Origin of the sequence: Mesorhizobium sp. AR10, from assembly GCF_024746795.1 — a bacterium.
Lineage (GTDB): Bacteria > Pseudomonadota > Alphaproteobacteria > Rhizobiales > Rhizobiaceae > Mesorhizobium.
In genome coordinates this window covers 4,930,909-4,987,481 of the sequence record NZ_CP080524.1, presented here as the reverse complement: position 1 = coordinate 4,987,481, position 56,573 = coordinate 4,930,909, and the positions used below count along the sequence as shown (strand labels likewise).

Annotated in this window: 53 protein-coding genes and 1 pseudogene (2 of these 54 only partly in view); 28 read left to right on the top strand and 26 right to left on the bottom strand. The window is 64.4% G+C overall.

Annotated features, from left to right (window positions below; all coding sequences use genetic code 11):
• A protein-coding gene (locus tag LHFGNBLO_RS27880; protein ID WP_258602492.1) for a DUF899 domain-containing protein crosses the window boundary here: on the bottom strand, nt 1–182 show its start. The gene continues 568 nt to the left of window position 1, outside the view; only the first 182 of its 750 coding nucleotides appear in the window; its start codon is at nt 180–182; the stop codon falls past the left edge of the window.
• Between the two features lie 323 nt (nt 183–505).
• Between LHFGNBLO_RS27880 and LHFGNBLO_RS27875 the strand changes: the two genes are divergently transcribed.
• From LHFGNBLO_RS27875 to LHFGNBLO_RS27860, 4 genes are all read left to right on the top strand, one after another.
• Nucleotides 506–1,726: a helix-turn-helix domain-containing protein gene (locus tag LHFGNBLO_RS27875; RefSeq protein WP_258602491.1), complete on the top strand. Its 1,221-nt coding sequence runs from the start codon at nt 506–508 to the stop codon at nt 1,724–1,726.
• 34 nt (nt 1,727–1,760) lie between these two features.
• Complete coding sequence (locus tag LHFGNBLO_RS27870) at nt 1,761–2,393, top strand: DUF5074 domain-containing protein (RefSeq protein WP_258602490.1); 633 nt, start codon at nt 1,761–1,763, stop codon at nt 2,391–2,393.
• A 581-nt stretch (nt 2,394–2,974) separates the two neighbouring features.
• On the top strand, nt 2,975–4,459 hold the full coding sequence (locus tag LHFGNBLO_RS27865; RefSeq protein WP_258602489.1) for a winged helix-turn-helix domain-containing tetratricopeptide repeat protein: 1,485 nt from the start codon (nt 2,975–2,977) through the stop codon (nt 4,457–4,459).
• Between the two features lie 199 nt (nt 4,460–4,658).
• Entirely contained in the window at nt 4,659–5,513 is an 855-nt protein-coding gene (locus tag LHFGNBLO_RS27860) for an aldo/keto reductase (protein WP_258602488.1), read from the top strand.
• Between the two features lie 9 nt (nt 5,514–5,522).
• On the opposite strand, the gene LHFGNBLO_RS27855 is transcribed toward LHFGNBLO_RS27860, so the two are convergent.
• Entirely contained in the window at nt 5,523–5,828 is a 306-nt protein-coding gene (locus LHFGNBLO_RS27855) for a hypothetical protein (protein ID WP_258602487.1), read from the bottom strand.
• Between the two features lie 133 nt (nt 5,829–5,961).
• Nucleotides 5,962–6,768: a class I SAM-dependent methyltransferase gene (locus LHFGNBLO_RS27850; protein WP_258602486.1), complete on the bottom strand. Its 807-nt coding sequence runs from the start codon at nt 6,766–6,768 to the stop codon at nt 5,962–5,964.
• Nucleotides 6,769–7,081: 313 nt separating this feature from the next.
• Here LHFGNBLO_RS27850 and LHFGNBLO_RS27845 point away from each other — a divergent pair, with 313 nt between their 5' ends.
• The 3 genes from LHFGNBLO_RS27845 to LHFGNBLO_RS27835 all read left to right on the top strand — a co-directional run bounded on the left by LHFGNBLO_RS27845 (nt 7,082) and on the right by LHFGNBLO_RS27835 (nt 9,135).
• Nucleotides 7,082–7,366, top strand: a complete 285-nt coding sequence (locus tag LHFGNBLO_RS27845; protein WP_258602485.1) for a hypothetical protein — start codon at nt 7,082–7,084, stop codon at nt 7,364–7,366.
• A 223-nt stretch (nt 7,367–7,589) separates the two neighbouring features.
• The gene (locus tag LHFGNBLO_RS27840; protein WP_258602484.1) at nt 7,590–8,492 is read left to right on the top strand and encodes a VOC family protein; all 903 of its coding nucleotides are present in this window, start codon (nt 7,590–7,592) and stop codon (nt 8,490–8,492) included.
• A 37-nt stretch (nt 8,493–8,529) separates the two neighbouring features.
• Entirely contained in the window at nt 8,530–9,135 is a 606-nt protein-coding gene (locus tag LHFGNBLO_RS27835; RefSeq protein ID WP_258602483.1) for a sulfotransferase family protein, read from the top strand.
• Nucleotides 9,136–9,195: 60 nt separating this feature from the next.
• On the opposite strand, the gene LHFGNBLO_RS27830 is transcribed toward LHFGNBLO_RS27835, so the two are convergent.
• Nucleotides 9,196–9,384, bottom strand: coding sequence for a hypothetical protein (locus LHFGNBLO_RS27830; protein ID WP_258602482.1), 189 nt, complete (start codon nt 9,382–9,384; stop codon nt 9,196–9,198).
• 679 nt (nt 9,385–10,063) lie between these two features.
• Nucleotides 10,064–11,266, bottom strand: a complete 1,203-nt coding sequence (locus LHFGNBLO_RS27825; RefSeq protein ID WP_258602481.1) for an MFS transporter — start codon at nt 11,264–11,266, stop codon at nt 10,064–10,066.
• Nucleotides 11,267–11,478: 212 nt separating this feature from the next.
• Here LHFGNBLO_RS27825 and LHFGNBLO_RS27820 point away from each other — a divergent pair, with 212 nt between their 5' ends.
• From LHFGNBLO_RS27820 to LHFGNBLO_RS27800, 5 genes are all read left to right on the top strand, one after another.
• Nucleotides 11,479–13,536, top strand: coding sequence for a hypothetical protein (locus tag LHFGNBLO_RS27820; protein ID WP_258602480.1), 2,058 nt, complete (start codon nt 11,479–11,481; stop codon nt 13,534–13,536).
• A 104-nt stretch (nt 13,537–13,640) separates the two neighbouring features.
• Nucleotides 13,641–14,060, top strand: coding sequence for a VOC family protein (locus LHFGNBLO_RS27815; RefSeq protein ID WP_258602479.1), 420 nt, complete (start codon nt 13,641–13,643; stop codon nt 14,058–14,060).
• Nucleotides 14,061–14,123: 63 nt separating this feature from the next.
• Nucleotides 14,124–14,936 (top strand): class I SAM-dependent methyltransferase, encoded by an 813-nt coding sequence (locus LHFGNBLO_RS27810; protein WP_258602478.1) that lies wholly within the window; start codon nt 14,124–14,126, stop codon nt 14,934–14,936.
• A gap of 96 nt (nt 14,937–15,032) precedes the next feature.
• On the top strand, nt 15,033–16,136 hold the full coding sequence (locus tag LHFGNBLO_RS27805; protein ID WP_258602477.1) for a flavin-containing monooxygenase: 1,104 nt from the start codon (nt 15,033–15,035) through the stop codon (nt 16,134–16,136).
• 135 nt (nt 16,137–16,271) lie between these two features.
• Nucleotides 16,272–16,976, top strand: coding sequence for an SDR family oxidoreductase (locus tag LHFGNBLO_RS27800; protein WP_258602476.1), 705 nt, complete (start codon nt 16,272–16,274; stop codon nt 16,974–16,976).
• A gap of 33 nt (nt 16,977–17,009) precedes the next feature.
• Here the strand turns inward: LHFGNBLO_RS27800 and LHFGNBLO_RS27795 are convergent, their stop codons facing one another.
• The 6 genes and pseudogenes from LHFGNBLO_RS27795 to LHFGNBLO_RS27770 all read right to left on the bottom strand — a co-directional run bounded on the left by LHFGNBLO_RS27795 (nt 17,010) and on the right by LHFGNBLO_RS27770 (nt 22,573).
• On the bottom strand, nt 17,010–17,918 hold the full coding sequence (locus tag LHFGNBLO_RS27795) for a carbohydrate ABC transporter permease (RefSeq protein WP_258602475.1): 909 nt from the start codon (nt 17,916–17,918) through the stop codon (nt 17,010–17,012).
• A 1-nt stretch (nt 17,919) separates the two neighbouring features.
• The gene (locus LHFGNBLO_RS27790; protein WP_258609929.1) at nt 17,920–18,771 is read right to left on the bottom strand and encodes a carbohydrate ABC transporter permease; all 852 of its coding nucleotides are present in this window, start codon (nt 18,769–18,771) and stop codon (nt 17,920–17,922) included.
• Nucleotides 18,772–18,974: 203 nt separating this feature from the next.
• A complete protein-coding gene (locus tag LHFGNBLO_RS27785) occupies nt 18,975–20,300 on the bottom strand; it encodes an ABC transporter substrate-binding protein (RefSeq protein WP_258602474.1) in 1,326 nt (441 codons plus the stop codon).
• Between the two features lie 39 nt (nt 20,301–20,339).
• Nucleotides 20,340–21,426: pseudogene (locus LHFGNBLO_RS27780) on the bottom strand (ABC transporter ATP-binding protein).
• A gap of 188 nt (nt 21,427–21,614) precedes the next feature.
• On the bottom strand, nt 21,615–22,205 hold the full coding sequence (locus LHFGNBLO_RS27775; RefSeq protein WP_258602473.1) for a DUF922 domain-containing Zn-dependent protease: 591 nt from the start codon (nt 22,203–22,205) through the stop codon (nt 21,615–21,617).
• Between the two features lie 119 nt (nt 22,206–22,324).
• Nucleotides 22,325–22,573, bottom strand: a complete 249-nt coding sequence (locus LHFGNBLO_RS27770) for a DUF1127 domain-containing protein (protein ID WP_258602472.1) — start codon at nt 22,571–22,573, stop codon at nt 22,325–22,327.
• A 163-nt stretch (nt 22,574–22,736) separates the two neighbouring features.
• On the opposite strand from LHFGNBLO_RS27770, the gene LHFGNBLO_RS27765 reads away from it, so the two are divergent.
• Nucleotides 22,737–24,164 (top strand): LuxR C-terminal-related transcriptional regulator, encoded by a 1,428-nt coding sequence (locus LHFGNBLO_RS27765; protein ID WP_258602471.1) that lies wholly within the window; start codon nt 22,737–22,739, stop codon nt 24,162–24,164.
• Between the two features lie 153 nt (nt 24,165–24,317).
• Nucleotides 24,318–24,536: a hypothetical protein gene (locus tag LHFGNBLO_RS27760; RefSeq protein ID WP_258602470.1), complete on the top strand. Its 219-nt coding sequence runs from the start codon at nt 24,318–24,320 to the stop codon at nt 24,534–24,536.
• 23 nt (nt 24,537–24,559) lie between these two features.
• On the opposite strand, the gene LHFGNBLO_RS27755 is transcribed toward LHFGNBLO_RS27760, so the two are convergent.
• From LHFGNBLO_RS27755 to LHFGNBLO_RS27735, 5 genes are all read right to left on the bottom strand, one after another.
• Nucleotides 24,560–25,576 carry an ABC transporter permease gene (locus LHFGNBLO_RS27755; RefSeq protein ID WP_258602469.1) on the bottom strand — a complete coding sequence of 339 codons (1,017 nt, stop codon included), beginning with the start codon at nt 25,574–25,576 and terminating at the stop codon, nt 24,560–24,562.
• Complete coding sequence (locus LHFGNBLO_RS27750) at nt 25,573–27,144, bottom strand: sugar ABC transporter ATP-binding protein (protein WP_258602468.1); 1,572 nt, start codon at nt 27,142–27,144, stop codon at nt 25,573–25,575. The genes LHFGNBLO_RS27755 and LHFGNBLO_RS27750 overlap by 4 nt, the downstream gene beginning before the upstream one ends.
• 225 nt (nt 27,145–27,369) lie before the next feature.
• Nucleotides 27,370–28,317, bottom strand: coding sequence for a substrate-binding domain-containing protein (locus tag LHFGNBLO_RS27745; protein WP_258602467.1), 948 nt, complete (start codon nt 28,315–28,317; stop codon nt 27,370–27,372).
• Nucleotides 28,318–28,535: 218 nt separating this feature from the next.
• Complete coding sequence (locus LHFGNBLO_RS27740; protein ID WP_258602466.1) at nt 28,536–29,543, bottom strand: aldo/keto reductase; 1,008 nt, start codon at nt 29,541–29,543, stop codon at nt 28,536–28,538.
• Nucleotides 29,544–29,661: 118 nt separating this feature from the next.
• Nucleotides 29,662–30,216, bottom strand: coding sequence for a GNAT family N-acetyltransferase (locus LHFGNBLO_RS27735; protein WP_258602465.1), 555 nt, complete (start codon nt 30,214–30,216; stop codon nt 29,662–29,664).
• Between the two features lie 108 nt (nt 30,217–30,324).
• Here LHFGNBLO_RS27735 and LHFGNBLO_RS27730 point away from each other — a divergent pair, with 108 nt between their 5' ends.
• The 5 genes from LHFGNBLO_RS27730 to LHFGNBLO_RS27710 all read left to right on the top strand — a co-directional run bounded on the left by LHFGNBLO_RS27730 (nt 30,325) and on the right by LHFGNBLO_RS27710 (nt 36,176).
• Nucleotides 30,325–30,549: a hypothetical protein gene (locus LHFGNBLO_RS27730; RefSeq protein WP_258602464.1), complete on the top strand. Its 225-nt coding sequence runs from the start codon at nt 30,325–30,327 to the stop codon at nt 30,547–30,549.
• Nucleotides 30,550–30,605: 56 nt separating this feature from the next.
• Nucleotides 30,606–33,098: a DNA ligase D gene (gene ligD / locus LHFGNBLO_RS27725; RefSeq protein WP_258602463.1), complete on the top strand. Its 2,493-nt coding sequence runs from the start codon at nt 30,606–30,608 to the stop codon at nt 33,096–33,098.
• 336 nt (nt 33,099–33,434) lie between these two features.
• On the top strand, nt 33,435–34,331 hold the full coding sequence (locus LHFGNBLO_RS27720; RefSeq protein ID WP_258602462.1) for a Ku protein: 897 nt from the start codon (nt 33,435–33,437) through the stop codon (nt 34,329–34,331).
• Nucleotides 34,328–35,437: a tetratricopeptide repeat protein gene (locus LHFGNBLO_RS27715; protein ID WP_258602461.1), complete on the top strand. Its 1,110-nt coding sequence runs from the start codon at nt 34,328–34,330 to the stop codon at nt 35,435–35,437. Before LHFGNBLO_RS27720 ends, LHFGNBLO_RS27715 begins: the two co-directional genes overlap by 4 nt.
• Nucleotides 35,438–35,537: 100 nt before the next feature.
• Entirely contained in the window at nt 35,538–36,176 is a 639-nt protein-coding gene (locus LHFGNBLO_RS27710) for an alpha/beta fold hydrolase (RefSeq protein WP_258602460.1), read from the top strand.
• Nucleotides 36,177–36,270: 94 nt separating this feature from the next.
• Here LHFGNBLO_RS27710 and LHFGNBLO_RS27705 read toward each other — a convergent pair whose 3' ends face one another.
• Complete coding sequence (locus LHFGNBLO_RS27705; protein ID WP_258602459.1) at nt 36,271–36,483, bottom strand: hypothetical protein; 213 nt, start codon at nt 36,481–36,483, stop codon at nt 36,271–36,273.
• 126 nt (nt 36,484–36,609) lie between these two features.
• On the opposite strand from LHFGNBLO_RS27705, the gene LHFGNBLO_RS27700 reads away from it, so the two are divergent.
• The 9 genes from LHFGNBLO_RS27700 (at nt 36,610) to LHFGNBLO_RS27660 (ending at nt 48,764) form a co-directional block, all read left to right on the top strand.
• Complete coding sequence (locus tag LHFGNBLO_RS27700) at nt 36,610–38,118, top strand: winged helix-turn-helix domain-containing tetratricopeptide repeat protein (RefSeq protein WP_319944183.1); 1,509 nt, start codon at nt 36,610–36,612, stop codon at nt 38,116–38,118.
• A gap of 98 nt (nt 38,119–38,216) precedes the next feature.
• Nucleotides 38,217–38,987, top strand: coding sequence for an exodeoxyribonuclease III (locus LHFGNBLO_RS27695; protein WP_258609927.1), 771 nt, complete (start codon nt 38,217–38,219; stop codon nt 38,985–38,987).
• Between the two features lie 209 nt (nt 38,988–39,196).
• Entirely contained in the window at nt 39,197–40,777 is a 1,581-nt protein-coding gene (locus LHFGNBLO_RS27690; protein ID WP_258602457.1) for a WD40 repeat domain-containing protein, read from the top strand.
• Between the two features lie 444 nt (nt 40,778–41,221).
• On the top strand, nt 41,222–42,556 hold the full coding sequence (locus LHFGNBLO_RS27685) for a PLP-dependent aminotransferase family protein (RefSeq protein WP_413774650.1): 1,335 nt from the start codon (nt 41,222–41,224) through the stop codon (nt 42,554–42,556).
• 132 nt (nt 42,557–42,688) lie between these two features.
• The gene (locus tag LHFGNBLO_RS27680; protein WP_258602456.1) at nt 42,689–43,477 is read left to right on the top strand and encodes a hypothetical protein; all 789 of its coding nucleotides are present in this window, start codon (nt 42,689–42,691) and stop codon (nt 43,475–43,477) included.
• Between the two features lie 514 nt (nt 43,478–43,991).
• Nucleotides 43,992–46,019 (top strand): amidase, encoded by a 2,028-nt coding sequence (locus LHFGNBLO_RS27675; protein WP_258602455.1) that lies wholly within the window; start codon nt 43,992–43,994, stop codon nt 46,017–46,019.
• Nucleotides 46,020–46,166: 147 nt separating this feature from the next.
• A complete protein-coding gene (locus LHFGNBLO_RS27670) occupies nt 46,167–46,910 on the top strand; it encodes a hypothetical protein (RefSeq protein ID WP_258602454.1) in 744 nt (247 codons plus the stop codon).
• 90 nt (nt 46,911–47,000) lie between these two features.
• A complete protein-coding gene (locus tag LHFGNBLO_RS27665; protein WP_258602453.1) occupies nt 47,001–47,552 on the top strand; it encodes an isochorismatase family protein in 552 nt (183 codons plus the stop codon).
• A gap of 45 nt (nt 47,553–47,597) precedes the next feature.
• On the top strand, nt 47,598–48,764 hold the full coding sequence (locus tag LHFGNBLO_RS27660; RefSeq protein WP_258602452.1) for a hypothetical protein: 1,167 nt from the start codon (nt 47,598–47,600) through the stop codon (nt 48,762–48,764).
• 1 nt (nt 48,765) lies between these two features.
• Here the strand turns inward: LHFGNBLO_RS27660 and LHFGNBLO_RS27655 are convergent, their stop codons facing one another.
• The 9 genes from LHFGNBLO_RS27655 to LHFGNBLO_RS27615 all read right to left on the bottom strand — a co-directional run.
• A complete protein-coding gene (locus LHFGNBLO_RS27655; protein ID WP_258602451.1) occupies nt 48,766–49,068 on the bottom strand; it encodes an addiction module antidote protein in 303 nt (100 codons plus the stop codon).
• 2 nt (nt 49,069–49,070) lie between these two features.
• A complete protein-coding gene (locus LHFGNBLO_RS27650; RefSeq protein ID WP_258602450.1) occupies nt 49,071–49,358 on the bottom strand; it encodes a type II toxin-antitoxin system RelE/ParE family toxin in 288 nt (95 codons plus the stop codon).
• 52 nt (nt 49,359–49,410) lie between these two features.
• A complete protein-coding gene (locus LHFGNBLO_RS27645; RefSeq protein WP_258602449.1) occupies nt 49,411–50,415 on the bottom strand; it encodes a Rieske 2Fe-2S domain-containing protein in 1,005 nt (334 codons plus the stop codon).
• Nucleotides 50,412–51,557 (bottom strand): GNAT family N-acetyltransferase, encoded by a 1,146-nt coding sequence (locus tag LHFGNBLO_RS27640; RefSeq protein WP_258602448.1) that lies wholly within the window; start codon nt 51,555–51,557, stop codon nt 50,412–50,414. Before LHFGNBLO_RS27640 ends, LHFGNBLO_RS27645 begins: the two co-directional genes overlap by 4 nt.
• A complete protein-coding gene (locus LHFGNBLO_RS27635) occupies nt 51,554–52,810 on the bottom strand; it encodes a F390 synthetase-related protein (RefSeq protein ID WP_258602447.1) in 1,257 nt (418 codons plus the stop codon). The genes LHFGNBLO_RS27640 and LHFGNBLO_RS27635 overlap by 4 nt, the downstream gene beginning before the upstream one ends.
• On the bottom strand, nt 52,807–53,631 hold the full coding sequence (locus tag LHFGNBLO_RS27630) for an MBL fold metallo-hydrolase (protein ID WP_258602446.1): 825 nt from the start codon (nt 53,629–53,631) through the stop codon (nt 52,807–52,809). The genes LHFGNBLO_RS27635 and LHFGNBLO_RS27630 overlap by 4 nt, the downstream gene beginning before the upstream one ends.
• Nucleotides 53,628–54,629, bottom strand: coding sequence for an NAD-dependent epimerase/dehydratase family protein (locus tag LHFGNBLO_RS27625; RefSeq protein ID WP_258602445.1), 1,002 nt, complete (start codon nt 54,627–54,629; stop codon nt 53,628–53,630). Before LHFGNBLO_RS27625 ends, LHFGNBLO_RS27630 begins: the two co-directional genes overlap by 4 nt.
• A gap of 2 nt (nt 54,630–54,631) precedes the next feature.
• Nucleotides 54,632–55,621, bottom strand: a complete 990-nt coding sequence (locus tag LHFGNBLO_RS27620; protein ID WP_258602444.1) for a 3-oxoacyl-[acyl-carrier-protein] synthase III C-terminal domain-containing protein — start codon at nt 55,619–55,621, stop codon at nt 54,632–54,634.
• Between the two features lie 569 nt (nt 55,622–56,190).
• On the bottom strand, nt 56,191–56,573 hold the end of the coding sequence (locus LHFGNBLO_RS27615) for an MFS transporter (protein ID WP_258602443.1). 1,078 nt of this gene lie beyond the right edge of the window; only the last 383 of its 1,461 coding nucleotides appear in the window; its start codon lies beyond the right edge, outside the window; the stop codon is at nt 56,191–56,193.

Below are 56,573 nucleotides of genomic sequence, written 5' to 3'. Positions count from 1 at the left end.
TTCGGTCCTTCGAACATATAGATCTTGTCCACTTCCATCCACGGCATGCGCCTACGCTCGGCGGCCAATGCGTCCTTGGCGCGCAGCGTCGCTTTCTCCTTCACCAGCAACTCTTCGCGCGCGGCCTCCCACGCCTGCTGCGAAACCACTGGTGGGGTCTTCATTGCGGTGTGCTTGGTCATTGGTCGTCTCCTTTTCAGTTTGCGGTCGCACTGTTGCGACGCGTTGCTGCTTGCTGGTCGTGAGGTAGGGTAGGGCGCTGAGGCGCAGCGGTGGGAGTTACAAGTGTGACGGGATTTGAATCGTCCGGCCCGCCGCAGCAGGGGTGGCGCCCCGCGTGCTTGGCCGTGTCGATGGTTGCGTCAAGGGGCAGATCTGCTGAACTGGCCATCTTCTTCTCCGTTGCGTGCCATTGGGTGCCGGCACGGCTTGCTGGTTGACGGTGCAGACTTAAGTTAGGGCGGCGAGGCGCGCCGGTGGGAGTTACAGGTGTGACGGGATTTGAATGGACTCGATGATCACCGCGGCAGGGCTGGCGCTGGCGGCGGGCGATCCGCTCGGCGCGCTGGACCGCGTCGCCCTGCGCGACGATGCGCCGGCGCTGGCGCTGCGCGGCATTGCGATGGCACAGCTCGGCGACCTCGACCGCGCCAAGGCGTTGCTGCGGCGGGCCGCGCGTGCCTTCGGCCCGAAAGAGGCGGTGGCGCGCGCCAGATGCGTCGTCGCCGAGGCCGAGATCGCGCTGGTTTCGCGTGACCTTGGCTGGCCCGCCAAGGCGCTGGATGCAGCGCGGGCTACGCTGGACAAGCATGGCGACCGGCTGAACGCTGCGCATGCCGGGCACCTCAAGGTGCGGCGCCTGCTGCTGATCGGTCGCCTCGACGAGGCTGAAGACGTGCTGGCCGGGCTCGACCCGGCGCCGCTTCCGCCAGCCTCGAGAGCCGCCCACGAACTGGCCGTGGCCGGCATCGCGATGCGGCGCCTCAAGACGAGAGCAGCGCGCACGGCGTTGGAGTGGGCACGCCACGCCGCCCGCCGGGCCGGCATTCCGGGCCTCATGGCCGAGGTCGACAACGCATTCCTGGCGCTGGACACGCCGGCGGCGCGGCTGATTGCGCGTGGCCAGCAGCGCCCGCTGCGGCTCGAGGAGGTTGAAGCGCTGCATGCGTCGCCGGCGTTGGTCGTCGACGCCTTGCGCTATATCGTGCGCCAACAGGAAACCATGGTTTCGCTGGCGACGCGCCCGGTGCTGTTTGCACTGGCACGCACACTGGCCGAAGCGTGGCCGGCCGATGTGTCGCGGGCTACGCTTATCGCGCAGGCGTTTGGCGGCAAGCACGCCGATGAATCGCATCGGGCGCGATTGCGGGTCGAGATCGGCCGGCTGCGCGCCGAACTGCGGGCGCTGGCCGACATCGGCGCGACGCCGCGAGGCTTCGCGCTGGCGCCGCGCCAGGCGCTCGAGGTGGTGGTGCTGGCGCGGCCGATCGAGGAGCGGCACGCGGCGGTGCTGGCCTTCCTTGCCGATGGTGAATCCTGGGCGAGCTCGGCGTTGGCGCTGGCGCTTGGCACCGGCCAGCGCAGCGTGCAACGGGCGCTGGAGCAGCTTTGCGAGGCCGGCAAGGTGCAGTCGTTCGGGCACGGCCGGGCGCGCCGCTGGATGACGCCGCCGGTGGCGGGATTCACGACCACCTTGTTACTCCCCGCACCGCTGCCGAATGGCTAGAAAAGGCACGACCAACACGGTTTGAGGATCAGTCATGAAACATTCAGCGGCCGAAGTCCTGCGCGAATACGGGCCCTTTCCGGGTGTGGAGAGGGTGCATGGGGTGAGCTTTGACGGCAACAATGTCTGGTTTGCCTCGGGCGAGAAGCTGAACGCCTTTGATCCGGAAAGCGGGCAGACACTGCGCTCGATCGATGTCGCCGCGCACGCCGGCACGGCCTATGACGGCCGGCATTTCTTCCAGCTCGCCGGAGATCGCATCCAGAAGATCGACCCGGATACCGGTCAGGTTCTGGCCACCATTCCGGCGCCCGGCGGCGGCCGCGACTCAGGGCTGACCTGGGCCGAAGGGACGCTCTGGGTGGGGCAGTACAGCGAGCGCAAGATCCACCAGATCGACCCCGAGACCGGGGCAATCCTGCGCACCATCGAATCCAACCGCTTCGTCACCGGGGTGACCTGGGTTGACGGCGAGCTGTGGCACGCCACCTGGGAAGGCGATGAGAGCGACCTGCGCCGCGTCGACCCGCAAACCGGGAAAGTTCTGGAGAAGCTCGATATGCCGGCCGGCATGGGCGTCTCGGGGCTGGAATCCGATGGCGGCGACCGCCTCTTCTGCGGCAGCGTATCCGCCGGGGTGGTGCGGGCGGTGCGGCGGCCCCGGTAAGGCCGCCGCCTCGATCCAGGGACGGCGAGGCCGTCCGAAATCCTTACGCTGAGATCGCGATCGCAGGTCGCGCCCGGCAAATTCGTCCGCCGTCGGCTGGTCGTTGCCCCCAGACGCGATATCGCCTCCACCCAACCGAGATCTTGAAAGCGGTCAGTGCGGCGGCCCGACGGGAGAGTTTCAGCAGAATTTCAGAAATCTTCCGGTACGCGCCCGCTCCTTGGCTTCATTGTTCTCAAGGACGAACCGGAGGAGGTCGAACATGTCACTGTACGAGAACACGCGCCAAGCCGCCCGGCAGGAACTCCTGGAGTATGCGTCCAGCGTCATGGCTGCGTCCCCTTGCGCGCCCATGCCTGGAACAATGTTCGAAATGCTCGAGATCGTCGCCATGGAGAGGCGGATGGCTTCCAGCCAAGGTGAAGGCAGATCAAATTCCTCTGATCTCTTGACGTCTGAGCGGATTGGGACCCCAATCAGGCAGCGTCTAGTCAAGCTGATCAGATCGGCATTCAATGTCGCAAGAAAACCCGGAGCACGTACTGGCACTTGGCAGTTGCGAGCTTGATCTTGCGCGCGGGTTGCTTCTGCGCGAGGGGAAACCTGTTGCTCTGCGCTCCAAAGCGTTTGATCTGTTGACCTACCTCAGCAGGAATGTTGGACGTGTCGCGACCAAATCGGAACTGATGTCAGCGGTGTGGCCTGATGTCTTCGTGACCGAGGACTCACTGACGCAGGCGGTCAGGGAGTTGCGAAAGGCGCTGCAGGACGAAAGCCAAACCATTGTCCGCACGGTCGCCAAACGCGGCTACGTCCTCTCCCTTCCCGAGGTGCCAAAGCAAGAGCACGTTGGACAGCCGAGCGTTGCGGTCCTGCGTTTCAGCAATGAAGGTGCGCCGGAAGACACCCCTTTGATCGACGGTTTCGCCGAGGACATCGTCAATGCGTTGGCTCGCTTCGGAACGGTCGTCGTGCTGGCGCGCAATTCCGGATTTGCCTTTGTCTCGGATTCCGCTTCCGATTGGCGCGCCGTTGGCGAAAGCCTTGGCGCCACCTATCTGGTCCGCGGCAGGGCGACCACTCGCGCAGACGGCATGCGGGTCACCGTCAGTCTCATTGCCACCTCGACGGGTGGAGTCCTGTGGAGCGATACCTTTTCGGCGTCCGGCGGCCAGATCTTCGACGTGCAGGAAGAAATCGCCCGCCGTGTGGTGAACCGGCTGGTCGCTCGGATCGACGACGCAGGTATCAAGCAGGCTACCCCAAAGCCTCCCGGCAGCCTGGCCGCATACGAGCTTCTCCTGCGCGGACTGGCCCGGCTGCGCGGCTATGGTGATGATGACAACGAGGCTGCGCGCGGTCTTTTCCAGGCTGCGGTCGAAAAGGATCCGACCTATGCCTTGGCGCATTCCTACATCGCGCTCGCCGATCTCATTATCGGTGGCTATGCCGAGGCATCCCCGGCGTTGCTTGGTTCAGTGATCGACCGCGCGGAGTGTGCGGTGACCTTGGCGCCGGAAGAGCCACGCTGCCATCGCGTTCTCGCCCAGGCTTTCCTCTCAGCCCGCCGGTTCGAAGCGGCTGAACATCACCTTCAACGCGCGCTCGACCTCAATCCATATGACGCCGATACGATCGCGCAAATGGGATACTTGCTCACGATGAGAGGCAGGCCTCTTGAAGCACTCGCGGCGCTTGACAGTGCGATACGGATCAACCCGATCCATCCTGATTGGTACCACCTTGATCGCGCCATCGCGCTATACTCTGCTGGAGATTACAAGGCCGCGCTTGTCAGCATGTCCAAACTCCCTTCGAAGACCCCCTGGCGACTGACAAGGCTGGCGGGGTGCCACGCGCAACTCGGCGATTTGAAGGAAGCCCAGCGCCTTATGGCAGAGGTCAAGCGGATAGCGCCTGGCTATTCGCCATTGGAGTTCGCGCAGACCGGGATCGCCTTCGAACATGCTGGTGATGTTGAACATCTCGTTGCAGGCGTCGCCAAGGCACTGGCAGCGTATGAGGCCGGAATCGCCGTCGAGGCCGTCCTCAAAAATCGTGAATAGGCCGGGTCCGCTTCGCTCCTGCATATGCCGGGCGGCTGACCTGCCGGTAAGCGCCATGGGGAAGGGCGCATCCGCTGGACAGTTACATCGTGCTTCACGACGGACCTTCAGCATTTTTGTCCGCCTATCGACTGGCCTTCGCGGACGCAGCACCTAGATAGAGCGTGCGCTGGGCGCAACGATGCAGAAGGACCTGACTATGACTGAACAGATGACCCTGACCAAGCCTGAACAGATCGCATTGAACGACGGCTCCGCCATTCCCCCGCTCGGCCTTGGCGTGTGGCAAGTCGATCCGGCCATTACGGCCAAGGTTGTGAATTGGGGGATCCAGGCCGGCTATCGTCTGATCGACACTGCCGAAGGCTACGGCAATGAGGAAGGGGTCGGGCAAGCCATCCGCACGGCTGGCGTGCCGCGCGGCGAGTTGTTCATCACCTCGAAACTACGCAACGGCGCCCATCAGCGTGACGCCGCGCTCAAGGCTTTCGACGAAACGATGAGCAAGCTCGGGATAAAACAGATCGACCTGTTTCTGATCCACTGGCCAGTGCCCAGCCAGGGCAAATACGTCGAGGCCTGGCAGACGCTGGTCGAACTCAGGCAAGACGGCCGCATCAAGTCGATCGGCGTTTCGAATTTCAACCAGGACCATCTGGAACGGATCATTGGCGAGACCGGCGTGACCCCCGTGGTCAACCAGATCGAGCTCCATCCCCGGTTCCAACAGCGCGGCATCAGGGAATTCCACAGCAAGCACAACATCCGCATCGAAAGCTGGAGCCCGCTGGGCAGCGGCCGGCTGTTGAGCGACCCGGCCCTTGCCGGCATCGCCGCAAAACATCGCAAGTCCGTGGCGCAGACGATCATCAGATGGCACCTTCAGGAAGGGCTGATCGTCATTCCAAAGTCGGTCCACCAGGACCGGATCGCCGCCAATTTCGATGTCTTCGATTTCGAACTGGACGCGGCAGACCTTGAGCTTATTCGAGGGCTGGATTCACGCGATGGCCGCACCGGGGCCAATCCCGCCACGGCTGCGTTCCTGTTCTGACAGGGCGCCTCAAATCCCGGAGCCGTCCAGCAGGGGGACGTCCTCGCCCTCCCAGGGGCTAGGCATGGAACCCTTGCTCAGATTGGCCGATGGCAGCGGCATCCAGCACTTCAGTTCCGGTTCGGCGTATCCAATGACGTGTCCCGGAGAAGAGTCGGAAGCGCGCCAGCCTTCGCTACCGAACTGATCGGCCCGGGCCCAATAGGCGAGGTCGACTTCCGCCGGCCCCTGTTCGGTCGGCCGAATCGTGACCAGGATCCTGCTGCCATCCCTTGGTGCACTCGACATGTGCCGCCAGCGTTCAGGCTCGTCCATCGCATTTCCTCCTGCAACTCGGCTATTTCAGGTGGATAGTCGCTTTGCGCCCAAGGCCGGTCAACCCGAACTTTGCATGTGACAGCCATATCGTTCGCGACCTGCCGGTCCGGCGCGACATGGCCGGCGGTCATCAGCCAACCTTGGCCCTGACTGCCCAGGCTCTCGTCTTCAGGGGAATTGACCCGGCCTCGCCGCGCGGCAGGCTATCCCTGAGTTTCTCCATCAACCTCTGGCGCGCTTGCGGTTGGAGACTCATGCAGTAGCCGGGCGCAGGCCCTGCGCCCAGGGTGAAGGGGTGCCAGTAGTCTTCAAAGTCCCTGAACACAGCCGGCATTTCGATTTTTGTGCAGTCGATGGAAACCAGGCCGGCCTTCTTCGCAAGGTTGGTCAGTCCGTCTGGTGTGCAGAACGGAAAGCGCCTGTCCTCGGTAAGGTCGATAGCACCGGGGTCGAGGGCCGTGGCGGCCGTCCAGAAGGCCCGCATGAACTCCACGCCGCCGCCGGGATAGTCCCATACATAGAATCCAACCGTCGCCCCGCCGCGGGCCACCCGCCCCATCTCCGCCAGCGCCTTCTCCTTGTCGGGGATGAAGTTGAGAACGAGCGCCGACACGACCATGTCCTTGCTGTCCGATTCGACAGACAGCGCCTGCGCATCACCCTGGAGAAACTCGACACGCCTATCCGGCACGTTGTCACGCGCCTTGGCGAGAAAACCTTCCGATGGGTCGATGGACACCAGGCTGTCGGGGTTGCAACGCGCCAGGATGGCCGCGGAAAGCGCCCCGGTCCCGCAACCCACCTCCAGCCAATCCAGCCCCTCGGGCGGATCGAGCCAATCCAGGAAAAGCGGAGCGATCTGGCGGCTCCAGCGCCCCATATACAGGTCGTAGCTGTCTCCGGCCTGCCAGGCGTCGTGACGCGTTGCCTGAGCCATCGCAATCTCCTTGCTCCGTGCACCAAGGGCCGTCCTTCAGATGCACTCTCCAAAAGCGCCCCCGGCAACGGGCACTGCCTGAACCGCAGCGGCCACAAGCCGATGAAGGAGGATGCAAGGCCCGATCACTTTATCACACGTGACAGCTGCCCAACACAAATGCCGGCCTGCGGTAGTGTCTCAGCCACGCTCTGGTCAATGGACGATCTTTGCGAGAAGATGGATGCAGTTGCGCCGAAGCCGGGGCCGCGCGGCCCTTACAAAGCGAAAGCCGTCGCCTGATGCCGATAGAGGACAGCACCGGGAGGGCCGCGTGAAACGCGCGTTTCTATTCGGGCTCGCGGCCCAGCTAATCTTCATTAGCGCGATCTTTCTAGTCTTTGATGATCTAATGCTGCCAATGACGCGGTCTCCGGTCATTGGCATTGTCGCATTGGGTTTGGGCGTCGCGAGCGCATTTTTCGCTTGGCGGGCGACCCCTCATTCGTCCTGGCTGGTCAAAATCGGGATGTCGATTGCCGGCTTCCTTGCCATCTACGTGGCAATCCCCCTCATCGAAGTCGTCCTCGTGCTCATCATTCCGCTTATTTCAAACTGAGACACTGGGCCATCACGACCGGCTCGTGCGTGCTGATCGCGCGTGTCGGACGCGCTTTTTTCCGGCGAGTGTGTCCCTCCGGTGGAAGCGGCCGTGCAGTTGGGCGAGTTCGAGGTGGCGCGCTTTAGAGCCGGCCACCGTCTCCGCGGTCAATCCAACTTAGCGCGAGACAGCTATATCGTTCGTGGCTAATGTTCGCAGGGTGCAATCCGGACAATGGGCGATGAAGAGCGAGGAATTGCTGGCCACTGCCACCCGTCTAGGTCCGGTTCATTTGCGCGTCGTCGATATTCCCGCTGCCTTGCCGGTGTGGCGCGACGCGGTCGGCCTCGCGGTCCTTGGCCAGGATGATGCAACAGCCGAGCTCGGCGTCGGGGGCAAGCCGCTGATCGTGCTGCACGCCGGCGCAAGCACCCCACTGCCGCAGAAGTCGCGCGATCTCTTCCATGTCGCCGTCCATGTCACGACACGCAAGGAATTGGCCCGCGTTGCCGCCCGGTTGCGGGCATCCGGCTTCAGGCATAGCGCCCAGGACCATTTGATCTCAGAATCCCTTTATGTGTCCGACCCTTCCGGCAACGGCATCGAGATCTGTTTCGACACGCCTGAGCGCCTCGCGTCCAGGGCGGAGACGGCGGATGGCGGCGTCTCCCTCATTGCCACCGACGGCACCGCGCATTCCGGCCTCGAACCGCTGGATGTCGACGGATTGCTGCGCGAACTCGACAGCGCCGACCGTTTCGAACCCCCGCTGGCGGCCGATGCCTTCATCGGCCACATTCACATGCGCGCGCGTTCACCCGAAACGCTGATGGCCTTTTATCTCGGCGTGCTTGGCTTCAGGCCGCACATCCAGTCGAGATCGTTCGGCCTGTTCGACTGCGGCACCGATCAGCGCCGGCACATGGTCGCGTTCAACATCTGGGCCCGCGACGACCTGCGGGAACCGCCACCCCGTGCGGCCGGCCTGCAGCATTTCACGGTGGTGCTTCCTTCGGGAGAGGATCTCGCGGCTGTCGCGCAGCGGCTGAGCCATGCCAATTTGCCCATAAAGCAGACGGGCCGGGCGCTGGACCTTGCCGATCCCGAGGGAAACCGCCTGCGGATCATGGCTACGGACAACTGACGGTCGGTGCCGTCGGTCCGGTCCGTCAGAGGGAGAGATGTCGATCAAGGTGATCGGAACGGGCTTCGGCCGCACCGGAACGGACTCGATGCGCGAAGCGCTGACGATCCTCGGCTTCGGCCCGTGTCATCACATGTCCGAAGTCATGGCCAACGACGATCAGAAGCGGCTGTGGCGCGCGCTGGCGAAAGGTGCGGCGCCCGACTGGAGCGCGCTGTTTGCGGGTTACGCCTCGTGCATGGACTGGCCCTCGGCGCACTACTGGCGCGACCTTATCAAGGTCTATCCGGACGCCAGGGTCATCTTGACCTGGCGCTCGGCGGAAAGCTGGTGGCAGAGTTTCGAAAAGACGATCGCAGCAGCCATCAGCCAGAGTCAGGATCAGGAATCGCTGGGCATTTCCCTGGTCTCGAAGCAGGTCTTCGGGGGCAAGGCGCATGATCGTGTGGCCGCGATCGCCGTCTACGAGGCCAATATCGCCGCGGTCTTGGCGACGGTGCCGCCGGAGCGGCTGCTGGTCCACAGACTGGGCGACGGCTGGGAGGCCCTGTGCGCGCATCTAGGCGTTCCGGTACCGGACCAGCCCTATCCCAATCGCAACAACACCGGGGAATTTCAGGCGGCGATGAACCGGCAGCGCTGAGGCAAGGCCAAGCTTCGGCTTCGCCAGATCCGCGAGGCCGAAGCTGAAGGGCAGGGCCCCCTACCGAAGATTTGCCAATCTGGGAAACTCCACAACGTCTCCTGCCGACCGTGTGTACTGAGCCGCGACAATTGCCTCGATCAGAAGGTCCAGCGCCGCACGGGCTTCGCTGCTCGTCCCGTCATCGCCGCGCAGATAGTGACAGGCTCGTTCGAGATGGAGGTGTGCGGCCGCAAAGTCGCTCTTCATAAGCTTCTCCTTATTGCCCGCCGTTCGGCAAGGATGGCTGACTCGCTTTACCCGATGGCAAATATCCACCGTCGGATTTGAATCAAATGCCCTGGGTTGTCGATCCTTCACCGAACAAGCGTCTCGGCCGATGAAGGAGACTTGAGGCTCCAACCATAACACGCAATTCAGCGCGGGCATGTGAAACGGCTCACAGGCCGCCGGGCTGGAAAACTGTATGGAAGGTCCGGGGCTGTTTCAGGGGGTCCGGATGACGCTTGCCGATCTGTCCTTCTATCTGTTCACCATTTTCAATGGCTTGCGCGTGGTTTCTTACCTACCACAGATCGTGCGCGTGGCCCGCGACAGGCACGGAGCAGCTGCCATTTCCTATACGACCTGGGTGCTCTGGACAGGCGCGAACGCCACGACGGGACTCTATGCCCACGTCAATCTGAACGACCCCATGCTGGCGGCGATCAACGGGCTGAATGCCGGATGTTGCGCATTGGTCGTCGTGCTGACCGCATACAAACGTCATCGCGCAAGCCTCGGGGATGACGGGCTCGCAACGCGACAGGAATCGACCGCCCTATCGTCGACAACGAGTGCTGACGTCGCGCATAGGACAGGCCCGCGAAGAATAGGACAGGCCCGCGAAGACATGGCTGGCCGCTTGCACGCGAAGCGGCCAGTTGGCCTATGCCGGCTGCATCCGTCGGCTTGGCTGCGGCGGGAAGGCGATGGCGATGGCCACCGCGCCCAGCCCGACGATGGCCGAGCCGATGAACAGCCAAGAATAGCTGGCATAGGCGTCGAACACCATGCCGCCGGCGAGCGGGCCGAAGGCCATGCCGAGGCTGGACAGCATGGTCGCCGCACCAAACACCGTGCCGATGATGCGCGGCCCGAAATATTCGCGCGCCAGCACCGCATAGAGCGGCATCACCCCGCCATAGGTGGCGCCGAAGATGACGGCCAGCACGTAGAATTGTTCGAGCTGGCTGACCGCAAGATAGGAAGCGATCACCACGGCCTGGATCGCCAGCCCGGCGATCAGCACCGGCTTGACGCCCAGCCGGTCGCCGAGCACGCCGAACAGCAGCCTGCCGCCCAGTCCGGCCAGGCCTTCGACGCTGTAGATCGAGACCGCCGCCATCGGCGCCACGCCGCACAGCATGGCATAGCTGACCATATGGAAGATCGGGCCGGAATGCGCCGCACAGCAGGCAAAGAAGGTGAGGCCGAGAACGATGAATTGCGGCGAGCGCAGCGCCTGGCCGACCGACATGCCGTGTCCTTCGGCAATAGGCGCCGAAGCAGAATTGTCAGGGGTAGGGGTGGGCGGCTGGCGTACCAGAAGTGCGGCCGGCAGCAGCAGCACCCAGGCCATGACGCCGATGTCGAACATGGCGATGCGCCAGTCATAGGCCGTGATCAGCCAGCGCGCGAAGGGCGAGATGGTCATTGGCGCGACACCCATGCCGGCCGAGACCAGCGATACCGCAAGGCTGCGGTTCGTGTCGAACCAGGTGGTGGTCAGCGCGATCATCGGCGCGAAGAAGGCGCTGGCCGCGAGGCCGACGAGCACGCCATAGGTGATCTGGAATTCCAGCAGCGAGCCGGCGCGGCTGGCCAGCACCATCGCCAGCCCGAGCAGCGCAGCACCCACCATGACGACCGGGCGGGCGCCGAAGCGATCGTAGATGGCGCCCCAGGCGAAGCCGCCGACGCCCATCACCAGGAAGTTCAGCGTCATCGCGCTCGATATGCCGGCGCGCGACCAGTTGGTGTCGAGCGCCATCGGTTCGAGGAAAATCGCCAGCGAAAACATCACGCCGATGGCGACACAGCTCATCAGCGCGCCAGCCGCGACGATGACCCAACGATAGGAAAGGTTCATGCTTTTCTCCCATGCCGGAAGCCAGTATTTATCGACACGGCGCAACCATTTCTCGAGCTTTGCCACGCCGCTTGCGTCCGAAGGACGTTGGCGGCGTTTTGAATCCGACAATCCGGTTGCATTTATTATCCAGTCGGCGCGAGGCCCGACGAGAACATGCGGCCAACCTCAAATTAACCCGGTTCGCCTTAGAACCCGTCCAGAGGGTGGCCATGGATCTCGTAAAGCACATCAAGAATACACATTACTTTGCCGTCACGTTCGGCGGTGCGGAGCCATGGGTCATGAAGCCAAGCCCGGGCCACTACGTGCCGTTCAGATACGGCATCTCGCCGAGCGGTCTTGCCTGGTTTTTCGATCCCAAAGAAGGACTGTTCATCTACGATTGCAAGACCCGGTCGCTGCGCCGGAACCTCAAGCTGCCTTCGGCGACCGACTTCAACGGCAAACCGTCGCACGACCATTCGAACCATGAGATGCTGAAAAGCCCTTGCGGGCTCCTGCTCTATCATCTGGTCAGCCACGGTATCCGGTCGGTCGATCTGCGTGTTGTCGACCTTGAACAGCAGGCCGTAGTCAAGGTCGTCGAAGGTCTGCCGGGCGGCATCAAGCCGACCCGCAATGCGGTGCTGGATGGCGATGGCAACGTCATCTGCGCCGCCATGATCGGCGAGACCGGTCAGCGTGGTTACGGACTGGCTCATGTGGATCCTGGATCCGGCGATGTCGAAACGGCATTGTGCCAGGGCAGCAATGCCGACGACCGCCTTCATTCGCCCAGCCCCGACGGCCGCCATTGGTTGCGCTCCGACAACGCGCATCTGCCGCGTGTCACGCAGCAAGGCGAGGACTATTTCAGCTTCGGGATCGAGATCTGGGAGGCATCGCCGTTACGGATCGTCGCCGTCGCCGCACCAATGTGGATGACCGCACATGAATTGCCGGACAAAGGCAATCTGGACACCAATTCATGGAAGGAGGGCAGGCCTGCCAGACGAGGCGAGATCTACCGCAAGCTGGCGAATTTCTTGAAAGAGAACCCGCAATCGACCTGGCGCAACCTCAGTCACAAGAACGCCGATTGGCTGTGGCCCGAGGAGAAAAGCTTCTACGCCAACGTCAATTCCAATCTGTCCGATTTCGCCTTCAGCGAAGACGACATGATCGGCTGGCAGCCGGATGGCCAGGCGTTCTGGATCAAGCGAAACAACTTCGTTGCCTGTATCGGTGTCGATGGAAAACACTCGCCGAAAATCAGGTTCGAGCGCTTTGGCATGCGGCCCGGCACCTGGCTTCCTTGCGCGGCGATGTTCAAGTCCGCCACGCCGCTCGATGGCCGGCGGCTCGAGATGCTGTTCGAGAATGAAATCGCGATCGCCGACGGCACGCCGCAGCCTGCGACAACGGCAATCCGGACGATCTCGCGGCTGGAAGACGAGTGCCCGCCCGTCGCGGCGGATGGAACCGCCGAAGCCGAAGTGAGGCTGGCGCAAAAGGCCGAGGAGCTGGCGAAGAAACGCAGTGTCTATCGCGTCGAATTGACATCCATGGATCAGCTCGCCTGTATAGCGGCACTGGATGCGCTTGCCGCGCAGATCGGTCCCGATATCAATGACCGGCCCCATGACAATCAACTGCGCGCCGAATTCGTCGACGGCCGCAAGAAGCTCGATGAAAAGACCTTCTTCGCCCATGTCGAAAAGAACTGTCCAGAGGCAGCGCCCGCCATCGGGCGGTTGCTGGAAGCGGTCTGCCGAAACCTCGATCCGCTGACCAGCGCCTATTGCGAACCCTATGGGGAGGAAGTCTCGATCGGCGCCTTTGGCTACGCAGCGCGCGCTCTTGCCGTGCTCGACAGGGACAGCAACGCGTTGCTCCTGCGCTATGGCGCGCTGATGGACACCGATCATGAGCACTTCTTCTTGTGGGAGATATTCCCGCTCATGCTCAGGAATGAGGGCAATGAAGGCAAGCGGCTGGAACTGGCCGAGTATTACCTTCTGGGGCGGCTGGGCAATGCCGCCGATCCATATCCATTCTGGCAGTCGGCGGGCATGGAAAAGCTGGCAAGCAGCCAATTTGCGCCTGAAGCGTATGCCGACCGTCTTTTGCAGCTGGCGCAGGAAAGGGGCCTCGGGGAAAACCCCGAGAGCGACCTTGGCTACCATCTCCTTGCCTGGTTCGGCCGTGGCATGGAGAAAGCGCCGTCGGCGTGGGAAGCCGAGTTGCTGAGGCAACTTCGAATTGCTGTGGCCGGAAAGCGGGCCTGACAGGACCCAGTCGGCGTGGCGATGCCACAAAAATGCTCCGCCGAATTGACGAGTCGTTCCTCGACCATAGGTTTCCGATCGTGTTGAATCAGGAGACATCGATCATGGAACTTCATCGCGGCCGTCTCATCGACCACATCCAGCTGGTGGTCAAAGACCTGCCGGCCAGCCGGCGCTTCTACGAAGCCGTTTTCAAGGTGCTCGATATTCCGATCGGCGGCGCGGCCGAGGACTATTTCTGGGCCGACGAGATGTTCGTTTCCACCGCCGACAGCCAGGCGGCCACGGGAAAGTTGACCGGGCGCCATCATCTGGCCTTCCAGGCCAGGGACCAGGCCATGGTCGACGCCTTTTACCAGGCCGGCCTCGACGGCGGCGGCAAGGACAATGGCGCGCCGGGCGAGCGGCCCTACCACCCCGGCTACTACGCCGCCTTCCTGCTCGATCCCGACGGCAACAACATCGAGGCCGTGTTCCATGGGCCGGCCAAACGGAGTGCTGCTTCGGTGAAGATCACATTCTAGGGCGCCGATTCATCGGCTATATCTTAGTCTCGCGAGCCATCAAACGGACGGCGGAGGATGACAATGTTGGAAACGGACAAGGTGTTTGCCGGCTCGATTCCGGAAAACTACGACCGCTATATGGTACCGTTGATTTTCGAGCCGTTCGCCGCGGATCTTGCACGACGGGCAGCGTCCTTCTCGCCCAGCGCCGTTTTGGAAATCGCCGCGGGCACCGGAGTTGTCACCCGCGCCCTGGCGCCAAAACTGTCCCCCGGCGCAAGCTATGTCGTAACCGACCTCAACCAACCAATGCTCGACTACGCCGCTTCGCGGCAAGCTCCCGACAGTCGCATCAAATGGCGCCAGGCCGATGCTATGGCATTACCGTTTGAAGATGCGGCCTTCGATCTCGTTTGTTGTCAGTTCGGCGCGATGTTCTTTCCCGACCGCACATCTGCCTACCGCGAAGCAAAGCGGGTTCTGAGGCCCGGAGGACATTTCTTGTTCAACGTCTGGGATCGCATCGAGGAGAATGTATTTGCGGACGATGTGACGAATGCTCTCGCAGAGATTTTTCCGAACGATCCACCGCGCTTTCTGGCACGCACGCCGCACGGCTACCACGATACGGCGCTGATCCGCAGCGACCTGGAAGACGCAGGCTTCTCCCATGTGGTAATCGAGACGAGGGCCGAACAAAGCCGTGCAGCCTCACCGCGCCTGCCCGCCGTTGCCTATTGCCAGGGAACCGTTCTTCGAACCGAAATCGAGGCCAGGGACCCGGGGAAACTGGAAGCTGCAACCGACTATGCCGCATCCGCGATTGCAGCCAGACATGGCAGCGGCGAGGTTGCTGCCAAAATTCAGGCACACGTAGTCGTGGCTGTGGTCTAGGCTGCATCACCGACATTTTAGCGAGGCATGTCGTGTTACGACACGCTTTCGCCACGGCGCTTGCGCAAGCTCGTTGCGGGGTGAGGGGAGGTTCACTTGGACACGACTGTTGCCATTGTCGGCGCTGGCCCCGCCGGCCTTGCGGTCGGCGCCTGCCTGAAGCGGGCAGGGATCGATTTCGTCATCCTCGAAAAGGCGCAGGAGATCGCGCCGGCCTGGCGGCGGCACTATCGGCGCCTGCACCTGCATACCGTCAAGAAATTCTCATCGCTGCCCTTCCAGCCATTTCCCAGGGACTATCCGCGCTATGTGCCGCGCGAACTGGTGGTCCGCTATCTCGACGGCTATGCGCAAAAATTCGATCTCCGGCCACGCTTTGGCGAGACGGTGAAATCCATTCGCCGCGACAACGGCCATTTTCTGGTCGAGACCGGATCGGACAGCGTGACGTCGCGCCATGTCGTCATCGCCAGCGGCAACAATGCCGAGCCGGTCGTTCCCCGGCTCGCCGCCATCGACGCCTTCAAGGGCGAGGTGCTGCATAGCGCCGATTATACCGAGGCCGCGCCCTTTGCCGGCCGCTCGGTGCTGATCGTCGGCATGGGCAACACCGGCGCCGAGATCGCGCTCGATCTCGCCGAGAACGGCGTGCAGCCGGTCATCTCGGTACGCAAGGGCGTCCACATCGTGCCGCGCCAGCTGTTCGGCGTGCCGATCCAGATGGTCGGCATCGCCAGCCGGCCGATGCCGCAGGCCGTGAACGACTGGCTGTTCCCGATCATCCTCGACCTGGCGCTGGGCAAGCTCGAAAAATACGGCATCGTCAGGCCGAAGCAGGGCATCCTGCAGCAGATCGACCAGGTCGGGCGCATCCCGGTCATCGATGTCGGTACCGTCGAGGCAATTACCAAGGGCACCATCAAGGTCGCGCCGGACATATTGCGCTTCACCGAGCGCGGCGCCCAGTTCACCGATGGCCGGCAGGAAGCATTCGACGCCGTCATCCTCGCCACCGGCTACCGGCCGGCTTACGAAAAATTCCTGCCGGCGGAGTTGCAGCCCGGGCGCAGCGGCCTCAACGCGCGCGCGTCGCAGCTCGGCGTCTATCTCGTCGGTTTCCACAATCCGGTCACCGGCCTGCTGCGCGAAATCGGCAGGGAGGCGATGGCGGTGGCTGGTGATATTGCGCGGCGGAGATAGCCCGGAAATCGAGCAGTTTTTCTTCAGCCAGCTTTCAGGCTTTCTGGTTCGAACTCCTGGCGGAAAGCGGGTATAGCGTGACCGGTCGCGGAACTTATGACCCGCACAGTCCCGCCAGCCGGAGAAGGAAGCAAAATGAGTGTAGAAAAAGTAGCTGTTGTCGTTGCCGGCGGCAGTGGCATGGGTGCGACGGCGGCAAAGCGCCTGGCCGCGGACGGTTTCAAGGTTGCGATCCTGTCCTCTTCCGGCAAGGGCGAGGCCCTGGCCAAGGAGCTTGGCGGGCTCGGCGTTACCGGCTCCAACCAGTCGAACGACGATCTGCAGCGCCTCGCCGATCTGACGCTCGAACGCTTCGGCCGCATCGATGTGCTGGTCAACAGCGGCGGCCACGGGCCGCGCGCGCCGATCCTCGAAATCACTGACGAGCAGTGGCACACCGGCATGGACGTCTATCTCCTGAACGTCATCCGGCCGGTGCGCATCGTGGCACCCCAGATGGTCAAGCAGAAGGCCGGCGCCATTATCAACATCTCGACGGCATGGGTCGTCGAGCCGAGCCCGATGTTCCCGACCTCGGCCGTGTTCCGGGCCGGCCTTGCCGCCTACACCAAGATCTTCGCCAACACCTACGCCGCCGACAATGTGCGCATGAACAACGTCCTGCCCGGCTGGATCGACAGCCTGCCCGCCACCGAGGAGCGCCGCGATTCCGTGCCGATGCAGCGCTACGGCACCTCTGAGGAGATCGCCGCGACCATCGCCTTCCTCGCCTCAGAAGGCGCCGGCTACATCACCGGCCAGAACATCCGCGTCGACGGCGGCATCATCCGCGCGGTCTGACGCATCGCGTCGCCTGCCACATGCCCCGGCGCGCTATTCCTTCACCGCGCCGGTCATCGAGGACACGTAGTGCTCGACGAAGAACGAATAGAGCACCACGACCGGCAGCGAGCCGATCAGCGCTCCCGCCATCAGCGCTCCCCATTCGTAGACGTCGGAGCGCACAAGCTCGGTGAGCACGCCCACCGGCACGGTCTTGTTTTCGGACGACTGGATGAACGTCAAGGCATAGATGAACTCGTTCCATGACAGGGTGAAGGCGAATATGCCGGCCGAAATCAGGCCGGGCACCGACAGCGGCAGCACGATCTTGGTGAGGATCTGCCAACGGCTCGCCCCGTCTATCAGCGCGCATTCCTCCAGCTCGAACGGGATGGAGCGGAAGTAGCCCATCAACAGCCAGGTGCAGAACGGCACCAGGAAGGTCGGGTAGGTGAGGATGAGCGCGAACGGCGTGTCGTAAAGCCCGAGGTTGAACACCATCACCGACAGCGGAATGAACAGGATCGAGGGTGGTACGAGATAGGCAAGGAAGATTCCGAGGCCGACCTGCCGCGCCCCGGAAAACCGCAGCCGCTCGATCGCATAGGCCGCGAAGACCGACGCCAGCAGCGACAGGAAAGTGGCGGCGGTCGAGATGATGATCGTGTTGAGCAGCCAGCCCGGATAGGACGTCTCGAACAAGAGATAGCGGATGTGCTCGAGTGTCGGATTAACCACCCAGAACGGGTTGAACTGCGCATAGTCGGTCATCTCGAGATTGGGCTTAACCGCGGTGATCGTCATCCAGTAGAACGGAAACAGCAGCACGATCATGAACACCAGCAGCGGCAGATAGACCGTCACCACGCGGCGCGGCACGCTCTGCAAATAGCCCATGCCGCCTTCGTCGATGTCCGAACGTTTCGCCTTCCTGGTCGCGGCGCTCTTGATCATGACCATGTCAGTCTCTTCCACCTTGTTGCCATTTGCGGCGTTGCAGGCCGAAATAGCTGAACAGGATCGCCGCCAGCAGGAACGGGATCATGGCCACCGCGATCGCCGCACCCTCGCCAAGCTGGCCGCCGGAAATGCCGCGCTGGAACGACAATGTCGCCATCAGATGCGTGGCATTCACCGGACCGCCGCGGGTCAGCACATAGATCAGCTGGAAATCGGTGAAGGTGAACAGCACCGAGAAGGTCATGGTGATGGCGATGATCGGCGTCAGCAGCGGCAGCGTCACATAGCGAAACAATTGCCAGCGCGTGGCGCCGTCGAGGGTGGCGGCCTCGTAGAGCGACTGCGGAATCGTCTGCAGGCCGGCAAGCAGCGTGATGGCGACGAAAGGAATGCCGCGCCAGACATTGGCTGCGATGACCGAAGCGCGCGCATTCACCGGATCGCCGAGGAAATTGATGCGGTGGTCGATCAGGCCGATTTCCTGAAGCGCCCATGACAGGATGGAGAACTGCGAATCGTAGATCCACCAGAAGGCGATGGCCGACAGCACCGTCGGCACCACCCAGGGCAGCAGGACTATCGCGCGGAAGAACGATTTGAAGGGCAGGTTTTCGTTGAGGATGAGCGCCAGCCAGAGGCCGAGCACGAACTTCAGGATCGAGGCGCTGATCGTGTAGAGCAGCGTGTTGAAAACGCTGAGCCAGAAGACGGCGTCACTCCACAGATATTGATAGTTCTCGGTGCCGATGAAGATGCCGGGGCGGCCGATGCGGGCATCGGTGAAGCCGAGCCAGACGCCGAGCCCGAGCGGATAGGTCAGGAAAACCAGGAGAAGCGCTGCCGCCGGCAGCATGAAGCCGAAGCCAAGGGCATTGCGGCTGTCGGCCAGGGGCGACAGGATCCGCGACCGGATCGACGAACGCGGCTGAACGGCAACGGACGGCACGGCCATGGGCGGGCTCCTCGTCAGGTTTGGTGCATCGCGGCGTCAGCAGTGGCCACAGGGTTGCGGAGCAGGCCGGGCAGCGCGATCGCGGCTGCCCGGCTGTGTGGTGATCAAACGCGATAGTACCGGTTTGCGCGCTTCTCCGCCTCTTCCATCGCCTCCTGCGGCGTCGCCTGGCCGGTTACGGCCTTGGCAAACATGTCGACCAGGACATAGTCGGCCATGGTCGCCGCCGAGGCATAGCCGAGCGGCCCGGCAAAGCCGTTGGGACGCAGCGTCGCCGACGCCTTCGCGTAGGCGGCATTGTTCGGGTCGGCCGTCCACACCGGATTGTTGTCGAAGGCCTTGAGTGTCTGGCAGCAATAGCCGGCCGAGGAGGTGATCCAGTCCGACATCTGCGGATCCTCGAACATGAACTGCAGATAGGCCTTGGCCGCGTTGGGGTAGGGCGTGTAGTCGAAGATGACGGCCGAGGTCACCTGGAACAGCTCGACCGATTTTCCGACCGGGCCGATCGGCAGGTTGGTGGTGCGTATATCCTTGGCGATTTCAGCCAGTTTCGGATCCTTGTCCTTGTTGATCTTGGCCGTGTTGTAGGCGGAAATGCCGTTGGCGATGACGCCCAGTTCGCCGGCCAGGAAAGCGCGGTTGTTGTTGACGTCGAGCCAGCTTTCGGTCCCGGGAATGAAAGTCTTGTAGAGTTCCTGCGCGTAGGCGATCGCCTTGAGGGTCTCGGGGCTGTTGATCGCCACCTTGCCGCTCTCGTCGACCATCTGGCCGCCATGGCTCCATAGCAGCCAGTGAGCGTAATTGTTGCCGTCGCCGACACCGTGGCCGTGGGTGAAGCCGGCCGGATGTCCCTTCGCCTGCAACGCCTTGCACAGCTCGAGGAAGCCCGCCGTGTCCTTCGGAAACTCCGAGAAGCCAGCCTCCTTCACCCAGCTTTCGCGATAGACGATGGCATTGCCGATCGTCGCCAGGGGCAGGCCGACGAACTTGCCGTCCCGTGTCGCATATTGCTTTGGCCCGTCATGCCAGCCGCCGTATTTGGCGCCGAGATACTCGCCCAGTTCCGTCACGTCGTGCAGCTTGTCGGGATATTGATGCGGATCGTCGAACCAGACGAACATGAGGTCCGGGCCGGAGCCGACATTGGCAGCAACCGCCGCCTTGGGGCGAATGTCCTCCCAGCTTTCCTTGTCGACGCGAACCTCGACACCTGTCGCCTCGGTGAAGCGTTTGGTGTTGGCCAACCATTGGTCCTCGTCGCCCTGCACGAAGGGCGACCAACGCAACAGCCGCAGCTTTGCGCCGTCCTCGGGCTTGTACTTCGGCCCCTCCTGGGCAAAGGCGGGCGAGCCGACGAACCGGCTTCCCAAGGCTCCCGCCGCAACACCTGCGGTCGTGCGGATTACGTCGCGTCTCGTGAATTTCATGGTCGTCTCCTCCGGTTTATTTTCCTTGCAGTGCGGTCCTTACCATCCAGTGCGCGTTTCAAACCGCGTTCCGGTCTTGCCGTCGAAGAGATGAATCAAGCCCGGCGCGGCGGTGAGCCGTATGGTTTCGCCCGGCGTGAATTCATGGCGTTCCCGGAAATTGGCGACGATCTCGTCACCGCCGGCGGTCCGGCCGATGAGTTGCACTTCCGACCCGGTCGGCTCAACCACAGCGACGGTGACCGGAATGCCCTGGTCGGATGACAACCGCAGATGCTCGGGCCGTATTCCCAGCACCACCGGGTCGCCATTGGCGATGGCCGGCGCGGCGGTCAACGGCACGGAAATGCCCCCGGCGGCGCGAAAGGACGGGGAGCCCTCGGTTGCGATCTCACCCCTGATCAGGTTCATGGCGGGCGAGCCGATGAAGCTGGCGACAAAGAGGTTCCTCGGCCGGTCGTAGAGTTCCAGCGGCGGCCCGATCTGCTCGACGATGCCGTCATGCATGACCACGATCTTGTCGGCCATGGTCATGGCCTCGATCTGGTCGTGGGTGACATAGACCGTCGTGGTCTTGAGACGCTGGTGCAGCTCCTTGATCTCGGCGCGCATCTGCACCCTGAGCTTGGCGTCGAGATTGGACAGCGGTTCGTCGAACAGGAAAACCTGCGGATCGCGCACGATGGCGCGCCCCATGGCGACGCGCTGGCGCTGGCCGCCGGAAAGCTGGCGCGGATAGCGAGTCAGCAAGGGCAGCAGCCCCAGAATTTCGGCCGCGCGCTGAACGCCGGCATCGCTCTCCGCTTTCGAAACCCCCTTGAGCATCAGCGAGAACGCCATGTTCTCGGCGACGGTCATGTGCGGGTAGAGCGCGTAGTTCTGGAACACCATGGCGACGTCGCGCTCTTTTGGCGCAAACGTTGTTGACCACACGCTCGCCGATCGAGATCTCGCCGCGCGAAATCTTTTCCAGGCCGGCGATCATCCTGAGAAGGGTCGATTTTCCGCAACCCGACGGCCCGACCAGCGTGACGAACTCGCCGTCGTCGATATCCACACTGACGCCGTGCAGGACCTCGACGGTCCCGAACGATTTGTAAACGTCGCCGATCGCGACAGACGCCATCGATCTCCTCCCGAACAGCTTCTTGCGACGCCCCGAAGGAAACCGCTCCTCTCTCGCCTGCGACCGCCTCCCCAGTCTCCCCCTAAGGCCGCGCGACAACGAGACGGTAGCGCTACCAAGCCGGACTGTAAAGCGGCGATGCGCGGTCTTCGTCGTGCAGTGTCGATGCACTATATCCGACTCACGACCTACCGCCCATTCACCAGATCGAGGATGAGCTGATGCAGGTTGCCGCCCTGGCTGAGTTCGGTCTTGTCGAAGTCGCGGCTCGCTTGCCGCTGCGCCAGCGACAGTTCGGTGAGCCGCCTCGTCAGTTCGGTCCGAATCTTGCTGCAGCCGGGGTCGCCGGGGGCGGTCAGGCCGACGCTCATGGCCTCGATCTTGCGCACCATGTCCTCGATGATGTCGCCATGCACCTTTTCATGGCTCCGGACACCGGCGATGAAGATCGCCCAGTTCCTGGCGATGGCAGGCGGCAGTTGCCCGGCCGGCTTGGGCAGCGTGTAGGTGATGATGAGCTTTGGCCGCGCCGAAACCAGCACGCAGGCGCCGCCTTGCGGCTGATAATCCCTCGTCCAGGTCAGCTTGAAATTCGTGTATGCGATGGCGCGCGCAATGCCGAGCTTTGGCCCGCGCTCGCCGATCGAAGCATAGAGCTCGTGGCCGGTCTCCCCTGAGATGGCATAGGTTTCGACCTTCTCGACCGGCCTCCACTCGGCCTGCGCCGGCGTCGACAGGACGCAGAACGCCAGTAGAAAGAGACGAATGGCTGCTTTCATGCCGACATCAAAGACGTAGGGTGCGGGTGGGAAAAAACGCCTTCGATCTCAATCTGCATAAGCCAGCTTCCGTTGCGCCGGCAGGCTAGCATCTGGCGAGCCTGCCGGCAAAGTGGCCCTCATCGCCGCCAGAACGGCTTGGCGATCTCTGCCCTGGCCTGTTCCATGGTCAGGCCGATGTCGTCGATGAGTTCGGGCATATCTGTCGCCATGCGCGCCAGCTCATCGCGAAACCGGGAGCGCTCGATCCATATCGTAATCAGGCCCGGCCGGCGCTCAGCGCGGCTGATCGCGCTGGCCGGCGGTTGGCGAGGGTCGAGCTGCACGACATCGAAAAGCTCGGATACGGTGGTCAGCATGGTTTTCATCGTTTTGCTCCTCGGCGGCCCTGTTCGGAGGGCATGCGAGAAGCTTCGGCCTCGGAGGGCGATCGCGCCATCGGACAGATGCGGTGTTTGGGGTCCCGCATTTGTAGTATTCTGCGTCGGCAACAGTTGAAACCATGCCGATCAGATGGCAGGAAGTTTCTTCATGAACCGCATCGCGACGTCTTCACCGGCTGACGCGCTATCGGACCGCGAGCGCGCGGTGGCGGAAAGATTTGCCTCGGGGCTGACCTATCGCGAGATTGGCGAGGCGCTGTTCATCGCCCCCTCGACCGTCCGCACCCATCTCGCCGCGATCTACGAAAAGCTTGGCGTCAACAACAAGATCGCGCTTGCATCGCACATCAATGGCGTCGCACGCATGGGGCTGGCTCCTTCGCTGGCCGACGCGTCGCCGGTGCTCGCCATGTTTCCGATCGAATGCTTGAGTTCCGAAGAGCGCTGGCGTCGCTTCGCCGACGGCCTGTCGTCGGACATCACCATCGACCTTGCGCGCTACGCGGATTTCCCGGTCATCGGTTTCCACACCATGAAGTCGCTGGGCAGCAAGCCCGCCGATTTCGCCGCCGACGGCAAGGCACTTGGCGCTGCCTATATCGTGTCGGGCCAGCTGCGCGCCGACGACCGGCGCATTCGTCTGACGATCGAACTGGCCGATGCGCTGAATGGCGTCAGCCTGTGGAGCGAGCGCTTCGACCGCCCGGTCGAGGACGTTTTCAGCTTGCAGGACAGCCTGACCGAAAGCGTCATCAACGTGCTGGCTGGTTGTGGTGGAGCGATCGCCACGGTCGGGCGCAACGCGGTTCGCCGCAAGCCGCCGGCCAGCCTGCGCGCCTATGATCTCTATCTGCTTGGCGTCGAACAGCACAACACCTTTAGCCGCGCCGGCAACGCGGAAGCGATCAGGCTGTTTTCACGCGCGCTCGAGCTCGATCCCACCTTCGCCAGGGCCTGGATCGAGCTCGCCTACGCCTATTCGATTCAGTCCTGTCACGGCTTGGGGGGCGATCTGACGGGAGCGATCGAGAGGTGGCGGGCGGCGGTCGAAAATGCGCTTCGGCTCGACCCGATGGATGGCAGCGTTCAAACTTGCCTGGGTGATCTCATGGGATGCCTGGGCGATCTCGAAGCGGCGGAGCGTGCTTATCGGCGCGCCTTCGAATACGGCTCCAATCATGCCGACACGCTGGCGCTGCTGGCCGGCAGCAGAGCGCTGGTCGCAGGCGATCCGGCCGAGGCAATCCCGCTCATCGAGCGCGCCATGCGCCTCAATCCGCTGACGCCATCCTGGTATTTCGGGATGCAGGGTCGCGTCCTGTTCGCCGCCGGCAGACATCGTGAGGCCATCGCATCGCTACACAGGGGCGCCCCGGATTCTGCCAACATGCTGATGTTCCTGGCGTTGGCCCACGCGGCGGTTGGGGAGGGCTTGGAGGCGGCCGGGTTGGCGGCCCGGTTGCATACCGAATTTCCCGAGTTTTCGGTCGAGCGCTTCATCGCCGGCTATCCCGTGAGCAACCCGGATGCCGCGCTGGCCATTCGCCACGCCGCCAAACTGGCGAAGCTCGGCTGAAGCCTGCCGATCCAAAAAACGAGCCCATCCGGCAATTTCGATCCGCCTATTGTCCGCAACGCGCCAAGACCCAGATTCTGTCTTGTTGGCAGAAACTGTCCTGTTGCTGGTACCTGCCGTCATCTCGACGTTGGACCGGCCATGGAGGTGACCATGACACATGACGACATCATTTCGGTTCTGGGGCCGGTGGACGAGACCGTCATCGCCGACATCGCCTCTTCGGGCGCGACGATCGAGGAGTTGCGCGAGGCCTTTGCCTGGATCGGCGCCGACGAGGCGCTGGTCAACGAGGGCCGTCCTCTGCCGTCGGCAAGGGTGGTGGCCTTGATCGACCTGCTCGAGGCACCGGACGACGAGGACGAGCCGTAGGCGCCGGCGTCGCTACCTGACCGTCATCGCCGCACGCGCGACTTCAGCCAGCGGTCGAAGGCCACGGCGAGGATCAGGATCAGGCCGATGACGATGCTCTGCGTGTAGGACGAGACGTTGTTGAACTGCAGCCCGTTCTGCAGCACACCGATCAGTGCTGCGCCCACCACGGTGCCGCCGACGCTGCCGATGCCGCCGAACAGCGACGTGCCGCCGATGACCACGGCCGAGATCACCGTCAGTTCGTAGCCGATGCCGGCGACGGCCTCCGAGGAATTCAGCCGCGCCGACAAAACGAAGGCGGCAAGGCCGGCGAAGAAGCCGACGATGACATAGACCGAGATCAGGATGCGGTCGACGCGCAGGCCAGACAGGCGTGCGGCCTCGGCATTGCCGCCGACGGCGTAGACGGCGCGGCCGTAGCGCGTGTAGCGCAGCACGATGTGGCACAGGATCGCCGCTATCGCGAAGATGATCGCCGGCACCGGCACCGGGCCGATCAGCCCGGTGCCGAACCAGCGCATCGAGGCGTCGAAGCCGGAGATCGGGCCGCCATTGGAGATGGTCAGCGTCAGGCCGCGAAACACGGTCAGTCCCCCAAGCGTGACGACGAAGGGCGGCACTTTCAGCCGGGTGATGGCAAAGCCCTGGACCCCGCCGGCAATGGCGCCGACCGCGACGGCGGCGAGAAGGGCTGCGAACCAGCCATAGCCCAGCGTGCCCGTTGTCGACAGCGACAGCGTGTTGGCGGTGCCGCCCTTGGCCACCACCGCCGCGACCATGCCGCAGAAGGCCAGCAGCGAGCCGACCGACAGGTCGATGCCGGCGGTGAGGATGACGAAGGTCATGCCGAGCGCGATCAGCCCGGTGATCGAGATCTGCCGCAGGATGTTGAACAGGTTGATCGGGTCGATGAAGCTCGGCTTCAGCACGGTGAAGACGACGATCAGCACCGCCAGGAACATCAACGGACCAAAACTCATCAACAGGCGCGCGACATTGATGCCGCCGCGCTGGCTCGGTTCGGTCGTGCTGGTCATTGCGTCGCTTCCTGCTTCTGGTCGAGCGCCATCAGTTCCATCAGTTTTTCCTCTGTCGCTTCGATGCCGGGCATCTCGCCGGTGATGCGGCCGCGTCGCATGGTGACGATCCTGTCCGACACCGCAAGCACCTCGGGCAATTCCGACGAGATCATCATGATGGCGATGCCGCGTGCCGCCAACTGCACCAGGATCTGGTGCACCTCGGCCTTGGCGCCGACATCGACGCCGCGCGTCGGCTCATCGACGATCAGCACTTTTGGGTCGCGTGCCAACCAGCGGGCCAGGATGACTTTTTGCTGGTTGCCGCCGGACAGTCCTTCGATCGCCTGCTCGGGCGAGGCCATGCGGATCGACAGCGTCTTGCGATAGGTCGAAAGCGCCTCGCGCTCGCGCCGCTCGGCCATGAAGCCGGCAGCGTTGCTGTAGTGGCTGAGCGCCGCGATGGAAAAATTGTTGAGGATGCCAAGTGCTGCAAAGATCGCCTGGTGCTTGCGGTCTTCCGGCACCAGGCCGATGCCGAGCGCGATGGCATCGGCGGGTGACGCCGGCGCAATTGGCTTGCCGTCCAGCGTGATGGTGCCGGCGGCAATGCGGTCGGCGCCGAAGATGGCGCGCGCAAGCTCGGTGCGGCCGGAGCCGACGAGGCCCGCCACGCCCAAAATCTCGCCGGCCTTGAGATCGAGATCGACGCCTTCGAGCACGATGGCGTGCGGCGCCTGCGGATCGCGCACGGTGCGCAGGCCGCGCACGGAGAGCCTGACATCGCCGGCGGCGTCGCGCTGCGTCGGCCTGGCATAGAGTTCGGAGGCGGCGCGCCCGACCATCTTCTCGATGATTTTTGGCAGCTTGATCGGTCCGCCCTCGCGGTCGAGGTGCCCGGCCAGCCTGCCGTCGCGCAGCACCGTCATGCGGTCGCAGATGGCCGAGGCCTCTTCCAGTCGGTGGGTGACGAACATGATGGCGACGCCGTCCTTGCGCAGCCGGTCCATGATCGACATCAGCTTTTGCACTTCGGTTTCGGTCAGCGCCGAGGTCGGCTCGTCCATGATGATGAGGCGGCTCTTCAGCGACAGTGCCCGCGCAATCTCGACCAGTTGCTGCTCGGCGACCGACAGCGCCGACACCGGGGTCGACGGGTCGATGTTGAGGCCGACGCGGGCGATGATCGCGCGGGAGTCTTCCTCCATCTTCCGCCAACTGACCAGCCCCAACGGCCCGAGCGGCGCGCGGCCGATAAAGATGTTTTCCGCCACCGTCAGCGTCGGGATCAGGCTCAGTTCCTGGTAGATGGTGACGATGCCGAGGCGCTTGGCGTCCTGCGGATTGTCCGGACGGAATTCGGCGCCATCGAAAACGATGCGGCCGCTGGAGGGCGGCATCACGCCCGACAGGATCTTGAGCAGCGTCGACTTGCCGGCGCCGTTCTCGCCGAGCAGGCCGAGGATTTCGCCGGGGCGAACCTCGAGCGAGACGTCGCTCAGCGCAGTGACGCCGGAAAAGTGCTTGGTCACGCCCTCGACGGCGAGCAGGGCGGGGCTCTGTGACGACTTGGCGACTTCAGCCACGGACAAAATTCCTCTCCGCACGACACCCCACGGTTTGCGCTCGAACACCCCCCTCTGCCCTGCCGGGCATCTCCCCCTCGTGGGGGAGATTGAAAGCTTCCACGTTCCGCCCACCCTCAAGCATTGGTGGTTGGCGAAAACCGAAACGGCAACCGATCTCCCCCCTTGCGGGGGAGATGCCCGGCAGGGCAGAGGGGGGTGCTGTCCCGCCGGCCTTGCCGATGACTACTTCGTCTCGTTCAGCCTCTCAGCCTTGTCGAGATTGTCCTTGCCGATGACGATCGGCGTCAAGAGCACCAGCTTTTCCTTCGGCTCGGTCTTGTCCTTGGCATAGGCGACCGCGATCTGCACGGCGGTGCGCGACTGCTCGCCCGGGAACTGCTCGACCGTGCCGGCCAGCTTGCCGTCGCGCACGGCGACCAGCGCCTCGGGAAGCGCGTCGAAGCCGTAGATCTTGACGTCGGTGAAGTTGCGCGCCGCGCAGGCTTCGAGCGCGCCGAGCGCCATGTCGTCATTGGCGCAGATGATGGCGTCCGGCTTGCCGTTGGCGGCAAGGCCGGCCTCGGTCACCGAGAGCGCCTCGGCGCGGGCGAAGTTGGCCGTCTGCTCGAAGATGATCTGATACTTGTCCTTCAGGGGATCGAGCACGTTGTGGACGCCCTTGTTGCGGTCGATCGCCGGGCCCGCACCTGGCTGGCCCTGCAGATGGAACAGCTTGGCGCCGTTCGGGAACGCCGCCACCATGGCCTGCGCCTCGGCTTCGCCGCCCTTGACGTTGTCGGCGCCGACATGGGCGAGGATGCCTTCGACGCCGTCGACGCGACGATCGATGGTGACCACCGGAACCCCGGCCTTGACCGCTTCCTCGATTGCCGGCGCCAGCGCGTTGACGTCGAGCGGCGAGATGACGATGGCGTTGACCTTCTGCACCAGCGCCGCCTCGATATCGGCTGTCTGCTTCGGCGCCGAGTTCTGGCCGTCGCTCTCGGTCAGGTTGACGCCTTGCGCCTCGGCTTCTGCCTTGATCTCGTTCAGCATGTGGACGAAGAACGGGAAGCCGAGATTGGGCACCGAACCGAGAATGGTCAGCTTGTCCTGGGCAAAGGCCGAGGGAACCGCCAGCGCCAATGTGCCCATCGCCACGGACGACAGTAGAAATTCACGTCTGTTCATCTGATATCCTCCACAGAAACGCTGCCTCCGAAACCGGGAGTGGTTTCGGGAAGGGGCAGGCGTCGATTCAAAAATGGAGTGTCCTGTGAGCGCCCAAGGGACGCGAGGCGCTCCAGCCGGTCCACCGCGACGTCTCCTCCGCTCGGCGCCGGCGCGGAGAATGCTAGCCAAAGTAAATCGATTTAGCAAGAACGCGCAGAACTCAGATGGCGCCGGCGCTATCTGTCGATCATCCCCATGACGCGCTCGTTGTAGCGGGGCCCGGCAACCTTGCCCGGTGCCAGTGCTGCATCGAGCGCCTGCATTTCGGCGGCGCCGAGTTTGATCGCGGCGGCGGCGACGTTCTCCTCGAGATACGTCCTGCGCTTGGTGCCGGGGATCGGCACGATGTCGATGCCAAAGTCAGGGCCTTTGTGCAGCAGCCAGGCCAGCGCCACCTGGCCGGGCTTCACGCCTTTGCCCGCCGCGATGTCGCGCACCTTTGCGGCCGCCTCGACATTGGCGTCGTAGTTGGCGCCCTGGTAGCGCGGGTCGCCGCGCCGGAAATCGCCCTCGGGATAGTCCTCGGCGCGTTTGACGTCGCCGGCGAGGAAGCCGCGGCCGAGCGGCGCGAACGGCACCAGGCCGATGCCGAGCTCACTGAGCAGCGGGATGATTTGCGGCTCGAGATTGCGCTCCCACAGCGAATATTCGCTCTGCACCGCCGACACCGGATGCACGGCGTGCGCCCGGCGGATGTTGGCGGCACCCGCCTCAGACAGGCCGAAGAAGCGCACCTTGCCCTCGGTGACCAGCTGGCCGACCGCCCCCGCCACTTCCTCCATCGGCACATCGGGGTCGACGCGGTGCTGGTAGAGCAGGTCGATATGGTCGGTGGCGAGCCGGCGCAGCGAAGCCTCCACCACCTCCCTGATATGCTCCGGCCGGCTGTCGCGCCCGGTGCCGGCCTGCTTGCCATTCTTGATCAGGAAGCCGAACTTGGTGGCGATCGTGACCTGGTCGCGCCGGCCTTTCAGCGCACGCCCGAGAAGCTCCTCATTGATGAAGGGCCCGTAGACCTCGGCCGTGTCGAGGAAAGTGCAACCGAGTTCGAGGGCGCGGTGCAGCGTGGCGATTGATTCCGCTTCGTCGGCTGGGCCGTAGGACTGGCTCATACCCATGCAGCCGAGGCCGATCATCGATACCTGCAGCCCCTGGCTGCCGAGTTTGCGTTTGCTCAAGGTCATCGTCTGTCTCCTGCGGGAAAGGAAAAAAGGATCCGCCAAAACAATAGGGGCGGCGAACCATGCGTCCAGCCGGCGGCGGTCCTATTGGCGGCACACTCGTCGCCAAGGGGCTTCGACCTCAAGCCCTCGACAGCAGCCGACGCATGATCAGCGAGGCATGGCCGCCAATCCCATGCGCGGCCGGCCGACGCTCGACCACTTCGAAGCCGTGCTTGCGGTAGAAGGCGATGGCGCGATCGTTGCCCTCGATCACTTCCAGCGCAATGCTGGGGATCCCGGCATGCGCGGCCAGCACGGCGTGCAGCAGGTTGACGGCAAGGCCCGTGCCGAATGCTCGCGGCTCGATGTGGAGTCGGTCGAGCATGACGTCGCCCTTGGCGTCCATCGCCGCCATCGCGTAGCCGGCGATCGAGCCGTCGGGTTGCTCGGCCACGAACGACATCTTGTTCTCGTCCCTCAGCTCCGCCGCCAGCCTCTCGGGTGCGTGCTTGTCCTGGGAAAGCCGCGCTGTGGTCTCGGTGCCCATGATCGGCGAATAGGTCTGGCGCCAAGACTCGCCCAGCAGCCGCGACACCACCGCCAGGTCGCCTTCCTTCATCGGTCTGATCTGGGCCATACGGTCCTCCTCGCTCGCATTGCTGACGACAAGGCGTTGTGCCTCGATCAGCGACACTACAAGAGCACTTCGCCGCGTCGCCACCCCAAAAATTGACTCGAACTCCGCTCTCCGTCATCCTTATGCAGCCGCTATGTCCTGCGGTCGTGTGTATGAGCAAGCAGCATGGCCAGTTCCGTCACCAGCCAGAATTCCAAGCGCGCCGCGGTGCGCAAGGCGCTCGACCGCCACAAGGTCTACATCACCGCGCAGAGCTTTTCCGGCGGCACCTACAGCGCACGCGTGCTGGTCGATGGCGAGGCCTATTGGGTCGACGAATTCCGGCTCAGCCAGCTGCAAGGGGGCTTGTCGCCAGCCGAGCTTGAACTGACGCCGGCCACCGACGATTGAGCTGCCATCGATTGCCATCGATTGAGCAGCCCCCGCATCCCGCCTAGCATGCGGACATGACAACCCCGCCAAAACTCAAGACCTATCGCGCCAAACGCGAATTTACGAAGACGCCCGAACCGGCCGGCGGAATGGTCGCGAGTGAAGGCAGCCGTTTCGTCGTCCACAAGCATCACGCCACCGCCGACCACTATGACCTGCGCCTGCAGGTTGGCGACGTCCTGAAGAGCTGGGCGGTGCCGAAGGGCCCGTCGCTCAACCCCGCCGACAAGCGGCTGGCGGTCGAGACCGAGGACCATCCGCTCGAATACATTGACTTCGAGGGCGTCATCCCCGAGGGCGAATATGGTGGCGGCCCAATGATCGTCTGGGACACCGGCACCTGGGCGCCGATGGACGATGTCGACAAGAGCCTGCGCACCGGCGCCTTCAAGTTCCGGCTGGCCGGCGAGAAGCTGAATGGCGGCTGGATGTTGGCCAGGCTGAAGGGCAGGCCGGGTGACGACGACAAGAAAAACTGGCTGTTGTTCAAGGAGCGCGACCTTGCCGCCGACACCGCGCTCGACATCCTTGACGCGCGGCCGGAAAGCGTCAAATCCGGACGCCGCATCGAGGAGCTGGTGGCACCGCCGAAACCGACCGCCAGGCCGGCCAAGCCAGTGGTGCTGAAGCCCGGCGCGCTGCCCGGCGCGGTGCAGGGGCCAGCCCGGACGCGGATCGAACCGCAGCTGGCAACGCAGATCGCCAAGCCGCCCGATGGTGTCGACACCCGCGAGGAGTGGCTGCACGAGATCAAGTTCGACGGCTACCGCACCATGGCGCATCTGGCCGACGGGGAGGTGCGGCTGATCACCCGCGGCGGCATCGACTGGACCAAGCGCTATGGCGACTTGGCGGGTGCCTTCGCAAGATTGCCGTGCCGCGAGGCTGTTGTCGACGGCGAGATCGTCGTGCTCGACGCCAGGGGCATCAGTCGCTTCGCGCTGCTGCAGGACGCTCTGGCCGCAGGCGCCGGCAACAAGCTCCACTTCTACGCCTTCGATCTCCTGCATCTCGACGGCTGGGACCTGAGAAAAGCGCCGCTTGTCCGACGCAAGGCGCTGCTGGCGCAACTGCTGTCCGGGCTGGGCGCCAACGCCGCCATCCAGTTCAGCGACCATGTCGAAGGCAGCGGGCAGGGGCTCTACGACCAGGCGAGCGAACTTGGGCTGGAGGGCGTTGTCTCCAAGCGCGCCACGGCGACCTACCAGAGCGGCCGCACCAAGAGCTGGACCAAGACAAAGGCGTTGAAGTCTGAAGACTTCGTCATTGCCGGCTACACCACCTCCGACGCCGCCGAAGGTTTGGCGGCGCTCGGCATGGCCGAATTCGAGGATGGCGAATTGCACTACCGCGGCAAGGTCGGCACCGGCTTCGATGCGGCAACCGCCTCCGACCTGCTCTCCCGGCTGCAGCCGCTGCGCGAAGGCGCCACGGCGCCGGAAGGGGTGCCGCGCGAGATCATGCGCGAGATGAATTGGGTGCGGCCGCTGCTGTCGGCGCGCATACACTACGCCAACCGCACGGCGGACAATGCGCTGCGCCATGGCGTGTTCCGGGGCTTGAGGGATGTCGGCCTGTCGACGCCGGTGTCGGCCAAGCGCAAGCGGCTGATCGCCGAGGCCGATCTGGCGACGATCTGGGTGACCAACCCGACGCGGCGGCTGTTCGGCAAGACCGGACCGACCAAGCTCGACATCGCCGTCTACTACGCACTGGTCGGCGATTTCATGCTGCCGCACATCCTGGGACGGCCGGTGTCGCTGGTGCGCTGCCCGACCGGCCTGCCGAAAGACTGCTTCTTCCAGCGCCATGCCTTCACCGGCATGCCCCCCTCGGTGGTCACCTTCGAAGCGACCAATTCCGAGGGCGAGACGAAATCCTATCTGTCGGTCGAGGGTGCCAAAGGCTATCTGGCGCTGGCGCAGTTCGGTGTCGTCGAGTTCCACACCTGGAGCACGCATCGCACCAAACTGGACAAGCCGGATCAGATCGTTTTCGACCTCGACCCGGGCGAGGGGATTGCCTGGCGCGAGGTGGTCGAGGCGGCGGTGCATATCCGCGCCGAGCTGGAGGCGCTTGGCCTCGTGCCCTTCGCCAAAACCTCTGGCGGCAAGGGCATCCACATCACCGTGCCGGTGACGCAGAAGCAGAACTGGAAGAAGCTGCACCAGGCGTCCAGCGCCATCTCCACCCATCTGGCGGCGACAGCGCCCGACACCTTCACCACCACCATGGGCAAGGACAACCGCAAGCGGCGCATCTTCATCGACTATCACCGCAATGCGCGCGGCCACACCTCGGCCGCACCATACTCGCTGCGCGCCCGCACCAATTTGCCGGCCTCGACGCCGGTGAGTTGGTCAGATCTGGAGTTGATCGATGCGCCGGAGGATTTGAACTATTCGTCGCTGCCGGGCTTGCTGGCGACGTCGGGCGATCCCTGGGCCGATATCGAAGATTTTGCGAGGGATTTGCCCTTTCAGAACTTGGGTTCCTCGCCCCCGTGAAACGGGGGAGAGGTGTCCGCGCAGCGGACGGAGAGGGGGACCTGCGCCAGCGGATGGAAGAGGATTTCTTTGAGGCGTTTTCGGGATGGGGTCGCGCCATTCCCCCTCTCCGTCTCGGCTTCGCCGAGCCACCTCTCCCCCGCTTTGCGGGGGCGAGGAACCCAACTCCATCGACGCTCTCGACAATTTGAATTATTCTCTCCCCCGCCCCTCAGCCCTGCTGGAAGATTTCGCTAGGGATTTGCCGGTATTGTCGGGGGGCATGTAGGATTTCCGCAGCGCCGCACGTCCTTCGGACGAAAAGCCGCTGCAGCAGTTTGCGTAGGAGAGAGTGTCATGGCACCCAGGGCAAGTTGGAAAGGTTACCTCAAGCTCAGCCTCGTCAGCTGTCCGGTCCGGCTCTATCCCGCGACCAGCGCCAGCGAGCGCATCAGCTTCAACCAGCTGCACAAGAAGACCCATAACCGTATCAACATGAAGCCGGTCGATCCCGAACTCGGGCTGGTCGAGCGCTCGGATCTGGTCAAGGGTTACGAATACGAGGACAAGCAGTACATCATCATCGACGACACCGACCTCGACGCGGTGCGCATCGAATCCAACCACACGATGAACATCGAGGCTTTTGTCGACGAGCACGCGGTCGACGTCATCTACCAGGACGCGCCCTACTATCTGGCGCCCGATGGCGCCATGGCGGAGGAAACCTTCGCCGTGCTGCGTGAAGCCATGCGCAAGTCGGGCAAGCTGGCGATTGCACGGCTGGTGCTGTCCAGCCGCGAGCGGGTGGTGACCATCGGCGCGCGCGAGAACGGCATGTTCGTCTGTACCTTGAGGAATCCGAACGAAGTGCGCGGAACGGCTGAGTATTTCGGCAATATCCCCGCCGGCAAGCCGGAGCCGGAAATGCTGCAGTTGGCCGAAGCGCTGATCAAACAGAAGGAAACCACCTTCGATCCGAAGAACTACGAGGACCGCTACGAGATCGCGCTGATGGCGATGATCCGCGAGAAGCTGAAGGGTCACAAGCCGATCATCGCCGCCGCTCCCGAGCGCGGCAATGTCATCAATCTGATGGATGCGCTGAAGGCCAGCCTGTCGCAGTCGAAGCCGCCGGCCAAGAGCAAGAGCAAGGCCGACGATTCAGCGAAACCGGCCGCAAAAGCCAAGGCCGCGCCTGAAAACGCGCTCAAGGCAAACCTGCTCAAGGCCGTCGGCAAGAGCAAAGGGTGACGGCGCCCACCGGCACAATAACCCCCGGCAGCGTCTTCGGCGCCATCGGCGCGCTGGCGGCGTTCCCGCTGCGGCTGGCCGCGCGCGAGGTCGAGCGCCGGCAAGGCCAGTTGCGGCGCGGCGTCGTAAGGCGCACCAGCCATGTCGTGTTCGGCCGCAACTATCTGGGCAAGGCCGGGGATGCCGAGATCGAGCGCCGCGTGGCCGCCGAGCGCGCGGCCGGGCGCAAGCTGCTCAGCGAAAACGGCTTTTTGCGCCTGCTCGGGCTGATGAAGGCGCCCGAGGCTTCGACGCTGTCGCGGCAATCGCTGATCGACCAATCGCGGCTGGCCGCCGCCGAGCTTGATCTTCTCAGCCTGTTCGATGCTTTCGAGCACGACAGCGAACCCTATTCCTTCCGCGACCTGATCCTCGCCCGCAAATATGCCGGGCTGATCGCCGGTGGCGCCACGTGGGGAGCGATCGCGCGCTCCGTGCACCGCTCCGGCCCGGTCGCCTCGCTCACCGCCAAGTCGCTCAATGTCGGCTCGCAGCACGGGCGCAGCGACGCGATCTATCTCGAAGGCGGTCAGAGCGAGCTCGACGGCCAGCTGCTGTTCGATCTCGGCGCTGTCGATGACGACACGCTGGAAGAATTGTTCGCCGACGCCGAAGCGGCGGAAGAGCAGGAAGATCATGTGCAGGCAGCGGCACTTTACCAGCGCTGCCTCGCCATCGATCCCACCGACGCCATCGCCGCCTTCAACCGCGCCAACTGCCTGCGCGCCGGCGGCCATCCGGCGGAAGCCGCGCATGACTATGCCCGCGCGATAAAGCTCGACCCGGCCTTCGTCGAAGCCTGGTTCAACCTCGCCGGGCTGATGAGCGATGAGGGCCGCGAGGCCTCGGCGCGCCGGCATTTGCAGAAGGCCATCGCGCTCGACAAGACTTATGCCGATCCGGTGTTCAACCTCGCCCGCCTCGAATTCGACGCCGGCAACCTGGCCGAAGCGCGGCGAAACTGGGCGCGCTATCTCGAGCTCGACGCCGACTCCGAATGGGCGCGCATGGCGGCGAAGGGGATACAGTTCGTCGATTTGCAATTGGCGCAGAAGTCGGCGGGGTGAGGGAATGCTTGCGCTTGAACACCCCCCTCTGTCCTGCCGGACTGTCCGGCAGGACAGAGGGGGGTGGGACGGAACGCGGCCTCCACAAGTGTGCCGCCTCATGACCAGCTTCCTCTTCGACGGTCACGACACCGCCCCCGTCACCATCCTGCTCGCGCACGGCGCCGGTGCATCGATGGACTCGCCCTCGATGACCGCCACCGCAAAAGCGCTGGCCGCCGCCGGCTTCCAGGTCGCGCGCTTCGAATTCCACTACATGGCCGCCCGCCGCTACGGCCACCGCAAGCCGCCGCCGCGGGCCGAGACGGTGAACCCGGAATATATCAAGGCGATCGCCGATCTCCGGGCGAAGGGCGTCACCGGTCCGCTCATCATCGGCGGCAAGTCGATGGGCGGGCGCGTCGCCTCGATGGTCGCCGACGAGATGTTCGCGGAAGGCAAAATCGCCGGGCTGCTTTGCCTCGGCTATCCCTTCCATCCGCCGGCCAAGCCGACGCAGTTGCGGACCAAGCATCTCGCTGGGCTGAAGACGCCAACGCTGATCTTCCAGGGCACGCGCGATGAGTTCGGCACGCAGGACGAGGTAGCGACCTACGATCTCTCCGACAAGATCGAAGTGATCTGGCTGGAGGACGGCGACCACGATTTGAAGCCGCGCAAGAGCATCTCCGGCTTCTCCACCGGCGATCATCTGAAGACGCTGGCCGAAGCGGTGAAGGCCTGGGCGGGCACGGTGTAGGGGTGCGTTGCAGCTTTCGTATTCTTTTGGATGTCGCGCTGCCACCTCATTGTCCTGCCGGACTGTGCCTCACCACTCGGTGAGGACTTGCAGGTCACCAGCTGGGATCTCGGCCTTCGAGATCAACGTCCCGGACGATCGGCGGTTGGCGACGAAGACCGGCGTAGGGTGCCAGGTAGGCCATTTTGAATGCGTCGCCCATCACACCGCATATGGCGTTGAGCGTTGCGCCGATTGCAAGCCTCGGAAAGCTTGGCCGTGGCAGCTTAAGGCGTCGGATCGGGGCGGCGGTGGAGATGTCGGTCATGGTGTCCTCCTGTGACGATGACAATGACACCGCTTCCCACTCAGGTCCTTGGCCCAGACCTGAAGAGTCCTGAACGGCCCTGAAGTTCGCCTTCAGGATCATCTTGGACTATCCTGCCCGCGAGGGATGGGTTCTTGGCCAATGGACTTGGAGTTTGGGAACTACCGCCTGAAACGTGCCGAACGGCTGCTGCTGGGGCCGAAGGGGCCGGTGGAGCTTTCGGCTCGTTCCTTCGACATCCTCGCCATGTTGCTCGAGAGGCCGGATGATGTGATCGGCAAGACCGAACTCTTCGATGCGGTCTGGCCGGGCCTGGTGGTGGAGGAGAACACGCTGCAGGTCCATATTTCGGCGCTGCGAAAACTGCTGCCCGCCGAGATGATCGCAACCGTGCATGGCCGCGGCTATAAATATGCCGGTCCCAAGCCCTTCGTGGGGACGGGAGAGGCTACGGCGCCGTCCAGACCGTCGATTGCCATACTTCCCTTCGACAACATGAGCGGCGACCCGGAGCAGGACTATTTCAGCGACGGGATTACCGAAGACATCATCGCCGAGCTCGGCAAGTACAAGGAGTTTCTGGTCATTGCGCGGAACTCCGCCTTCCAGTTCCGCGGCAAGGCCAATGACGTGGTCGATGTGGCAAATAAGCTTGCCGTCCAATACGTCGTCGAAGGCAGTGTGCGGAAGATCGGCAACCGGGTGCGGGTCACCGTGCAGCTGATCGACGCATCTTCAACAGCTCACATCTGGGGCGAGCACTACGACCGCGAACTCGATGACATTTTCGCCATCCAGGACGAAATCACCCAGATGATTGCAGCCCGCCTGGCCCGGCAGGCCAGAACCGCGATTGCGTCGCGCGCCAGGGCCAGGCCGACCGACAACATGTCGGCCTATGACTTTTACCTGCGGGCGCTGCAACTGGCAGCCACCTACGACTATGACACGGTGCGCGAAGCGGAACCCTTTCTGCGCCAGGCGGTAAAGCTCGATCCGCGGTTTGCTGCTGCCCACGCCTTGCTCAGCTTTGTGGAGACCCTCAAGTTCTTCTGGATCTACTACAATCCCGACCTTTTGCACTCCGGACTGGAGATCGCAAGAACTGCACTGCAGCTTGACCCGGACGAGGCCTATGGGCATCTCGCCACCGGTTTTGCTCACTTGTACCTGCGACAATTCAGGCAAGCCGAAATCAGCCTTGACCGGGCGGTTGCCCTCAATCCGAACGATCCGTTCATTCTTAGTATCCGCGCGCTTCACCTGAACTACACGGACAGGCCGGATGAGGCGCTTGTTGAGATAAACGAAGCCCAGCGCCGCGACCCATACGCTGTGGGATGGTATGGAGACTTTCGCGGTATCATCCTGACCACGGCTGGACGATACCGCGAGGCAACGGCCTGCTACGCGAAAATGGTAACTGTGCCACCGTGGTCGCTCGTTCGTCTTGCCGTCTGCCATTCCGAACTCGGCGAAATCAAGCAAGCGCAGGACGTGCTGGCAAAAGTAAAGGCACATTATGCCGGACTACGCCTTGACGAGATCGTTGATACGGAAGTGGACTTCTATGAGGATCCCGCCGTGTGCAGCAATTATCGCGCGATCCTGCGGCGCGTTGACAGGCAAGAATAAGTTTCTCCCAGGCCGCGGCCCGCAATGAGCTACGGTACCTGGGTGCCGCGTTCGGTCGCCTCTTGCGACACGCCTTGGCTTCCTGCTTCATGCACGCAATGAAGATCGCCACCTTCAACATCAACAACATCAACAGCCGGCTGCAAAACCTGCTGGCCTGGCTGGCCGTGGCAGAACCCGACATCGTCTGCCTGCAGGAACTGAAGGCGAGGGACACGCAGTTTCCGCGCTCGGCCCTTGCCGCTGCCGGCTATGGCGCGGTGTGGAAGGGCGAGCCGACCTGGAACGGCGTTGCCATCCTCGCGCGCGGTTCGGAGCCCGTTCTGACCCGCGATGTCTTGCCCGGCGACGAGACGGACAAGCAAAGCCGCTACATCGAGGCGGCGGTCAGCGGCATCGTCGTCGCCTGCCTCTACGCGCCCAACGGCAACCCGCAGCCCGGCCCAAAATTCCAGTACAAGCTGGCCTGGCACGGAAGGCTGGAGGCGCATGCGGCGGAACTGTTCGACACCGGCCTGCCGGTGGCACTGGTCGGCGACTACAACATCGTGCCCGAGCCGCGCGACATCTACCCGACGCGCTCCTATGACGACAACGCGCTGGTGCAGCCGGAAAGCCGGGCATCCTTCGCCGCACTGCTCGACCAGGGTTGGCTTGATGCGCTGCGCAAGAAGCACCCGAAGGACACGCTCTACACATTCTGGGATTATCGCCGCAACCGCTGGCCGCGCGACGCCGGCCTGCGCCTCGACCACATCCTGCTGTCAAAGAAGCTGTCGCGCCGGCTGACCGGGGCGGGCATCGACCGCGACGTGCGCGGCGAGGATGGCGCTAGCGACCACGCGCCGGTGTGGGTGGAGTTGCGGTGAGAGGGCGAAGCTGCTGATCTCCCCCGCAAGGAGGGAGATTGGATGTCGCTATCGCTTTCGCCACTCTCGAAGGCCGCCGCCATCCAGTCCTTTCCCGCATACGCAATTTTGCGATACGTCTTTCACGCTGGTAATCTCGGGAATCGAACCATGCGGCGGGCCGCGCCGGGCGAAGCGGGCAGCGCATGCGGCCCCGAGGGGAGAGGCCGATGAACAGGGTTGCTGACAGGCTGCTTGCGGTCGTCCTGCTGGCGGTCGGCATTGCCAGCTTCGCCAAGGCGTATCTGGCGCAGGGCGATGCGGCTGGATCCTTCGCATCGGCGCATCTTTTGGTCCTGGTCGCGGCAGGCGGGCTCTCTCTTGTCGGCGCGGTGTTGTTCTGGGCGGGCCTGTTGCCGGGTCGGCCGAGGCATCAAGCCGGAGCGCCGCTGTTCGGCCGGGCGGCGGAGGTGCAAGAAACCGGCAGGCCGCGCCTGCGGCAGGCCTTTCTCGTCGTTCCGTTGATTGCCGTCCTTGCCCTGGTAGCCGATCAGTTCGGTCCCTGGCGAGCCGATGACGCCAGCCCGGGCGGCGAGGTCGCCGCGCCCAACCAGCCCAAGAGCACCGAACCAAAGGGCTCCGAGCCCAAGGGCGAGGACATCGCCAATGCTCCGCCGGCGCCGGAACCAGCGCCCCCGCCAGCCATGGCGCCTGCTCCGCCGCCCATCGCCGCGCCGCCGCCGCCCGCGCAAGCCGCCCAGCCGCCCGAGCAGGCAGCCAAACCGCCGGAGCCGGCGCCTGCCCAGCCGCCAGCAGCGCCCGCAGCCCCGCCACCGGAGGTCGCGGTCATCCCGCCGCCTGCCACCGTCGCGCCGCCGCCCCCAGCTCCGCCGCCGCTGCCGACGCAGCCCGAGGGCCACCGCGACGCCGTCGTCTGGCTGGCGGTTGCGCCCGACGGGCGCTCGATCATGAGCGCCAGCACCGACCAGACGATCAAGCTCTGGGACATTGCCGGCAAGCAGCTGATCCGCAACCTCGGCGTCCACAAGGACATGGCACGCACGGCGCTGTTCATGCCCGATGGCGTCAGCGCGCTGACCGCCGGCGACGACGGCGAGATCGTGCTGCGCAAACTCTCCGACGGCGCGGTGCTGCATGTCTTCTCATCGGGCGAGAACGGCGGCGTCAACAAGCTGGCGATCAGTCCGGACGGCAAACGCGCTGTCAGTGTGCACGGTACGGGCACGGTCATCGTCTGGGACCTCGAGAACAAGTCCGCGCTGCATGTGATGACTGGGCATGACTGGTCGATCAGCGCGGTTGCCGTCTCGCCCGATGGTTTCAGCGCCGTCAGCGGCAGCATCGACGGGACGCTAAAACTCTGGGACATCGGCGCCGGCAAGCTGCTACGCAGCTGGCACGGCCATGAGCGGGGCACCTATGGCGCCGTGTTCACCGCCGACGGCCACCATCTGATCACCGGCAGCGGCGACTATACGATCAAGCTGTGGGACCTCGACACCGGCAGGGAAGTGCGCCGTTTCGAGGGCCATTCGGGCACCGTCTATGTGCTGGCGCTGTCGGCCGACGGCAAGCGCCTGCTCTCCGGCTCGCTCGACGGCACGGCGCGGCTGTGGGACATGGAAACCGGCAACGAGATCGCCATGTTCGACAGCCAGTCCGGCCCGATCTACGCGGTGGCCTTCGCCGCCGATGGCACGGTGCTGACCGGCGGCTACGACCGCACCATCAGGGACTGGCCGGCAGGCGGCGGCGGCGGCGTGGTGTTGTTTGCCGGCGCGCCGGATTGATTGGCGGCATCGGCAATTTTCATTGCCCGTGCTTGAACACCCCCCTCTGTCCTGCCGGACATCTCCCCCGCAAGGGGGGAGATCGGCAGCTCCGCCGACAGCACCTCTCTTGCTGCGCTGAAGATTTGCGACGGCGACGGCGACGTCCGATCTCCCCCCTTGCGGGGGAGATGTCCGGCAGGACAGAGGGGGGTGGGAAGGAACGCGACCCTGCGCCGGTATCAACCTTGACATACGCGTTGCCCGGACGGGTCGGCGCGCCACAAATTTCCATGATATCTATCTTCGATTGGGCCACGCAGATCGGCCTTCTGGCTATTCAATCGGGCGATGAGACCTGATATAGGTCAGCTTGGTTGACCTATATCCAGAAGGTCGAGGCCAAGGGCCGAGGGAGGTGCGTTTTGACATTGATGAACCTGTTGGCGTCGCGCTCGTTCGCGCATGAAGGCCTCGGAAATCCGCGAACTGCTCAAGCTGCTCGACCAGCCGGACATCATCTCGTTTGCCGGCGGCATTCCCGACCCGGCGCTGTTTCCGTCCGAAGCGATCCGCGATGCCTATGCCGATGTTTTGGGCAGCGGCGATGCAGCCTCCGCTCTGCAATACCAGGTCAGCGAAGGCTATCTGCCGTTGCGGCGCTGGCTGGCCGGGCAGATGGGAAAGCTCGGTGTCGACTGCGACGAAAACAACGTCCTGATCACCTCCGGCTCGCAGCAGGCGCTGGATTATCTCGGAAAGCTGTTCCTGTCGCCCGGCGACACCGCGCTGGTCACCTGGCCGACCTATCTCGGCGCCCTGCAGGCGTTCAACGCCTATGAGCCGCGCTATGACCGGCTGACGCCGGACGGCGGCAACATGACGCCGGACGCCTACCGCGCCGCAGCGGCCGCAAACGGCGGCAAGGTCAAGTTCGCCTATCTCGTGCCGGATTTCGCCAATCCCACCGGCGAGACGCTGGGCCTCAAGCAGCGCGAGGCCGTGCTCGATCTCGCCCAAGAGCTCGACATCGCCGTCATCGAGGACGCCGCCTACCGCGCGCTGCGCTATGACGGGGAGGGGGTGGCGCCGATCCTGGCGCTGGACTGCGCCCGCTCAGGCGGCATCGACAACGCCCGCACCATCTATTGCGGCTCCTTCTCAAAAATCCTGTCGCCGGGCATGCGGGTGGGTTGGGTCTGCGCGCCGCGCCGCGTCGTCGAGAAGCTGGTGCTGATGAAGCAGGCCTCCGACCTGCACAGCCCGTCCATCAACCAGGTGGTCATGCACCGCGTGGCCGAGGCCGTTTTCGATGACCAGGTAGAAAAACTCATCGATGCCTATCGCGCCCGCCGCGACGATCTTCTCGATGCGCTCGAAGCCAACATGCCGGAAGGCGTGAGCTGGACCCGGCCCGACGGCGGCATGTTCGTCTGGATGACGCTGCCCGAGGGCGCCGACGCCACCGTGCTGCTGGCAAGAGCGGTCAAGGAGGCGCGCGTCGCCTTCGTGCCCGGCAGCGCCTTTCACGCCGACGGATCAGGCGGCAACACCATGCGCCTGAGCTTTACGCTCGCCGACCGGCGCGCGGTGAGCGAGGGGATACCGAGGCTGGCGAAGATTATGAAGGAGTACGGCGGGACGCAAAGTGCGATGAAGATATGTCCCGAGTGTCAGCATGTTTTCCAAGGCAACGGCTGGGACGGCATAGACGCTCACTGGAAATCTAAGCACGAAGGCGTCATGCCATATGCAACAGCCTGGCCACTCATTAAGGCTGGCAACTATCGAAATTCATAAAGCGCCTCGGGCGGACGGACGGCCGCAAATCGCGCTTTTGTGCGATCTGGTCGCCGGCGACAGACTGGTAAAGTGAACGGGCAGGGTGCAAGGTCGCCGCCCTTTGAACTGATTGCTCGTCATGTCGACCGAATGAGAAATGCCGCGGCCATCGACGACTGCCCGACGCCCCGTGTGATGCTGCTTCTGGGCAGCGCGCCCGATGTGGTGCGATGCGAAGCCTGGCCGAAGCGGGCTTTCAGCAGGATCGTCGCCATCAACAATGCCTGGCGGGTGCGCCCCGACTGGGACTTTCTCGTCCACGCCGGCGATTTTCCGTCGCACAGGCTGCCCCGGGGCGAGGCGCTGCGGCAGGCGCAGATCTTCAGCGCCGCGCACTACGTGCCGGCGCAAAACAGCTTTGGCGGCTTCGTCTATGCCGGCGCCACCATGGCGCTGACGGCGGCCTACTGGACCATCCACAGCCAGAAGCCAGATGTGCTGGCCTTCCTGGGCTGCGACATGATCTACGACCGGACCGGCAAGACGCATTTCTACGGCATCGGCCGTGCCGATCCGCTGCGGCCCGACGTGACGCTGCGCAATCTCGAGGCTAAATCGGCTCGCCTGCTCGTCCAGGCGCTGAAGCGCGACTGCCTGTGCATCAACCTGTCCGACCTGCCGCGCAGCAGGCTGATCTTCCCTAGGCTGACCTTCGATGAATTGCGGGACCTCTCCCACGACAGGATTTCCGAAATGAAGTCGCAAGTCCTGGCCGGGATCCGCTTCGACAAGGCCGAGAAGGCCGAGAGGATCGAGAACGACCTCGGCTATTTCTACGAGGACGGCATGTACTGGAACCATCTCGACGAGATCGACGAGAGTTATCTCGCCGACATCGACCGTCTCTGGATATCGGCTGTGGAGACGGGGCAGAGGTGAACCGCTCTTGGCGTTGGAGAACTACGCCCCCCTCTGTCCTGCCGGACATCTCCCCCTCAAGGGCAGGGCAATCGCATATGGCAGCGCCAGCCCCCTCTCCGGCCGCTGCGCGGCCACCTCTCCCCCATTCCATGGGGGCGAGGAACACCAACCGCCGAGGTCGCGGCCTTGGAAAGCCTGGGTTCCTCGCCCCCACAACGTGGGGGAGAGGTGGCTCGGCGAAGCCGAGACGGAGAGGGGGAGCGCCATATGCGATTGCCCTGCCCTCAAGGGGAGAGATTGGATGTCATCAACGGTTTCGCAAATCTTAAGCTCGGAAGAGCAGGTGCGGCGGAGAAGCTGCCAATCTCCCCCTTGAGGGGGAGATGTCCGGCAGGACAGAGGGGGGGTGGGACGGAACGCGACCTTGATCAATGCGACCTGTACAAAAACGCGGAGGCACGCCATCGTCCGTCTCGACGCAAGGACCAGATATGACGACTGGCTTTCTCTTCGATGGGCCGAGGATGCGCCCATGACCGATCTCCACATCGTCGAGGCGTCGATCGAACAGCTGCGGCAGGCGCTGGAGAACGGCAACGTCACCAGCGTCGAGCTGGTCGGTGCGTATCTCAGGCGCATCGCCAGATATGACCGGCACGGCATCACTCTCAACGCCGTTCCCGTGCTCAACCCGGACATGTTCGAGGACGCCGCCGCCTCCGACCTGCGCCGCCGGCAAGGCGCGACGCTGGGGCCTTTGGACGGCATCCCCTACACCGCCAAGGACAGCTACAAGGTATCAGGCCTGACGGTGGCTGCCGGCTCACCAGCCTTCGAACATCTGATCGCCAATGAGGACGCTTTCACCATCGCGCGGCTGCGGGTCGGCGGCGCGGTGCTGATCGGGCTGACCAACATGCCGCCGATGGCCAATGGCGGCATGCAGCGCGGCGTCTACGGCCGGGCGGAAAGCCCCTACAACGCCGACTATCTGACCGCCGCCTTCGCCTCGGGCTCGTCCAATGGTTCGGGCACGGCGACAGCGGCGAGCTTCGCCGCCTTCGGGCTTGGCGAGGAGACATGGTCGTCGGGCCGGGCGCCGGCGTCGAACAATGCGCTGGTCGCCTACACGCCGTCGCGCGGCGTGATTTCCGTGCGCGGCAACTGGCCGCTGGTGCCGACGATGGATGTCGTCGTGCCGCACACGCGCAGCGTTGCCGATATGCTGGAACTGCTCGACGTGATCGTCGCCGACGATGCCGAGACGAGAGGCGATTTCTGGCGCGCGCAGCCATGGGTGGCTTTGCCCCGCAGCTCCGCTGTGCGCCCGCCACGCTATGTCGGGCTCAAGCAGGAAGGAGCGCTGCAAGGTAAGCGGCTTGGCGTGCCCCGCATGTATATCGGCCGCGATACCGAGGCCACCAAACCGATCGAAACCCGTGCCTCGGTGCTGGACCTGTGGGCGCAGGCAGCAAGGAATCTGGAGCGGCTTGGCGCCACGATCGTCGAGGTCGACTTTCCCGTCGTCTCCAACTACGAGCGCGACCGGCCGGGGACAAGAACCATGGTCGAGCGCGGGCTGGTGCCGGAAGAATTTGCCGAGCGCGAGATCTGGGACCTCTGCGTCTGGGGATGGGACGATTTCCTGCGCGCCAATGCCGACCCGGTCATTCCCGATCTCGCCTCGGTCGATGGTCCAAAGATATTCCCGCAGCCGCCGGGCACGCTGCCCGACCGCTATGGCGACGATGGTTTCGATCTGGCGGAGTATGTCGGGCGGGCCAGGCTTGGCGTCACGCCCTTCGCCGTAATCCCGTCACTGGAAGGCGGCCTGAAGGGTCTGGAGGCGACGCGGCGGATCGATTTCGAGGACTGGCTCGACGTGCAAGGGCTCGACGCCGTGGTGTTTCCCGCCGCAGCCGATGTCGGGCCAGCCGATGCCGATGTCGACGAGGCGTCCGCAGCACTTGCCTGGTGCAATGGCACCTGGGTCGCCAACGGCAATCTGGTGTGGCGGCATCTGGGCATTCCGACCGTGACCGTGCCGATGGGCACGATGGCCGATATCGGCATGCCGGTCGGGCTGACCTTCGCCGGCAAAGCCTACGGCGACACCACGCTGCTTTGCCTTGCCGGCGACTTCGAGCGCTCGGCCGCTCGTCGCACGAGCCCGCCGCGCACGCCGGAATTGCCGGATGATGTGTTTGTCGCGCGGCCTGGTGGCTTTCCGCCCAGCGATATCGATGTGCCGCAATTCACCATCACGCTTGCGGCCGAGACGCGGCACACAGGCAGTCAGGACGAGATATCCATCTCCCTCGACCTGCATGGCGACGACGCCACTGACGCAGCCAGCCTCAAGGTGCATGTCAACGGAACGCCCGTCGAACTACAGCGGAGCGGCGCGCGTTTCAGCGGCTTTGCATTCATTCCGGCTGACGAACATCGCAGGCTCCACAGTGTCTGGCGCGGCGCTTACGGCTCTATCGTCACCGCCATCTTGCGCCTCCCGGACGGCCGCGTTGCCGGCGCCTTTACCGTAACCGGCGGCATCGGGTGACAGACGGACACTGATCTGGCAAGTTGGCGCCAACAAGGGCCGTGCAGGTCGGGGCAAGCGTCAAGCAAAGCGCTGGAGGGGGTGTTCGTGTACGGGTCAGCGCCGCTGATTGGCTTTTTGCGCTCAAGGCTGTTGCAGGCAATTGCGGTGTCTGGCGCTCTTGCGTGCCTGATCGAGGGCTGCGCGAACCCGCGCGTCATTGAAAGCGCCGTGCCGGCGGTTCCCCCATCCCCGGCGGCTCCCCCGGCGCCGGCGGCTCCCCCGGTCCAAGCCCAGCGATCCTGCACCGCGCAATGGCTGGCTCGAGGCCATACCACCCAGCCCCAGGCACAGGCCTTCGCCAAAAAATGCCTCAATGCGCAAGGCGCGGTGGAAAAGCAGCTCGACCACAAGATCGTCACCCGCAAGGTGACGGCATTGATCAATGCCGACACACCGTTGACTGCGCTCGAACCCTCCGACATCGCCACCTTCTGTCCCGGCTACATGCTGCAGGACAGACAAGGGCGCGCGGTTTTCTGGCGCACGATGATTGCCGACCTGGTCGCCGAGGAATCGGTAAACAATACCACGGCGGCCTATTGGGAAGAGGACCAGGGCCAGTACTCCATCGGGCTGTTGCAGCTGTCGCTGGCCGACGAAGAGAGATATAGATGCGGCTTCAAGTCGGAGGTCGACGTCACCGATCCCCATCGGAATCTCACCTGCGGCATCAAGGTCGTGACCATGCTTGTCGGCGCGGACGGCATGATCGGCGGTGGCAAGGGTCACGAGATGAAGGGCGCCGGCGCTTACTGGCAGAACCTTCGGCACCCATCCGAAGTGCGCAACCGGTTGATCAACGCCACCAGGGCGGTCGCGCAGTGCAGGCCCGACCCGCGAAGCTCTTAGCGGATGCGGGCCGGCGCCGGCAGCTTGCGTCCGGGCGTGCCTGCATCCTGAAATCCTTGACCCGCCTGTCACCCACGTTATCTTCAAACCATGTCACAACCAGCGCTCGCGGCCACTGCGCCGCTCATCGTCATCGATCTCCAGACCGGCATGTTCGATGGCGTCGCCGAGCCACCGATCCATGATGCCGCCGGCATCGCCGCTCGTGTGCGGGTGCTGACCGAATGGGCACGGCGCACGGGACGCAAGGTCGCCTTCGTCAGGCATGACGGGCCGGCGGGCGACCCGCTGGCACCCGGCGAGCCTGGCTGGTCGGTGTGGCCGGCGCTCGGCCAGGCCAAGGACGAGCCGACCTTCGCCAAGAGCGTCGGCGACGCCTTCAGCAATGCAGCACTTGGCGAATGGGTGGCCGGGCAGGGCGCCGGCGAGGTCGTGCTCGTCGGTGCGCAGAGCGACTTTTGCGTTGCGGCCACGGTTAAAGGCGCCTTTGCGGCAGGGCTTGGCGTGATCGTAGTTTCCGACGCCCACAGCACTCTGGACAGCCCCAGCGAGACCGCTGCCGAAATCATCGCCCGGCACAACGCCGACTTCTCCAGCGCTGGCGTGACGCTGGTGACCACCAAATCCTTGACCGGCGTTTGATCCTCGCTCTGGCGACAAGGCGCTCCGGTGTGATGTCGTTGTCCCATGCCGAATAGCACCGTGTTGGTCACCGGAGCCCGGGCGCCGGTGGCGCTGCATCTGGCGCGGCTGTTGCACGGCGCCGGGCGGCGGGTGATCCTGGCCGATAGCCCGGCACATCCGATCGCCGCTGCGAGCACGGCATGCGCGCTTTATCGCCGCTTGCCGCCGCCGCGTTTTGCTCCGGACGCCTATGCCGAAGCGGTGGAAGCGCTGGTGCGCACCGAGGGCGTCGAACTCGTCATCCCGACCTGCGAGGAGGTCTTTTATCTCGGCCAGCTTTGGCGCGACCGCGTCATGCCGGCCCGTCTGTTTGCGCCTGACATGGAGCTGCTCGCCCGAGTCCATGACAAGCATGCTTTAATCCGGCTGGCTGAGAGCCTCGATCTAGCCGTGCCGGAAACGACGCTGCTGCAGAGCAGGCATGATCTACAGGCCGTGCGCGACCGGTCGCGCGAACTGGTGCTCAAACCGGTCTGGTCGCGTTTTGCCAGCCATGTCCTACTGCGCCCGCCACCTGAAGAACTCGATGTGATCAGCCCTTCACCCGAGATGCCATGGGTGGCGCAGCGTTTTGTCGCCGGCGATGAAATCAGCGCCTATGCGGTGGCGCTGAACGGCAAGCTCAAGGCGTTGGCGCTCTACCGTTCGCTCTATCGCGCCGGCAAGGGCGCCGGCATCTATTTCGAGCCGGTCGACGATGCAGCCGCCCGGCGCTTCGTGGAAAGCTTCGTCGCCGGCACCGGCTGGACCGGACAGATATCCTTCGACCTGGTGCGCGAAAAGGACGGCCGGGTGCTGCCGCTGGAGTGCAATCCGCGCGCCGTGAGCGGCCTGCATTTCTTCCGCGATCCGCAGCACTTCACCGACGCCGTGCTTGAGGGCGGCGGCGAGGTGAGACCGGATGTCGTGGCACCGCAGACGGTGCGGCTGGCCATGTGGGTGTATGGACTGCCAGCAGCCTTACGATCCCTGGAGATCGGACGCTTCCGCCGCGCGATGCACGAGGCCGGCGAACTGCTCGACTGGCCGGGCGACCCCGCACCCAAACGGGCGCAGTGGCGCGCTCTGGCCGAAGTGGCCGGCACAGCGCTGCGCCAGCGCATCGGCCTGGCGGCCGCGTCGACGCATGACATCGAGTGGAACGGACCGCTGCAGCACCAGCCAGGTTGATTCAAGGTGCCGAGACAGGATCAACCGGCTTCGCATAGAGCTGCAGGCCTAGCGCCTTCGTCACTCCCAGCAGCGTGCTAAGGCGTGGATCGCCCTTGTCGCTCAGCGCTTTGTACAGCGCCTCCCTGGTAACGCCGGCCTCTTTCGCCACAGCCGTCATGCCGATAGAGCGCGCGACATCGCCGAGAGCGTGCGTGATGAGTGCGGGGTCCCCGTCTTCAAAAGCGGCCTCGATATAGGCAAGGCGATGTTCCGGTGTCTTCAGGTACTCGAGAATATCGAAGCGAGTGGTTTCGAGAGGCATTGTCATATGTCCTTTGCCATCTGTTTCGCCTTGGCGATGTCGCGCTTCTGGGTGGACTTGTCACCGCCACACAGAAGGATGATCACGGCGCTTCCAATCTTCACGAAGTAGACCCGGTAGCCGGGGCCATGATCGATGCGAAGCTCGCCTATACCGTCGAAGTACTTGGCATCACCGATGTTGCCGATCTCGACCCGGCGGATGCGAGCGACAACGCGTAATCGCGCCGCTGTATCGCGAAGGCTGTCGAGCCATTTGGTGAAATCGGCGGTCAGCCGGACGTCGATCATCTGTGAACTATAATTTACAGATAAGGCCAAATCAAGTGCTGTGAACTTTAGATTACAGCTCGATCTGATGCTTCCTCGGCTCCGCCGCAGCCGGTGGCATCTTGCCGTCGATGATGGCTGCTATGTCGCGTCGCAGGAAATCCAGCGGGCCGATCGTGGGCAGCGCCTGCGGCGCGTGGCGCGCATTGTCGCTGGCCGATTTCAGCACCCGGCGGTCCTGCTCCAGCGCAATGGTGAACAGCGGCTTGAAGGCCAGCGCCTTGAGGTGGCCAAGTCCGCTTTGGCGTGGCCCGATCAGCCAGCCGACGCCCTCGACGGTCCGCTCATCGGCCTGGCGCAGATGGAACGTCGTCGCCAGCACGAGACCGCGCGCGCCCCAATATTCCAACTCGGCGATGCCGGGGTAGCGGAAGCGGCCGACGGTCTTCGTCCGCTCGCCTTCCAGCAGCCGGCTGATCAGCCCTTGCTGGCGCTCCTCACCGGTGTAGCAGGCCTCGACCCAGCCTTCGCCGCCGGTCACCTCGACGCGAACCGCATGCCGCCTGGCGCTCAAGCCGCGCAGCAGCCCCTTGTGGGTGAAATGCGTATGCGTCGCGTCGAGAATGTTTTCCGCCGCGTCGATCACCGTCGATTGCGTCGAGGAGCGCACGCGCCGCACGATCACGTCCTGGCCCTGCATGCAATGCAGATAGGGCTCACCCTCGGGCGTCCCGGCCGAGACGAAGACGACGCCGTCTCGCTCGATCGCATGGTAGCGCCGCACCCGGTAGTGCGGCAACTTGCCGACATGGCCGGGAATGGCGGTGCAGCGTCCTTCGCCGTCGAAGCGCCAGCCGTGATAGGGGCATTCGATGTCGCCGCCGACCACCTTGCCGGTCGACAATTCGACAAGCCGGTGCGGGCAGCGGTCGAACAGGGCGTTGACCTTGCCGCCGGCACGAAACAGCACGACGGGCGTCCCCTCGAACAGGACGCGCTGCGGCTTGCGGCCGACATCGCCGGACAGCGCCACGGCCTGCCAGTGACCTTTTTGCTGCTGAGCCTTGTCCTTGCTCACAGTTCAAATCTCCTGAGTAGAGGAATGCCGACCAGCGCCAGTACCCGTTCCATGATCCGCACCGCCATGCGCCGGCCGAACGGCAGATGGTCGACATAGACGGCGTTGTATTCGATCGTCGGCGCAGCACCCCGCCGGCGTTTGAAACCGGCGGCACCGGCGCTCATGTTGAAGAACAGGCCGCGCGCCGTCGCGTGGTCCTGTGCCATCGCCATGACCATGCGGTAGAGCCCGTCGCTGATCGGCAGGCCGGTATCGTAGCCGACGATCGGCTGGGTCAACGTCGCACCGTTCTCGAACAGGCCGGTGACGGCGACGAGCTGGCCGTCGCTGTCGCGCAAGCCGGCCAGTTGCAGGATGCCGCGGCGATGCATCTCGCCGATGTAGCGCGCCGTGTAGTGCGGATTGAGCGGCGTGTATTTGTCGAGATAGAGCAGGCGATAGAGCGCTTCGCTCCTGATGTAGTCGGCCTCGCTGAAGTCGCGATCGCCGACGATCTGGAAGGACGTCGTGCGCAGCCGGTTGCGGTCGCGCTTCATGTCGCGCGTCATCGGCGGCGCGGCACTGCGGTCGGCGAAGATGTAGACCTGCCGCGCCGCCAGCATGCGAAAACCTTCCGCCTTCAGCGCCGCGATGGTCGCCGGGTCGGCGATCTCGTTCAGCGAGCGGATGACGATGGCGCGCTCAGGGAAACGCGCCGTCAGGCTGGCACGGATTGCCGCGATCGCCGGACGATCGAGCAGCGGCACCGGATTGGTCGAGTAAAGCCAGTTGTTCAGCTGCACCTGATGGTCGAGACCGCTCGCCTTGACCAACGGCGCGCACAGGCCGATCAACGCCCGCACCGCCCGCTGCAGCAAGGGCGCCGAGACGAAGTTACGGGTCTCGTCGATGGCATAGTCGATATAGGCGCTCGACGGGCAGCAGATGTAGCAGTTCGGCGCCTCGCTTGCGTCGTTCAGTGTCAGCGGAAAGGCGCGTCCGCCGATCTCGAACGGCTCGACGGCCACCGTCAGATTGCCGATGAGGTCGCGCACCGGAATTTCGTTGAAAAGCCGCGCGAACGCTTCGACCTTGCGCGGGTTGTTTTCAACCCGGTCCGCCTGTTCCTGGCGTTGCGCGGTGAGGGTAGGCCGGTTCACGGTGCTGCTCCCAGCCGGCATTCGACGCGGCGCAGCTTGCGGGTGGTGTCCAGCGGCAGCGGCGCGCGCACGAGTTCGACGGACACCGTCGCCTGGCGCGAGGCCAGCAGCGCGCGCACGCCAGCAAGCGCGGCCGCCGCCGCCTCATTGGCGAGGCCGGGCGGCAAGCGCAGTTCGACGGTATCAGGTGCGGTCTGGATCAGCCTGAAATCGTCGATGCGCCGGTCCGCCTTCAGCACCGCGTTGCGCAATATGTCGGGCGTCACCAGGATCTGTCCGTGCGCGGAAGCGAGCCGGAAGGCGTCGTCCATGCGGCCGACGATCTCGTCCACCGTGCGCAGCGGCGAGCCACAACGGCATGGCGCCTTGGACAGGCGCAACAGATCGTTCATCCGGTATCGCGCCATGATCTGCGTCTGGCGGCGAAAGGCGGTGACCAGCGGCGTCACCAGCCCATCGCCCACCGGCTCGAATTCGAAGAACACCGAATCCTCCGCCAGATGCAGTCCGCCCTGGCGGCACGTGACCGCGAACAGCCCTTCCGTCGCCATGTAGATCTGGTCGAGCGCGCGGCCGAAGAAGGCTTCGATGACAGGCCGGTCGACCGTATCCAGCGTTTCGGCGGCCGAGAAGATGCGCAGCGGCTTGAGCCGGAAGTTTTCGGTCGCGAAGTGCCGCAGCATTTTCGGCGGCGCGATGATCACCGTCGGCGCGAAATCCTCGAGCGCTAAGCGCCAGCGTTCCGGCCCGAGCGTCAGGTCGAAGAAGCTGAGGTCGATGCGCCGGGATGTGCGGGCGCTGTCGTAGAGTCCGGTGTTCTGCGGCAGGATCACCGCCACGCGCTGCCGGCGCCAGAGCAGGTCAGGCATGGCCTTGGCCAGGAGCGAGCCCAGCCAGCGATATTTTTCCGCCTCGGAAATGACGAACAGGCCGCGATTGCCGGACGTGCCGGTGCTGGCGCCGACGGTCAGCTTGCCGATGCGGCCGTCTCCGGCAACAGCGTTCCAGGCCTCGGCGGCCGAGATGCCGCTGATGTTGAAGCGCTCGAAATCCGCCATCAGCACCGCCTTGTCGATCACCGGCAGCGCGCCGAGATGGAGCGGCGCCTTGCCGTAGAACGGCGCGCGCGGCAGGTCGCGGTCGAGCCAGTGGCGCAGGGCGCGCGCCTGCCAGCGCTCGAAATCCTTGCGGCTCTTGCGCGAGACCCAGCGGGTGACGGCAAACGACCTGAACGCTTCGCCGAGCCCGTTCATCCGCCCTCGCTGTCCAGATCGTAGGACGTCGGCTTCGGATCGTGACAGAACATGACCTCGCCGCCGACCGTCAGAAAACGCCTGAGCGTTGCGCTGGTAGGTTCAAGTGCTGAGGCATCTTCGGCGAGCAGGCTTGCCGGGAAACCCGGCGTGCGGTTCTCGACAAGGGCGGCGAGCAGCCACTGCGCATCGACGGCGTAGAGCAGCGGGCGGTCCAGCCTGGGGAACAGCAGGCCGAACTGGCCGTCGGCATGGCCGCGCAGATCGACCGCGAGCACGCTGCCGTCGCCGAACAAATCGGCGCCGCCGGGTATGCCGTCGCTCGGCTCGATCTGCTGCTTCGACGACAGCCCGTCGAGCCGGCTCTCGAAATCCGCCGGAAACAGCTCGGTGAAAACGCCATGGCTCAGATTCTGCCAGGCCGTTCTGGCCTTCGCCCGCGACCAGGCCGCATCGCTGGCGATGAAGCGGGCATGGGGGAACAGCGACAGGCCGGAGATGTGATCTGCATGGAAATGCGTGACGATCACGGTGCCTACGTCCTGAGGCGACAGGCCGAAACGCTTGAGCACCGGCAGCGGCTGTTCGGCTTCATTGAGTTCGGGCCTGAGTGCCGCGCCATAGAAACGCAGCGCGGCACTGCGGTCGGCGCCAGTGGTGGCGTGCGGCGTATAGCCGGTATCGATCAGCACAGGGCCGGCTTGCGGATGGATGATCAGCCCGTAGCGCACGCGCAACCGGACGGTCTTCCAGCTGCCGCCGCGCAGGATCAGGCGCTCGGCAGCAGCGACCCAGGCACTGTTGGCGAAGACGACCTTCAAGGTGCTGCTCCCCAAGAGGGGGCCCCTGCCGCGAAGGTGCGATCGAGCCCTTTTTCGAAGGATACTTTCGGGACCCAACCAAGCATGCGCCTTGCCTTTGAAATATCGAGGCTCTGGGCATAGGCGAACAGGCCAAGAGCATAGCGGGTGACCGGCGGCTCGGGCTGACCCGGCAGGCGCTGAGCCACCGCCTCCATCACGCCCGCCGCCAGCATCGCCGGCCAGAGCGGCATTTTGCGCCATCGCGCCCGCTGGCCGGCGCGTGCGCAAGCTTCGTCGGCGATGCGGCGCACCGGCAGCACCTCGCCGCCAGAGACGTTGTATATCTCGCCTTCGGCGGTGCTGCCGGCCGCAAGTGCGGCCAAAATTGCATCGGCGACGTCGTCGACATGGGTCAGGTCGATGCGCGCTCTGCCATCGCGAAACAGCGGCAGCGGCCGCCGCCGCGCCGCCTCGAGCAGACGCGGCAGCAGCGTACGGTCGCCGGCGCCGTAGATACCGCGCGGCCGCAGAATCACAGGCCCGGTTTCCGGCGTCGACAGCACGATCTCCTCGGCCTGCCGCTTGGTGCGGGCATAGTGGTTGACCGGCGCGGGCAGGGCGGTGTCTTCGCTGACATCGAGCTGGTCGCGCCAGGCAAAACAGACCGAGGGGCTGGAGATATGGACGAAGCGGCGCAGGCCCTGCCGCCGCGCGAAATCGGTGAGGTTGCGGGTCGCCGTGACGTTGGCCGCCTGAAAATCCGTCAACCTGCCGAACGGCGCGGAAAGCGCGGCGCAATGGACGATCGCATCCATATCGCCAATCTGCGCTTGGGCGGCGGCATCGAACGGCTGTGACAAATCATGGCGGATGACCGCATGTCCGGCAGCTACCAGTGCCGCGCAGCGCGACGCTTCCCGGCCGAGGCCGAGCACCGATGTGCCGGATGCCGCCAGCCGCGCCATGACATGCGAGCCGAGGAAGCCGCTGGCGCCGGTGACGAGCACGCGCCCCATGCTCACGCTTCCAGCGCCATGCCGCCGAACGACACGCCGGCCGAGGTGCCGAGGAACAGCACCTTGGCGCCCGGCGCGATGCGGCCTTCATGGCGCGCGATGTCGAGCGCGAAGGGAATGGACGCGGCGATCTGGTTGCCGAAGTGCTGCGCGATGTCGACCAGCTTTTCCCTGGCAAAACCGGTCTGGCGCGCCATGTGGGCGAGCGCCAAGGGGCTGGCCTGGTGCGGCACGACGATGTCGACATCGTCATGCGTCCAGCCGGCCCGTTGCAGCAGATCGGCGACGAAGCCGTTGAAATGGCGTGACGTGACGCGAAACAACTCCTTGCCGTCCATATGGAACAGGGCATGGTCCGCGAATTCCTGGGGCTGGCGATGGAAGTCGAAACGGGTGCCGCCGGAGCCGATGCTGCAGGCGTCGTAGGCGGAGGGATAGGTGCGCATCAGATTGGCCCGCACCGCTCCCTCTCCGGGTGCCGCCCGGCGCAGCACGGCGGCCGCCGCGCCGTCGCCGAACAAAGCGGCGATTTCCGGCTGCTCCTGCCAGGGCAGGGCGCGCGAGGCGATCTCTGAAGAAAACACCAGCGCCGTTTCGCATTGCCCGGCCTCGATCATGCGGGCGGCGGTCTCGAAAGCGGTGAGGAAGCCAAGGCAGGTGCTGTTGACGTCGAAGGCGGCGGCCGAACCGTCGGCCATCCCAAGGCGCTGCATGACCAGCGGCGCCGTCGATGGCAGCGGCTGGTAAGGCACACCGCAACCGCCGATGACCAGGCCGATATCGTGCGCCTCGAGCCCGGCATCGGCCAGCGCCAGGCGCGCCGCGGTAGCGGCCAGGTCGACCTGCGATTCATCTGCGCAGACATAGCGTTCGATGACGCCGGTGGCGGCCTCGAGCTGGCCGGCGCCAAGGCCCAGCCGCTCGTCGAGGCTGCGCGACGTCACGCATGCCTCAGGCACCGCCCGCCCGGTTCCGATGATCTTGATCCGCATTCCTCATCCCGCCGAGTGAGTTGCGCTTTTCTAACCCGGTTCGCGGCCGATGGTAACAGCGCGGCAGCGATATTCCACCAATCGCCGCTGCCGGCGTGGTTTGCGGACACATCAGCCGCTACGGCAGGCGCGAGCCTGCAGCCTTTGTTCCGACGCTTCCTGCCGGCCGCGGCGAGTTCGGTGCAGGCAAGACCGTGCGGGTCTCCGGTTCTTTCAAATCGAAAACTTAGCTGGCGTACTTTCGAATTGGATAATATGCCGGAACGTATCATACACGTTACGGGAACCAATGGCGATCAAAGGCATTCGGCGTCGCGCCATCTCATGGCGCGCGCCGTGAACGCGAGGTGCAGTGGTCTACGAGGGCTGCGGGGGCATGCGGTGGGGATGTGCTCGAAAGCCCGCGTCGACCAGAGCGGCTCGTACCGCCGCAACCACAGCAGAGCACATCCGCTTCCAGTCGAAACTTCCGTGAACGCGTAATATGCTGGCGGTAGAGCCCGGGGCTGGCATATCGCCGCCGACCCATCTCCCCACCAAGGGGAGATGGGTGCTCCTGGGACAGTCGCTCAGATTTCCACGGGATGGGCGGTGGCCTGGTGCTTGGTGAAACGCGGCAGCAGCCCGGTGCACAGCGCCAGCACCAGGATGATCGCAAGCTGGATGGCGATGACGGTGCCGAAGGCTTGCGCAATGCCCGCCGGCTGCAGCGCCAGATAGAGCGTGCCCAGCGTTGCGACGCCGAGCGCCAGCCCGGACTGCTGCAGCGTGATGAGAGCGCCGCTTCCGACGCCGGCGAGGTGCGCGGGAACATCGGCGAGAACGGCGCGGAACAAGCCTGAAAACAGCATCGATTGTCCGGCGCCGATCAGCACCAGGGGCAGGGCCAGTTCGACCAGGCTCACCTGCGGCCAGCCGGAAACGATGATGCCGATCAACAACGCCAGTCCAA

Coding starts and splice junctions, on each gene's coding strand:
- LHFGNBLO_RS27815 (WP_258602479.1), top strand. CDS start 13,641: ATGGAACTTCATCGCGGCCGTCTCATCGACCACATCCAGCTGGTGGTC.
- LHFGNBLO_RS27690 (WP_258602457.1), top strand. CDS start 39,197: ATGAACAGGGTTGCTGACAGGCTGCTTGCGGTCGTCCTGCTGGCGGTC.
- LHFGNBLO_RS27840 (WP_258602484.1), top strand. CDS start 7,590: ATGAAGAGCGAGGAATTGCTGGCCACTGCCACCCGTCTAGGTCCGGTT.
- LHFGNBLO_RS27655 (WP_258602451.1), bottom strand. CDS start 49,068: ATGCCTCTCGAAACCACTCGCTTCGATATTCTCGAGTACCTGAAGACA.
- LHFGNBLO_RS27710 (WP_258602460.1), top strand. CDS start 35,538: ATGACCAGCTTCCTCTTCGACGGTCACGACACCGCCCCCGTCACCATC.
- LHFGNBLO_RS27825 (WP_258602481.1), bottom strand. CDS start 11,266: ATGAACCTTTCCTATCGTTGGGTCATCGTCGCGGCTGGCGCGCTGATG.
- LHFGNBLO_RS27680 (WP_258602456.1), top strand. CDS start 42,689: ATGAGAAATGCCGCGGCCATCGACGACTGCCCGACGCCCCGTGTGATG.
- LHFGNBLO_RS27790 (WP_258609929.1), bottom strand. CDS start 18,771: ATGCTGCCGGCGGCAGCGCTTCTCCTGGTTTTCCTGACCTATCCGCTC.
- LHFGNBLO_RS27620 (WP_258602444.1), bottom strand. CDS start 55,621: ATGCGGATCAAGATCATCGGAACCGGGCGGGCGGTGCCTGAGGCATGC.
- LHFGNBLO_RS27660 (WP_258602452.1), top strand. CDS start 47,598: ATGCCGAATAGCACCGTGTTGGTCACCGGAGCCCGGGCGCCGGTGGCG.
- LHFGNBLO_RS27770 (WP_258602472.1), bottom strand. CDS start 22,573: ATGAAAACCATGCTGACCACCGTATCCGAGCTTTTCGATGTCGTGCAG.
- LHFGNBLO_RS27755 (WP_258602469.1), bottom strand. CDS start 25,576: ATGACCAGCACGACCGAACCGAGCCAGCGCGGCGGCATCAATGTCGCG.
- LHFGNBLO_RS27855 (WP_258602487.1), bottom strand. CDS start 5,828: ATGGACGAGCCTGAACGCTGGCGGCACATGTCGAGTGCACCAAGGGAT.
- LHFGNBLO_RS27870 (WP_258602490.1), top strand. CDS start 1,761: ATGAAACATTCAGCGGCCGAAGTCCTGCGCGAATACGGGCCCTTTCCG.
- LHFGNBLO_RS27720 (WP_258602462.1), top strand. CDS start 33,435: ATGGCACCCAGGGCAAGTTGGAAAGGTTACCTCAAGCTCAGCCTCGTC.
- LHFGNBLO_RS27810 (WP_258602478.1), top strand. CDS start 14,124: ATGTTGGAAACGGACAAGGTGTTTGCCGGCTCGATTCCGGAAAACTAC.
- LHFGNBLO_RS27765 (WP_258602471.1), top strand. CDS start 22,737: ATGAACCGCATCGCGACGTCTTCACCGGCTGACGCGCTATCGGACCGC.
- LHFGNBLO_RS27785 (WP_258602474.1), bottom strand. CDS start 20,300: ATGAAATTCACGAGACGCGACGTAATCCGCACGACCGCAGGTGTTGCG.
- LHFGNBLO_RS27650 (WP_258602450.1), bottom strand. CDS start 49,358: ATGATCGACGTCCGGCTGACCGCCGATTTCACCAAATGGCTCGACAGC.
- LHFGNBLO_RS27820 (WP_258602480.1), top strand. CDS start 11,479: ATGGATCTCGTAAAGCACATCAAGAATACACATTACTTTGCCGTCACG.
- LHFGNBLO_RS27685 (WP_413774650.1), top strand. CDS start 41,222: ATGAAGGCCTCGGAAATCCGCGAACTGCTCAAGCTGCTCGACCAGCCG.
- LHFGNBLO_RS27860 (WP_258602488.1), top strand. CDS start 4,659: ATGACTGAACAGATGACCCTGACCAAGCCTGAACAGATCGCATTGAAC.
- LHFGNBLO_RS27675 (WP_258602455.1), top strand. CDS start 43,992: ATGACCGATCTCCACATCGTCGAGGCGTCGATCGAACAGCTGCGGCAG.
- LHFGNBLO_RS27775 (WP_258602473.1), bottom strand. CDS start 22,205: ATGAAAGCAGCCATTCGTCTCTTTCTACTGGCGTTCTGCGTCCTGTCG.
- LHFGNBLO_RS27625 (WP_258602445.1), bottom strand. CDS start 54,629: ATGGGGCGCGTGCTCGTCACCGGCGCCAGCGGCTTCCTCGGCTCGCAT.
- LHFGNBLO_RS27835 (WP_258602483.1), top strand. CDS start 8,530: ATGTCGATCAAGGTGATCGGAACGGGCTTCGGCCGCACCGGAACGGAC.
- LHFGNBLO_RS27760 (WP_258602470.1), top strand. CDS start 24,318: ATGACACATGACGACATCATTTCGGTTCTGGGGCCGGTGGACGAGACC.
- LHFGNBLO_RS27800 (WP_258602476.1), top strand. CDS start 16,272: ATGAGTGTAGAAAAAGTAGCTGTTGTCGTTGCCGGCGGCAGTGGCATG.
- LHFGNBLO_RS27705 (WP_258602459.1), bottom strand. CDS start 36,483: ATGACCGACATCTCCACCGCCGCCCCGATCCGACGCCTTAAGCTGCCA.
- LHFGNBLO_RS27665 (WP_258602453.1), top strand. CDS start 47,001: ATGTCACAACCAGCGCTCGCGGCCACTGCGCCGCTCATCGTCATCGAT.
- LHFGNBLO_RS27830 (WP_258602482.1), bottom strand. CDS start 9,384: ATGAAGAGCGACTTTGCGGCCGCACACCTCCATCTCGAACGAGCCTGT.
- LHFGNBLO_RS27795 (WP_258602475.1), bottom strand. CDS start 17,918: ATGGTCATGATCAAGAGCGCCGCGACCAGGAAGGCGAAACGTTCGGAC.
- LHFGNBLO_RS27745 (WP_258602467.1), bottom strand. CDS start 28,317: ATGAACAGACGTGAATTTCTACTGTCGTCCGTGGCGATGGGCACATTG.
- LHFGNBLO_RS27730 (WP_258602464.1), top strand. CDS start 30,325: ATGGCCAGTTCCGTCACCAGCCAGAATTCCAAGCGCGCCGCGGTGCGC.
- LHFGNBLO_RS27700 (WP_319944183.1), top strand. CDS start 36,610: ATGGGTTCTTGGCCAATGGACTTGGAGTTTGGGAACTACCGCCTGAAA.
- LHFGNBLO_RS27850 (WP_258602486.1), bottom strand. CDS start 6,768: ATGGCTCAGGCAACGCGTCACGACGCCTGGCAGGCCGGAGACAGCTAC.
- LHFGNBLO_RS27695 (WP_258609927.1), top strand. CDS start 38,217: ATGAAGATCGCCACCTTCAACATCAACAACATCAACAGCCGGCTGCAA.
- ligD (WP_258602463.1), top strand. CDS start 30,606: ATGACAACCCCGCCAAAACTCAAGACCTATCGCGCCAAACGCGAATTT.
- LHFGNBLO_RS27875 (WP_258602491.1), top strand. CDS start 506: ATGGACTCGATGATCACCGCGGCAGGGCTGGCGCTGGCGGCGGGCGAT.
- LHFGNBLO_RS27635 (WP_258602447.1), bottom strand. CDS start 52,810: ATGAACGGGCTCGGCGAAGCGTTCAGGTCGTTTGCCGTCACCCGCTGG.
- LHFGNBLO_RS27740 (WP_258602466.1), bottom strand. CDS start 29,543: ATGACCTTGAGCAAACGCAAACTCGGCAGCCAGGGGCTGCAGGTATCG.